Origin of the sequence: Hallella colorans, assembly GCF_003096815.1 — a bacterium.
Classification (GTDB): domain Bacteria; phylum Bacteroidota; class Bacteroidia; order Bacteroidales; family Bacteroidaceae; genus Prevotella; species Prevotella colorans.
Genome location: NZ_QENY01000021.1, coordinates 1 through 54734, shown reverse-complemented (window position 1 = coordinate 54734; position 54734 = coordinate 1). Strand labels below are relative to the sequence as shown.

General features: G+C 44.6%; 52 protein-coding genes, 1 tRNA gene and 2 pseudogenes. 20 read left to right on the top strand and 35 right to left on the bottom strand.

The window, feature by feature from the left end; genetic code table 11:
• The first annotated feature begins 512 nt into the window (after window positions 1–512).
• Window positions 513–689: a hypothetical protein gene (locus C7379_RS12760; protein WP_165815062.1), complete on the top strand. Its 177-nt coding sequence runs from the start codon at window positions 513–515 to the stop codon at window positions 687–689.
• Window positions 690–1174: 485 nt separating this feature from the next.
• On the opposite strand, the gene C7379_RS10245 is transcribed toward C7379_RS12760, so the two are convergent.
• Together C7379_RS10245 and C7379_RS10240 are read right to left on the bottom strand one after the other, a co-directional pair.
• Window positions 1175–1396, bottom strand: coding sequence for an NrfD family oxidoreductase membrane subunit (locus tag C7379_RS10245; protein ID WP_116617225.1), 222 nt, complete (start codon window positions 1394–1396; stop codon window positions 1175–1177).
• 4 nt (window positions 1397–1400) lie between these two features.
• A complete protein-coding gene (locus C7379_RS10240; RefSeq protein ID WP_116617224.1) occupies window positions 1401–1880 on the bottom strand; it encodes a hypothetical protein in 480 nt (159 codons plus the stop codon).
• 435 nt (window positions 1881–2315) lie between these two features.
• Between C7379_RS10240 and C7379_RS10235 the strand changes: the two genes are divergently transcribed.
• From C7379_RS10235 to C7379_RS13220, 6 genes and pseudogenes are all read left to right on the top strand, one after another.
• Window positions 2316–3569: an ATP-binding protein gene (locus C7379_RS10235; RefSeq protein ID WP_116617223.1), complete on the top strand. Its 1254-nt coding sequence runs from the start codon at window positions 2316–2318 to the stop codon at window positions 3567–3569.
• Between the two features lie 519 nt (window positions 3570–4088).
• Window positions 4089–4911 (top strand): annotated as a pseudogene (locus C7379_RS13155) (group II intron maturase-specific domain-containing protein).
• Window positions 4912–5134: 223 nt separating this feature from the next.
• On the top strand, window positions 5135–7516 hold the full coding sequence (locus C7379_RS10225; protein WP_116617222.1) for a carboxypeptidase regulatory-like domain-containing protein: 2382 nt from the start codon (window positions 5135–5137) through the stop codon (window positions 7514–7516).
• Window positions 7517–7682: 166 nt separating this feature from the next.
• The gene (locus C7379_RS10215; protein ID WP_116617220.1) at window positions 7683–7916 is read left to right on the top strand and encodes a hypothetical protein; all 234 of its coding nucleotides are present in this window, start codon (window positions 7683–7685) and stop codon (window positions 7914–7916) included.
• Window positions 7916–8332: a hypothetical protein gene (locus tag C7379_RS13225; protein WP_243406775.1), complete on the top strand. Its 417-nt coding sequence runs from the start codon at window positions 7916–7918 to the stop codon at window positions 8330–8332. Before C7379_RS10215 ends, C7379_RS13225 begins: the two co-directional genes overlap by 1 nt.
• An 82-nt stretch (window positions 8333–8414) precedes the next feature.
• Window positions 8415–8735 carry a group II intron maturase-specific domain-containing protein gene (locus tag C7379_RS13220; protein ID WP_419185312.1) on the top strand — a complete coding sequence of 107 codons (321 nt, stop codon included), beginning with the start codon at window positions 8415–8417 and terminating at the stop codon, window positions 8733–8735.
• A 124-nt stretch (window positions 8736–8859) separates the two neighbouring features.
• On the opposite strand, the gene C7379_RS10205 is transcribed toward C7379_RS13220, so the two are convergent.
• The 8 genes from C7379_RS10205 to C7379_RS10170 form a co-directional block, all read right to left on the bottom strand.
• Complete coding sequence (locus C7379_RS10205) at window positions 8860–9363, bottom strand: hypothetical protein (protein WP_116617219.1); 504 nt, start codon at window positions 9361–9363, stop codon at window positions 8860–8862.
• A gap of 13 nt (window positions 9364–9376) precedes the next feature.
• Window positions 9377–10174 carry a topoisomerase C-terminal repeat-containing protein gene (locus C7379_RS10200; protein ID WP_116617218.1) on the bottom strand — a complete coding sequence of 266 codons (798 nt, stop codon included), beginning with the start codon at window positions 10172–10174 and terminating at the stop codon, window positions 9377–9379.
• Between the two features lie 121 nt (window positions 10175–10295).
• The gene (locus tag C7379_RS10195) at window positions 10296–11018 is read right to left on the bottom strand and encodes a hypothetical protein (RefSeq protein ID WP_116617217.1); all 723 of its coding nucleotides are present in this window, start codon (window positions 11016–11018) and stop codon (window positions 10296–10298) included.
• A complete protein-coding gene (locus C7379_RS10190; RefSeq protein WP_116617216.1) occupies window positions 11015–12214 on the bottom strand; it encodes a toprim domain-containing protein in 1200 nt (399 codons plus the stop codon). Before C7379_RS10190 ends, C7379_RS10195 begins: the two co-directional genes overlap by 4 nt.
• 22 nt (window positions 12215–12236) lie before the next feature.
• The gene (locus C7379_RS10185) at window positions 12237–13556 is read right to left on the bottom strand and encodes an ArdC family protein (RefSeq protein WP_116617215.1); all 1320 of its coding nucleotides are present in this window, start codon (window positions 13554–13556) and stop codon (window positions 12237–12239) included.
• Complete coding sequence (locus tag C7379_RS10180; RefSeq protein ID WP_025072511.1) at window positions 13537–13764, bottom strand: hypothetical protein; 228 nt, start codon at window positions 13762–13764, stop codon at window positions 13537–13539. Before C7379_RS10180 ends, C7379_RS10185 begins: the two co-directional genes overlap by 20 nt.
• A 51-nt stretch (window positions 13765–13815) precedes the next feature.
• Window positions 13816–15588, bottom strand: a complete 1773-nt coding sequence (locus C7379_RS10175; RefSeq protein WP_116617229.1) for a MutS N-terminal domain-containing protein — start codon at window positions 15586–15588, stop codon at window positions 13816–13818.
• 159 nt (window positions 15589–15747) lie between these two features.
• Window positions 15748–16515 (bottom strand): DUF4099 domain-containing protein, encoded by a 768-nt coding sequence (locus C7379_RS10170; protein ID WP_116617214.1) that lies wholly within the window; start codon window positions 16513–16515, stop codon window positions 15748–15750.
• Window positions 16516–16596: 81 nt separating this feature from the next.
• Between C7379_RS10170 and C7379_RS10165 the strand changes: the two genes are divergently transcribed.
• The 3 genes and pseudogenes from C7379_RS10165 to C7379_RS13215 all read left to right on the top strand — a co-directional run.
• On the top strand, window positions 16597–17658 hold the full coding sequence (locus C7379_RS10165; protein ID WP_116617213.1) for a peptidoglycan DD-metalloendopeptidase family protein: 1062 nt from the start codon (window positions 16597–16599) through the stop codon (window positions 17656–17658).
• A 205-nt stretch (window positions 17659–17863) separates the two neighbouring features.
• Entirely contained in the window at window positions 17864–18070 is a 207-nt protein-coding gene (locus C7379_RS13145) for a hypothetical protein (protein WP_308536034.1), read from the top strand.
• A 27-nt stretch (window positions 18071–18097) separates the two neighbouring features.
• Window positions 18098–18309: pseudogene (locus C7379_RS13215) on the top strand (transposase); the annotation flags it as partial.
• Between the two features lie 302 nt (window positions 18310–18611).
• Here C7379_RS13215 and C7379_RS10150 read toward each other — a convergent pair.
• The 3 genes from C7379_RS10150 to C7379_RS10140 are packed head-to-tail and all read right to left on the bottom strand — an operon-like array spanning window position 18612 to window position 21138.
• On the bottom strand, window positions 18612–19061 hold the full coding sequence (locus C7379_RS10150; protein ID WP_102696632.1) for a type II CBASS E2 protein: 450 nt from the start codon (window positions 19059–19061) through the stop codon (window positions 18612–18614).
• Entirely contained in the window at window positions 19039–20070 is a 1032-nt protein-coding gene (locus C7379_RS10145; RefSeq protein WP_116617212.1) for a CBASS cGAMP synthase, read from the bottom strand. The genes C7379_RS10150 and C7379_RS10145 overlap by 23 nt, the downstream gene beginning before the upstream one ends.
• Window positions 20071–20076: 6 nt before the next feature.
• Window positions 20077–21138 carry a CBASS cGAMP-activated phospholipase gene (locus tag C7379_RS10140; protein WP_116617211.1) on the bottom strand — a complete coding sequence of 354 codons (1062 nt, stop codon included), beginning with the start codon at window positions 21136–21138 and terminating at the stop codon, window positions 20077–20079.
• A gap of 363 nt (window positions 21139–21501) precedes the next feature.
• On the opposite strand from C7379_RS10140, the gene C7379_RS10135 reads away from it, so the two are divergent.
• Together C7379_RS10135 and C7379_RS10130 are read left to right on the top strand one after the other, a co-directional pair.
• Window positions 21502–22791 carry an AAA family ATPase gene (locus C7379_RS10135; RefSeq protein ID WP_116617210.1) on the top strand — a complete coding sequence of 430 codons (1290 nt, stop codon included), beginning with the start codon at window positions 21502–21504 and terminating at the stop codon, window positions 22789–22791.
• A gap of 4 nt (window positions 22792–22795) precedes the next feature.
• Window positions 22796–23380 (top strand): RloB domain-containing protein, encoded by a 585-nt coding sequence (locus tag C7379_RS10130; RefSeq protein ID WP_116617228.1) that lies wholly within the window; start codon window positions 22796–22798, stop codon window positions 23378–23380.
• Between the two features lie 98 nt (window positions 23381–23478).
• On the opposite strand, the gene C7379_RS10125 is transcribed toward C7379_RS10130, so the two are convergent.
• The 17 genes from C7379_RS10125 to C7379_RS10045 form a co-directional block, all read right to left on the bottom strand.
• Complete coding sequence (locus tag C7379_RS10125) at window positions 23479–24141, bottom strand: TraX family protein (RefSeq protein WP_116617209.1); 663 nt, start codon at window positions 24139–24141, stop codon at window positions 23479–23481.
• 1 nt (window position 24142) lies between these two features.
• Window positions 24143–26461, bottom strand: a complete 2319-nt coding sequence (locus C7379_RS10120) for a type IV secretory system conjugative DNA transfer family protein (RefSeq protein ID WP_116617208.1) — start codon at window positions 26459–26461, stop codon at window positions 24143–24145.
• A gap of 4 nt (window positions 26462–26465) precedes the next feature.
• Window positions 26466–27401: a conjugative transposon protein TraN gene (traN, locus tag C7379_RS10115; protein WP_116617207.1), complete on the bottom strand. Its 936-nt coding sequence runs from the start codon at window positions 27399–27401 to the stop codon at window positions 26466–26468.
• 30 nt (window positions 27402–27431) lie between these two features.
• A complete protein-coding gene (locus C7379_RS10110) occupies window positions 27432–28820 on the bottom strand; it encodes a conjugative transposon protein TraM (protein WP_116617206.1) in 1389 nt (462 codons plus the stop codon).
• Between the two features lie 4 nt (window positions 28821–28824).
• Window positions 28825–29301: a hypothetical protein gene (locus C7379_RS10105; RefSeq protein ID WP_116617205.1), complete on the bottom strand. Its 477-nt coding sequence runs from the start codon at window positions 29299–29301 to the stop codon at window positions 28825–28827.
• Window positions 29302–29305: 4 nt separating this feature from the next.
• Complete coding sequence (gene traK, locus C7379_RS10100) at window positions 29306–29902, bottom strand: conjugative transposon protein TraK (protein ID WP_007175131.1); 597 nt, start codon at window positions 29900–29902, stop codon at window positions 29306–29308.
• Between the two features lie 17 nt (window positions 29903–29919).
• The gene (locus tag C7379_RS10095; protein WP_116617204.1) at window positions 29920–31278 is read right to left on the bottom strand and encodes a TraJ family protein; all 1359 of its coding nucleotides are present in this window, start codon (window positions 31276–31278) and stop codon (window positions 29920–29922) included.
• A gap of 4 nt (window positions 31279–31282) precedes the next feature.
• A complete protein-coding gene (locus C7379_RS10090; RefSeq protein WP_116617226.1) occupies window positions 31283–31963 on the bottom strand; it encodes a DUF5045 domain-containing protein in 681 nt (226 codons plus the stop codon).
• Window positions 31960–32655 carry a hypothetical protein gene (locus C7379_RS10085; protein WP_116617227.1) on the bottom strand — a complete coding sequence of 232 codons (696 nt, stop codon included), beginning with the start codon at window positions 32653–32655 and terminating at the stop codon, window positions 31960–31962. The genes C7379_RS10090 and C7379_RS10085 overlap by 4 nt, the downstream gene beginning before the upstream one ends.
• A 13-nt stretch (window positions 32656–32668) precedes the next feature.
• Window positions 32669–33397, bottom strand: a complete 729-nt coding sequence (locus C7379_RS10080; RefSeq protein ID WP_116617203.1) for a hypothetical protein — start codon at window positions 33395–33397, stop codon at window positions 32669–32671.
• Window positions 33385–36264 (bottom strand): TraG family conjugative transposon ATPase, encoded by a 2880-nt coding sequence (locus C7379_RS10075; RefSeq protein WP_116617202.1) that lies wholly within the window; start codon window positions 36262–36264, stop codon window positions 33385–33387. Before C7379_RS10075 ends, C7379_RS10080 begins: the two co-directional genes overlap by 13 nt.
• A gap of 11 nt (window positions 36265–36275) precedes the next feature.
• Window positions 36276–36548, bottom strand: a complete 273-nt coding sequence (locus tag C7379_RS10070; RefSeq protein ID WP_116617201.1) for a DUF4133 domain-containing protein — start codon at window positions 36546–36548, stop codon at window positions 36276–36278.
• A 60-nt stretch (window positions 36549–36608) separates the two neighbouring features.
• A complete protein-coding gene (locus C7379_RS10065) occupies window positions 36609–36971 on the bottom strand; it encodes a DUF4134 domain-containing protein (RefSeq protein ID WP_004347460.1) in 363 nt (120 codons plus the stop codon).
• Between the two features lie 103 nt (window positions 36972–37074).
• A complete protein-coding gene (locus tag C7379_RS10060) occupies window positions 37075–37455 on the bottom strand; it encodes a hypothetical protein (protein ID WP_116617200.1) in 381 nt (126 codons plus the stop codon).
• 12 nt (window positions 37456–37467) lie between these two features.
• Window positions 37468–38070: a helix-turn-helix domain-containing protein gene (locus C7379_RS10055; protein ID WP_116617199.1), complete on the bottom strand. Its 603-nt coding sequence runs from the start codon at window positions 38068–38070 to the stop codon at window positions 37468–37470.
• Window positions 38063–38470: a lipase gene (locus C7379_RS10050; protein ID WP_116617198.1), complete on the bottom strand. Its 408-nt coding sequence runs from the start codon at window positions 38468–38470 to the stop codon at window positions 38063–38065. The genes C7379_RS10055 and C7379_RS10050 overlap by 8 nt, the downstream gene beginning before the upstream one ends.
• Complete coding sequence (locus C7379_RS10045) at window positions 38467–39156, bottom strand: ParA family protein (protein WP_036896707.1); 690 nt, start codon at window positions 39154–39156, stop codon at window positions 38467–38469. The genes C7379_RS10050 and C7379_RS10045 overlap by 4 nt, the downstream gene beginning before the upstream one ends.
• A 547-nt stretch (window positions 39157–39703) precedes the next feature.
• Here C7379_RS10045 and C7379_RS10040 point away from each other — a divergent pair.
• Both C7379_RS10040 and C7379_RS10035 read left to right on the top strand, forming a co-directional pair.
• Window positions 39704–40036, top strand: coding sequence for a hypothetical protein (locus C7379_RS10040; protein WP_036896706.1), 333 nt, complete (start codon window positions 39704–39706; stop codon window positions 40034–40036).
• Window positions 40020–41129 (top strand): HigA family addiction module antitoxin, encoded by a 1110-nt coding sequence (locus C7379_RS10035; RefSeq protein ID WP_116617197.1) that lies wholly within the window; start codon window positions 40020–40022, stop codon window positions 41127–41129. Before C7379_RS10040 ends, C7379_RS10035 begins: the two co-directional genes overlap by 17 nt.
• A gap of 55 nt (window positions 41130–41184) precedes the next feature.
• On the opposite strand, the gene C7379_RS10030 is transcribed toward C7379_RS10035, so the two are convergent.
• A complete protein-coding gene (locus C7379_RS10030) occupies window positions 41185–42747 on the bottom strand; it encodes a relaxase/mobilization nuclease domain-containing protein (RefSeq protein WP_116617196.1) in 1563 nt (520 codons plus the stop codon).
• Window positions 42748–42823: 76 nt separating this feature from the next.
• A complete protein-coding gene (locus C7379_RS10025; RefSeq protein WP_116617195.1) occupies window positions 42824–43204 on the bottom strand; it encodes a hypothetical protein in 381 nt (126 codons plus the stop codon).
• 424 nt (window positions 43205–43628) lie between these two features.
• Here C7379_RS10025 and C7379_RS12755 point away from each other — a divergent pair, with 424 nt between their 5' ends.
• On the top strand, window positions 43629–43775 hold the full coding sequence (locus tag C7379_RS12755; RefSeq protein ID WP_165815061.1) for a hypothetical protein: 147 nt from the start codon (window positions 43629–43631) through the stop codon (window positions 43773–43775).
• A 57-nt stretch (window positions 43776–43832) separates the two neighbouring features.
• On the opposite strand, the gene C7379_RS10020 is transcribed toward C7379_RS12755, so the two are convergent.
• The 3 genes from C7379_RS10020 to C7379_RS10010 form a co-directional block, all read right to left on the bottom strand.
• Complete coding sequence (locus tag C7379_RS10020) at window positions 43833–44960, bottom strand: site-specific integrase (RefSeq protein WP_116617194.1); 1128 nt, start codon at window positions 44958–44960, stop codon at window positions 43833–43835.
• Between the two features lie 244 nt (window positions 44961–45204).
• Window positions 45205–45279, bottom strand: a tRNA-Arg gene (locus tag C7379_RS10015).
• A gap of 591 nt (window positions 45280–45870) precedes the next feature.
• Window positions 45871–47616 (bottom strand): phospho-sugar mutase, encoded by a 1746-nt coding sequence (locus tag C7379_RS10010; protein ID WP_116617193.1) that lies wholly within the window; start codon window positions 47614–47616, stop codon window positions 45871–45873.
• 148 nt (window positions 47617–47764) lie between these two features.
• Here C7379_RS10010 and C7379_RS10005 point away from each other — a divergent pair, with 148 nt between their 5' ends.
• The 5 genes from C7379_RS10005 to C7379_RS09985 all read left to right on the top strand — a co-directional run bounded on the left by C7379_RS10005 (window position 47765) and on the right by C7379_RS09985 (window position 54523).
• A complete protein-coding gene (locus C7379_RS10005; protein WP_116617192.1) occupies window positions 47765–48157 on the top strand; it encodes a DUF4491 family protein in 393 nt (130 codons plus the stop codon).
• Complete coding sequence (rlmH, locus tag C7379_RS10000; RefSeq protein WP_116617191.1) at window positions 48117–48587, top strand: 23S rRNA (pseudouridine(1915)-N(3))-methyltransferase RlmH; 471 nt, start codon at window positions 48117–48119, stop codon at window positions 48585–48587. Before C7379_RS10005 ends, rlmH begins: the two co-directional genes overlap by 41 nt.
• Window positions 48588–48868: 281 nt before the next feature.
• Entirely contained in the window at window positions 48869–50701 is a 1833-nt protein-coding gene (locus C7379_RS09995) for an SLC13 family permease (protein ID WP_116617190.1), read from the top strand.
• 375 nt (window positions 50702–51076) lie between these two features.
• Window positions 51077–52285 (top strand): CobW family GTP-binding protein, encoded by a 1209-nt coding sequence (locus tag C7379_RS09990; RefSeq protein WP_116617189.1) that lies wholly within the window; start codon window positions 51077–51079, stop codon window positions 52283–52285.
• 27 nt (window positions 52286–52312) lie between these two features.
• Window positions 52313–54523, top strand: coding sequence for a RelA/SpoT family protein (locus C7379_RS09985; RefSeq protein WP_116617188.1), 2211 nt, complete (start codon window positions 52313–52315; stop codon window positions 54521–54523).
• The last annotated feature ends 211 nt before the right edge of the window (window positions 54524–54734 follow it).

Genomic DNA, 54734 nt, shown 5'->3' with positions numbered 1-54734 from the left:
TGCTTGCAAAGGTACAGATGAACAAGTATTCCTGAGCGATGCAGAAAAATGAAAGATGAAGAATAAAAACCTATGATACAGTTGTTTACCTTCAACTCGTAACCCCTTTTTGCTTTTTCCTTGATGGGTTACGATTTGGTAACGGAACTCCTGCCGTTTGATGCTTCCTTTCGCCTAACTCGATAAAGGCAAAAAAATGCTAAATGATACTATTTCAAATAGTTACATTCCTTACATTTCCCTCTGTTTCCCCTAATTCTTGACTACCGACTATGCGGACGAAATGACCTAACCTCTCTCCCTTGTCATTCTACGTCTCTGAAGAATGATGAAAGCGGTATTGTAATGGTTGCTGCTTTATGCGCAATGAATGGAGATACGGCTTTCAGGGAAAAAGCCTTCTGAAATATAGTTAAAACCATATAGGTAGTCTGTGTAACCCCACTGCAACACAAGAATTGGGTTACACTGGAGATGCACTGACGTTACACAGGAAAAATGTGCGATATGGTGTGCATAGGCACGGAGCAGGAAGTAAGATGGGCGGAGCCGTGGAGCGGTCATGGGCGGCAGTCCATCACCAGCGTAACAGCGGCAGCCTATCCCTCCTGTACCATGCTATGCACTCCATCCAGCACATAGTGGATAACCGCTCTCCCTTGTTGCTCTGTGTCCCAACGGAGCGATGAAAGCGGTGTGGAGTCATCATACGCATTTATGACGTGATAGCGAGACACGGCTTTCAGGGTAATTAAGTACTCCCAAATAAAAGTCTTGTTTTTTGCGTTAAAAACAAGACTTTTATTTTAACCAAGCATTATTCAGCTAAGCATCTTTCTCCCAAACAGGCAGCGGACTGTGACCGCTGCCCGAATTTGAAAGCTGGGCATACCTTGTCAGATATACCCCAGCCATGCTCACTCCTCCCTGCTTACAAGGATGGTTTTAGAACACCCAATCAATCTCACGGTACGACAAAGTGGACTGAATGTCACTGCCCATGACCATTCCACAGTGTTTTAGGATTTTGCATAACACTTAGCTTCCTCGCTACACTCTGCTTCTACCTTGAAAGTACCCTCAAAGATGTATCGAGCCGGTACGCTATAAATTTTCTTCATTGTATTTCCTTTTGAAGGAGTATGCCTGAAACTCGGCACACTCCTGGTTCTACTTAGTCAAACATCGCATTGACGTGGGTTTCAAACTCGTCGTCTGAATAGCTGTAGAAGATGTCATCTTCCACATATCCGTAAAATAGATTGTCCACTAATGGAAAATCTTCTTTCCACTTGTCGCACACACTACAGGGTGCAAATAGTGCATCGCCCAACTGCGCATTGCAAATCTCTCTTGCATCAACGCCCTCTATCGAAAAAATACTGATATTCTCCATGCTTTTAGAAATGAAAATCAATGATACCACCGATATAAAGTTCGTCACCTTCCGTCAGATGCTCCACCATGCGCATCAACTCCGCCGACTTTTCCGCAAAGATCTGATAGTCGTCATTACAAAGGTAGAATTGTGCATCCGTGCCTAGCGGATTCTGCGGCTCGGTCTCCAACTGGTACAACTCACCACAAAAGTTCATCACGTTTTCCGTGTTTACCTTTGCCACCTTCGTTTGAATACGCTCAACCCACTCTCGTTTCCACTGTCCAAAACCGCCTTGATACACCAAGGTCGTTTCATCTTTCAGGCGAAACATGCCCAATGGCAGAATATGAGCCATGAGCGAGTAAACGGCTCTCTTCCGTTCTTCTTCTGATATGGCGGCACAATAGTCATAATCGCTGCCATCACCCTGCAACAAGGTATCTTCACAGAGATAGCCCTCGATGCGTTCTTCCGATAATTGAAAAATCCATGCGTGCATAACTTACAATTTTAAGAGGTTATAAATCTTAATCTTTTCCCTTTTGTGAAGTCGAAAGACTTCTTGCAGGTACTTGATTTTCGAGCAAAACAGGACGGCATAAGCGGGAAAAATAAGGCAAGCAATGCACGGAAAAATCGACGGAATACCCAAATCTTGATTTGAGGAAGGCTGCCGTCTATTTTTCTGCGCATAGCCCCCAGCGTTGCTTGCCGTTCTTTCCTATGCCGTAACTTTGCAAAGAAAATGAGTACTTGCAGCAAGGAGGCAACCGCAAACATGGAAATGATAGAAAGTAAATACCGCACATCATGACGTACCTTTCTCTGATAATAGGGAAAACAAGAAAATAATTACTGTTTTCTTGCTTAAATGACATGAAATAGTTATATTTGCTGCATAAATCTGTGTCGTGACACAAAAATATATTCTAAAATGCTATTTGAACGGAAGTATTACCTAAGCCAGCTACAGAATGCTGATGGAAACGGTATGATCAAAATCATCACCGGGATGCGACGCTGTGGCAAGTCATTCCTCCTTTTCAATATCTTCCGAAAGAGTCTTCTTGAAAGGGGCATTCACGAAGATCACATTATTAAAGTCAATTTAGAGGATCGCCGAAATAAGAAGCTACGTAATCCAGATGCACTTCTTGAACATATCGATAAATTGATGACAGATACAGAGAAGTATTACATTCTGTTGGATGAGGTGCAGTTGGTCAGTGAGTTTGAGGATGTTCTTAACTCTTACCTTGACGTACCCAATGCAGAAGTGTATGTTACCGGCTCAAATGCAAAATTCCTTTCAAGAGACATTATAACGGAATTTCGTGGACGAGGATGGGAAGTACGCATCCATCCACTTAGTTTTGCAGAATATTATGAGGTGATAGGTGGTGAAAAGGCAGAAGTCCTGGATCAATACTATAAATATGGTGGCCTGCCAGCTGTGGCAGGAATGAAACGAGCTAAAGACAAGCAGAATTACCTCCGCGAGATTTTTGAGACGGTGTATCTAAGAGATGTTATTGACCGCAACCATCTAAAGAATGCAGACGGCTTACGGGAGCTGGTTCGTATTCTTGCCTCTACTATGGGGGCGAGTACCAACGTGCGACGAATTTCAAACACTTTCAAGACTGCCGCAGGCATAGATGTTGCCCCTGCAACGATAGCCAAATACATCGCGTGTCTGCAAGATGCATTCATCATCAGCGAAGCATTACGCTATGATGTCAAGGGTAGGAAATATATCGGCACAGAAACCAAGTATTATTTCGAGGATTTAGGGATAAGGAATGCCGTTGTTGAATTCCGCCAATTTGAGCCAACCCATATTATGGAGAATGTTGTATATAACGACTTATGCCGCAATGGTTTCTCGGTTGATGTCGGATTAGTTGAAAGTTTCAAACGCGATAATAACGGCAAACTCACAAGACGAAACCTCGAAATAGATTTTGTCGTCAATCGACATGATGAACGATTATACATTCAGTCTGCCTATGCTTTACCTTCAAAGGAGAAAGTTGATCAGGAACAAGCCTCACTCTTGCAAGTGTCAGACGGCTTCCGCAAGATTATCATTGCCGGTGATCATTACAGTACTGGTTATAATGAGAATGGCATCTTGGTAATTGGACTTTACGATTTTCTGTTGGAGAAAGCGAATATCTGGAAATAGTATAAACAGCAAGTCTATAATACTCAAGGAAGAAACAGGGGAAGCTACAGATAACTTCTCCTGCTACTTTTTTACGTACGCTCGGCATGAGCATTATCTAACGGGTGGAAGTCCCGAGTAAGCCTAATAGCGGGAATTACATAGCCAAGAGCAAGGGTGTTCATCGTGAGATGAAATCTGAAGGAAGCTGGCGGCAAACATCTGACCTAACGAACAGAAACTTCATATAAGGCATATGACCATGGATAAGATTGCATACCAAATCAAAGTCCTATAGCTATTCGGAATGGTTGGTGGAGTTTCCTTGAGCTTAGCGAAAAAATGAAGTAGGTATAAGATGGAAAGATAATGTCCTTATCCGAGGAGGTCTCACGGACGTTTCAAATAGTTGTTTTTACGAAAGAAGCGGAGTAAAGCTTGCCGTGAGAAGTCAGCAGACGCCATAGTAGTGGAGTACTCGAAAACGCTCCATGAAGGGCTGAACCTATATATTAAGCGATAGTAATTGAAACATACCTTATGAAGGAAAGAATGCAGAAAACATTATCCCAAGTTAATGGCTGTCCCCAAAGAGATAGGTCGGAAACCGAATGGTATGGGGGAGTGCAGACCTTCATGTGGATGTGTGAAGACAACATCGTGGAAGTACCATTTGACAAGGAACACCTCCTTGAGCAAATCCTTAGTCCTGCAAATCTCAACCGAGCCAACAAGGCAGTGATGAGAAACAAGGGATGTGGTGGTATCGACAAGATGTCGTGTGAGCAACTGCTCCCATGGCTCTTAACCAAGTTTGAAAAAGTTTTACCGGACAGCAATAACTCTATATCTCAAAGTCAACAAGTAAAAGACCGTAGTGTCGTATGTGCGAGGAACGAAATACCTCGGCTACTCCTTTTATGTGATGAAAGGTAAATGCCAACTCACGGTGCATCCTAAGTCCAAAGCCAAGATGAAGTCAAAGCTAAAAGAATTGACAAGTCGCAGTAATGGATGGGGATACGCCAAGAGAAAGCAAAAACTGAAAGAATACATACAAGGTTGGGTCGGTTATTATCACCTTGCCAATATGAAACGTTTCTTGCTTGAAACAGACGAATGGTTAAGACGTAGAATACGCATGTGTATATGGAAGGCTTGGAAGAAAGTCAGGACAAAAGTGGCAAACCTCATTAGATGTGGTATCAATCAATACAAAGCATACGAATGGGGTAATACTCGCAAGGGTTATTGGCGAATAGCTGATAGTCCTATATTAACAAGGGCGATAGATAACAATAGACTACGCCCAGCTGGGTATGCAACTTTAATGGGGGCGTATCTCGAATGGCACCCAAAATAGGAACCGCCGTATGCGGAACCGCATGTACGGTGGTGTGAGAGGTCGGTGAACACGAGAGTAGGAGATAAACACCTATGATTAGTGTTTACCTCCTACTCGATTGCTTAATTCAGCAAAATTTCAATGAGAAAGTAGTGAACATTCATGATTAATTGATGGGATTTTAACAGGTTTGTAATATGCTATAATTATTTTTGGCGCGAACAAATCTTATAACCATCGTATGATGAAAAGGTGGATTGGCACTGGTATGCTGTTGTTAGTTGTTTCCATGGCCATCATGGCACAAGGAAACAGAACGCAAAAGGTATTGGGTAGGGTGACGGACATTCATGGAAACCCGTTGGCTGATGTTAGTTTGAGCATTGTAAACGCGGAGCCTTCAATCACCCAAACCACAGATAAAGTGGGTCGTTTTGAACTACAAGTACCGTTGGGCAGGCAAGTTTTGCGGGCCAGTTCAGTGGGCTACCAGGACAAGGAGATCAGTTTGTTGTTGGTTATGGGTGAAGAAGTGTCACTTGATGTCAAACTGGAGTCTGCCACTTATAATCTCAAGGGCGTAGAGGTGAAGCGATATTACAACAAAGCTCGGCCCCTACAGCCGCTTGCCTATGCAGGTGCTCGCAGCTTTAGTGTGGAAGAAACAGAGCGTTATGCGGGTTCGTTAGGCGATCCAAGCAGGATGGTGAGGAGCTTTGCAGGCGTGATGCCCATCAACGATTCGCGTAATGAGATTGTGGTGAGAGGCAACTCATCATTAGGGGTGCAATATCGATTGGATGGGATTGAAATTCCAAATCCTAACCATTTCAACGCCGGACTGGGAATGACGGCTGGACAGGTAACTGCCCTTAATATGAATGTTGTTACCAACTCTGATTTTTTGTTGGGCGGTTGGCAGGCAACAAAAGGCAATGCACTTGCGGCAATCTTTGATCTGAATCTGAGAAAAGGCAATCCCAACAACCACCAAATGCGCTTCCAGATGGGCTATAATGGAGCCGAACTCATGACAGAGGGGCCGATGGTCAAGGACGGTTCGATGACCTATCTTGCCTCCTATCGTTATTCCATCCCAGAGTTGGCAAGCTATGCCATGAAGATTTTCGGCAAATCCATGGCCGTTGTGCCAAGATATCAAGACCTTACCACCAAGATAGATTGGCGCATCCATGAGGGTCACACGCTTTCATTGATTGGCATTGTAGGAACAAGTAGCATTCATCTCAAGACATCAGAACTCTCCGGGGCGGGTACGACCGTGCAAGTTGACAAGCTATCATTTGACCAAAAGGTTAACTTACGCAGTGGCTTGGCATTGTTAGGTATGGTCTATCATGGCCAACTGGCTGCTCGGACCGATCTTCATGCCACACTTTCTTGGAACTATAATGATATAAAGATGAGAGTCTACAATAAGGAATTGGCCAATCAAGAAGACTTTAAAATGATTTTTACGGATCTAACCAAGGAACACAAACTCTCGTTTTCGGCCGATATCCGTCATCGATTATCCACGCATCACGACAATCTTTATGTGGGTACGGTTGTCGATCAATATTATCTCAATATGTTCAATGAGGTGGAAGATACACCCTATCCCCTCAATGACGATAGAAGCACATTATCACTTTATCGCGCTTATGCGCAGTATCAACATTTGTTCAGCGATGCTTTTACTGTCACTGCAGGCGTACATGGCAGTTATTTGCCCCTGAATGGCAACTATGCTTTGGAACCACGCGCTGCAGCTGAGTTGAAACTTGGTACCCATCACACCATTGGCCTCGCAGGAGGCCTTTACAGTCAGTTGCCTCCGCACACTTTTTTCTTTGTCAAAGAGGCCGATGGTCATTATTCGGACAGCAATCATCACTTGGGGTTCTCCAAGAGTTGGCATGCAAACCTCTCGCACAACTATCAAATTAACAAGGATTGGCGTGTGCATACAGAACTGTATTGTCAATGGCTTTTTGATATTGCGGCTGAGAACAAGGCCTATGGAGTGTCGCTACTCAATTATGGAGCAGGCGAAAACTCCATGGAACGCATCGCCGGACTTCGCAATATTGGCAGGGGACGAAACTATGGACTTGAACTGACTGTGGAAAAATTCTTCAGCAAAAATTATTTCTTCTTGATGTCCGGCACCCTCTATCGCTCACGCTATACCGACCCAGTACTCAACCATGAATTCAGCACAGTGTTTGATGGTGGTTACATCCTCAATGTCACTGGTGGGTTTGAATGGCCTGTGAGCAGCAAGTGGACTCTCTTTGCCTCACCTCAGTTGGCGCTCTCGGGTGGCTTGAGATACACGCCTGTTGATGAGGTGGCATCTCAAGCGGCTCACGACCAGGTGTACCAATACGAAAAGTGGTATCAAGAACAAATGCCTGCTTACTTCAGATTGGACACTCGTTTGGGCGGCAGACTGAATGGTAAGAAGGTCTCACAGGAGTGGGGAATTGACTTAATTAACCTCACAAATCGAAAAAATATCGCGTACATGTTTTATGATATTAATAAAGGTGCGTATGTGTCACAATATCATTTCTCCTTTTTTCCCATGGTAGTCTACCGCCTACATTTTGGTCTGTAAGCTCAAAAGATGTCCATTGGTGAGCGTGCGTGATGCTCTTGTCACGGTTTTGAAGGCACAAAGCATGTGAACGTACGTGCTTGATGGTGATGTACTTCTTATTTGAATCTTCACAATGATTTTAAAAATCTTTTCATTATTTTTGTCATCAAATAGAAAATATGGCATGAAAAGATTATTCTCCATTTTATTATTTATATGGATGACGCAGTGGGTTGTCGCCATACCGGTCAAAAAGAGTGGGTGGAAAATCATTCGACTTGCGAGTGGAGTGGAGATAAGAGCGATGTTCAAAGGCGATGAACACCTGCATTACATGGAGGATGAAGATGGTCAGAAATACGTTTTTGACGAACAACTTCAGGCTTATCCACCTGCCGATTATAAGATGGAAAGATAATGTTCTTATCCGAGGAGGTCTCATCCCAAGTTAATGGCTTTCCCCAAAGAGATAGGTCGGAAACCGAATGGTATGGGGGAGTGCAGACCTTCATGTGGATGTGTGAAGACAACATCGTGGAAGTACCATTTGACAAGGAACACCTCCTTGAGCAAATCCTTAGTCCTGCAAATCTCAACCGAGCCAACAAGGCAGTGATGAGAAACAAGGGATGTGGTGGTATCGACAAGATGTCGTGTGAGCAACTGCTTCCATGGCTCTTAACCAAGTTTGAAAAAGTTTTACCAGACAGCAATAACTCTATATCTCAAAGTCAACAAGTAAAAGACCGTAGTGTCGTATGTGCGAGGAACGAAATACCTCGGCTACTCCTTTTATGTAATGAAAGGCAAATGCCAACTCACGGTGCATCCTAAGTCCAAAGCCAAGATGAAGTCAAAGCTAAAAGAATTGACAAGTCGCAGTAATGGATGAGGATACGCCAAGAGAAAGCAAAAACTGAAAGAATACATACAAGGTTGGGTCGGTTATTATCACCTTTCCAATATGAAACGTCTCTTGCTTGAAACAGACGAATGGTTAAGGCGTAGCATACGCATGTCTATATGGAAGGCTTGGAAGAAAGTCAGGACAAAAGTGGCAAACCTCATTAGATGTGGTATCAATCAATACAAAGCATACGAATGGGGTAATACTCGCAAGGGTTATTGGCGAATAGCTGATAGTCCTATTTTAACAAGGGCGATAGATAACAATAGACTACGCTCAGCTGGGTATGCAACTTTAATGGGGGCGTATCACGAATGGCATCCAAAATAGGAACCGCCGTATGCGGAACCGCATGTACGGTGGTGTGAGAGGTCGGTGAACACGAAAGTAGGAAATAAACACCTATGATTAGTGTTTACCTCCTACTCGATTATGTATCTTCATGAAAGAACTTTTATGGCAGCGGTAGCTCAAACGTCCTCACCACTGACTTGCCGTCCTTACTGATAAAGAACCACCGTTCAGCATTGTATTTCATGCCATGATGCGTTACCGCCTGATAGTCGATCTTCACTTTCCAACCCGTCCATTCCTTTTTGCCAGTAGCCTGACTGAGCATCTGTCGAATGTCCGAGTTGGCACGCATCTGCCTTTCGGCGAGATCCATCACGTAGAAGTCATTGATGTCCAGCGACTGCATATTGTTGGTACGTTTCATAATACTGTCCGTGACCGACTTCATGATACGGATGATGCCCTCCTTCTCTTGTTGCGAGAAGTAGCTGAACCCAAAAGCCGAATCAGGCTCTGATATCGCCAACATCTGCAACTGCTTAGGATATTCCACCGACTGTTTCAGATTCTCCACAGCCAACTGCTTCAACGCATGACGCTTATTTTTACAACCAGTGAGGCATAACAATGCCACCACTACAAATATAATACTTTTTCTTTTCATCACTAATAACTGCTTAAATCATGATTATTCTGTCTTTTTCAGGTGTCAGTTGCAAACGCTTGTAGTACACTGTACCGTCTTCCTTGTAAAATTCGATGCAGTCCCTGGTTACGCCCTGCTCACAAATCTGTTTCACCTCCTCCACCGATACGGCATGACCGCTGATGTTACGCCAGATAGAGAACTTGCATGGATGTTCGGCATTGCGATAGTTGACACAGTTGTAGGCCTTCAGCCCAACATGCAGGTCGCCGCCGCAATGCGGACACTTTGCGATGCGCGATTCCAGCTTCACCTTGCCTTCAGCTATCGACAACGACGAGGCAAACATCTTCCACTCATTTGAGGCAAAGCCCTCCAGGGCGATATGCTTGCCATTCAAGAACGCCACGGCATCCTGCTCCATAATCCTACGGTTGCAGATAATACCCGGAATCATAAAGTCACACGATGGATGCTCACCGATGGAATTTTCACATCGGTAGCCCTTTGAGGTCTTGCGCATCTTACCTCCACAGATAGGACATACTCCGTCGATGTAATGTACACCTGATGATACCACCACCTTTCCATTACGGATGACGAGAGCCGCCTTAAAATACTGTCCGTCCCTGTTTTGCAGAGAGAGTACCCCCGTATGACCATGCTTGACAAGTTTCGCCACCAGTTCCTCCGTTACCTCCAAATTAAACAAACGATTAGGGATAACGAATCCACAGGACTGCTCACTGCACTTCCAGTCCTGCTCGTCGTGCACCATTGTACCTCTGCCACAAACAGGGCAAATCATTAAGTTATTTGTATCACTCATATCTTTGTTATTTCTTAAAGTTTAATGATTACCAGGCAAATCCGTTGTTTGCACTGCTCTTCCTCGAAATAACAAAGTGTCGCCATGCAAAAGTACAGAAAAATGCCCACATTCAGACCTCTCAAATATATTTCCACTCATAGATTAATCCATCCACAATCGCCTTTCCTGACATCACCGTGGCCCAACCTTCAGGATCAAGCCCAAACCACAGGTCATTCCACGAGTACGTCCTTACCTGCCATGCCAGCAGCCACAGATCGGTGTTGATCGTCTCCAGTTTCGTCACCACCTCATTGGCAATGTAATACCGTTCCGCCGATGACAGTAGGTTTACCTTATGCTTCTCATTCACAGACTTGCCGGTGGCATCATAGCCACTCACGTTGTATGTGCCGCTCGTTACCAGTTGTTTCATGAACGGATAGAGCGAAGCCATTTGCGTGGCAGCATCCGTCAGTTCATCAGACACCAAGAGAGCAATGGCCGTTCCTTTCAAATGACCAGGCAGCGACTGGCGCAACAGGTTCATGTTTCGTGGAATCTCTACTGTTGTCAGTTCTGCCGCTCGCTTGATCTGATAAAGGTTCTGCATGGCTCCTTGTGCATTGGAGAGATACGCCAGCATCTTGTCCTCCACCTTGTGCATTCTGTCCATCGCCACAGTGACTGCCGTTTCCGCAGCAATGATTTTTTTCTGTGTCTTCTCGCGGTCCTTGAAAATCTTTTTCAGCATTCCGCTCTGCGCTATCACTGCACCCGTCAGCGTCGGGTCCGTCTGTTGTGCCATCATAGGGCAGAAAGTTAAACTACCCAACAATGATATGATGAAGATTCGTTTCATAAGCCCACCCCTTTCTCACGGCGGTCAGCCAGATTCCGATCTCTTGCAAACTTGTTTTCTACCGCCACAACTTCCATCTGTTTACCCATCAGCTGGTCGTTCCAGTCCTTGTAGTTCGCAGCAGCCTTCCATTCACCTACATTATAGCGGATGTGGATATGCTTGCGAAGCTCACGGATGGACAGCTGTTCATTAGGAATGGCAAAGTTCTTCGCGCCAACAGTAATCTTCACCTTGTCCTCTTCCTTATGCACATTCAAGCGGATGCCCTCCAGCAAGGCAGCCATGCGGATGCCATAGATACGCCCGGCAAGGTCATTATCAAAACAGTCCATCGCCTTAGCTTCCAGGTAATACGCCATGATACCCTTGATCTGACTGTCGGAGAAAGTGCCACCCAACGACACGAATACCGAATGAGTACCATCTAAGCGAAGGTGATTCAGCTGATAGAATGCCATGATGTCGTAGGCACTTTCAGCGAAATAGACATGTCTGATGTCTGTAGGCTCTCCACCTTGTGAGAGATCAGCAATCCATGCCCCCGTCGTCGAGTTAGTACCAGCTGCCTTACTCTTGAATGAGCCAAAGCCACGGATTTCATAGCCCACCACCTTGTCCTTGCCAGCCTCCGTATAAGGGAAGCCGATGTTGAACTGCTTGTAGGTGGTATGGCTGTTGTCCCTTATTTGCTTGATAAATGGTGCGAAGGTACTCACCGTCTCCTCGTTGATGCCACGCTGGGCAAAGAACGCCATCACTTCCGAAGGCGCACCATTAATATCCTTCGTTTCATAGCGTTTCGGATCAAACACGGTACTACCCGTGTAACCAGCTTTCGTAAGATACTGGCTATCCCCATAGTCAGGAATAGGCTCATTGGCGAAGTGGGCCATCACCTTGCCGATAATTTCCCACTCGTTTCTTCCAGACTCGTGGAAGCTGCTAAGGTTCTCACGTATCAAAGATACCACATCGCCGCCTCTTGCCCCGTTACGCCGGAAGTAAGTCTGCGCCGCTTTCTCCTTCGGGTTCTTGATGATGAGCTTGTCCTGATGACCCGTGGAGTCAGACAAAACCATTTCAATGTATCTTCCCACACCAGCCGAGCGGTCGAGACGATAGCCCAGATAATAGGCAATATCATCTACGCCTACCTTTGTTTTTAGGTCTTTGTAGTTTACACTCTGTTTCATAACTGCCTACAAGTATAAAGGGTTATATTTTCATACGATGAGCATGCTGCTGTCTCTGTGCCATGACCACATCGCCAAAACTTCTTTCCAGCGTATGGGAGAGCAGACGCGCCTTCTCCGTTTCTTCCGAGAGAGAGAAATAGAGGATGCCCACATTTCGGTCAATCGGTTTGAGTCCCAAATCTTGACCTTGGAATGAGGCTCTCACCGCATAGTCGCCATCATTTTGCTTGATGATGGAGGCGTTCTCAAAGACGACCTTGTCCTTGGGAATGTCGTTAGAAAGGTTTCTGTTTTTATCGAGCAAGGGCTCTTCACCCAACGCCATTTTCTGCTTGTCCACCTCTTCCAGTACCATGTTAGCAGCCTTGTTCACGTCGGCCATCACCGACACGATGAACTTAGGATTCTCCTTGAGAGTGGAGATCCAACTATCGAGGTAAGCCGCATTGTTGTCCAGAATACGCTTGTCAAAGCCCATCGAGTTGCCTACCATCGCTGCCGTCAGCTCAGCCACCAGTTCCTCCTTGGCGTATTTCGCATCGCCGAACTTCTCATGGCTACCCCTGTTCAGCCGAGGTTCCGTGCCAGTGGAATGAGCCATCTCGTGCAAGGCCGTGGAGTAGTATTCCATACCGTCCTTATAGACCTCTTCCAGAGTCTTGCCAATGTTGAACTGCTCTTTCTTTGGAATGACGATGATGTCCTTGGAGGGAGAGAAGTATGCACCGGGTACCTGCTTGTCATATTGGATAGGACAAATCCACTCCTGCTTCTCAAACATACGGTCGAGTGCCTTGCTGGTAAACATCCCTTCGGCATCTCGCAGCTCCGGTGGGGCAAACAGCTTTTTGAGAGCTTCCACCTTGTCAGGCTTCACCTCAGCCAGATTCGTCTGATCGACATTGAACACATTGAAGGCTTTTAGGAAAGGAATGGTCTGCACCTGCATCCGCTCTGCAAGGCTCATCTTGCGGTAGGCCTCTTTAGAAACTTTCTTACCATCCTTGTCCCTTGCCATGATATCCCAGTAGAGCACTGGCATAGCCGACTCACCTTTCTTCACATGTGCTCCCATGTCGTTGGCCTGCTTGAAAGTGAGGTACACGGGCATGGAGTAGCCACGGAGAGCCGTGTCCAGTTGGAGGAAGAAAGAGTTACTTCCCGAATATCCACGCCCGGATACATTCTGCGGCATGGCACCAGGGGCAGTAGCACTGCCAATCCACCCCTTATGCCAGCCAACGGACTTCATCTGTTCCATGCGCTCAACCATCATCTCCGTGAACCTGTCCACGGCTTTCTGACCGAGCGTCTTTGTTTCAGTTCCAGCTGTAGTCATAGTCGTCCTCCGCCAAGATTTGCTTATCCTGCATACTCAGTTCCACCGACTCCATATAGAACTCTGCGGTATCTTCGCTGGGATGGATGTTGTGTTCCTTGCACCACTGCATGAAGTCGTCCGCATGTTCACCTTCAAGCGTGAACTGCAACCATCCTATCCGTCTGTCCTGTTTGAGCTGGACCAGCTCTTCAAAACTATATGCCATTTTCTTTGAATTTATGTTATCTGTGTTCATTATAGAAATCCCCCCCAAAGGCTACATTTTCAGTCCATTGCTGATAGCTTGCTTCTGTCCCGACAGCACCTTGATGTCCTCTGAGAGATACTTGGCTGCCAGCTGTTCACGAGTGACGGTCTTGGCTTGGAAGAGAGAAAATCCGTCGTCAAAGGAAATTGCCTTCTTTTCCGTGCGTCCGTTCTCGCCCACGGCCGCTGAAATCTTCCACTTGCCGTCCATGTTGTCCTTTGCCACCCGGATATCCTCCACTTTGATGTTGGCAGGGAGCTGATAGACGGCATAGGCCGATGCCAGGTGCAGCCGTTCGCCAAAATTCTTTTCCACCAATGCCGCCGGTGTCGTCACGCGGTCGAAGAAAGCACTCTGGTCTTCTTTGGTCATAGGAGCCGACATTCGTTGGTCGCCCACCTGGGCATAGAGCTTGTACTTGCCATAGTCAGCCCGCTGCTCATCTTTCTCCTTATACACTGTCATCTTGTCAATCACCCTGCCGTCAGATAGGATGTTGGCGGCCTTGTACTCCTCAGCAGATACTTTAGGAGCCAGCTTTGTGGGATAATATTTCTGCATCATATTCTCCACCTTCGCTTCCCGTTTCTGATAGGCAGCGATGTCGGCAGCGTCCATCTTCATGGGGTTGAGCTGCTTACCGTTGAGCTGCGCCACATAGAACCAGTCGGCAGGATTCACTTTGGACTGGAAGGCATGGGCATGGGAAACCTTGTCGCCATTGACCGTAACCATCTGCGGCTCACGCGGCTGGTGTTCCTGCTTGATGGTTGCCGTTTTCTCCACGGATTTTCCTTCCTCTTTCTTTTCCTGAGCTGTCGTTTCCGTTTTCTCAGACACGGCTTTCTCCACATTTTGCTTCTTCTCCAGACTGTCCACGATAGCCACACGAAGACCAGCCCGGATGAGTTTGGGCAGATTCGTGTCCAGCGCATGATGGGGAAATGTAACTTGCAGAGAGCCGTCTCCTGCCTTGGCAGGCTTGTTCGCTTTGAGCCCCAATGTGTCAGCCACCTTGGAGGCATCAGCGTTCAAAGCCGTGTAGAAGTCTCCCGTTCTGAAGAGCAGGACAGCATCAGGGTGCTTCTCCTTCATGTTCTCGTACTGCTCTGCCAGCGTCTTTGACTTCGGGAGCTTTGTCGTTTTCGTTGCAGCTTTTTTCTCGGTTTGAGCCGTCGGCTCTTCCTTCAGGGTAGCTTGCTGCTGCACCTCTTCTTTTTTCTTACTTGCCATATTGTTGTCAATTAAAGGGTAAATATCCGACTTCCATTTGTTGGGCGTGAACTTATGCGTATCACCGAGTACCGCCATCAGCGTGTCCTGTCTGCCCATTGCTTCATACGCGGCCATTGCCGTATGCCCAGTGTCGAGTACATTGTCAATGAGAATGGGTATCTTGTTCCTGGGTAGCCTGCGGATGCGATAAAAGTAGAGCGGCACCTCATCGAGCGAGCCATTGGTTTTCTTCACCAAATAAAGCGGATCGTGGGTATTGCTTGCCAGCGCATCGATGACAGGCAGATGCAGTGCCTCGCTTATTTTCTCGGCCAGCGTCTTGGTGTAACCAGCCCTACCGGTGCGGTTTGGGATGGGTACCAGTACCACCTGCTTGTCTTTAGGCATGACATTCCTGACTGCAGCAGTCATCATCGTCGCAGCCTTGGCAATGGCCATGTCGTCCCCAGCTTTCACCTTTCGGGCAATAGGAGCAACTTTGGCATAGCCAGCCACGGAGCTGACGATGTACTCGAAATCAAGATTTTTGTATTTCTTTCTACCCACCTTGCTTGTCGTGATATGCTTTAACGCTACGGTTCTACAACAGAAGAACTCGCCAATAGAGAAGAATGTTAAAGCACTCACTGGCTCTTATAAAAGTGACAAGCCGGGAGCAAAATATTAAAGAATCCCTTGTTGGGGAGGATGGTTATTCGTCTTGTGCTATCGAATCAAGCCTGTATGCTGCTTCTTTTCGATAGACTCTGAGGGGGTGTTGGTCATGGCTTGACGTTCCACCACTTTCTGGTATTCCCAGCGGTTTTCGTCGGTCATCACATAACCCATAAAATCCTCGTGAACATCATCGTAGCGCATCTGTTGCAATCGTTCCCACTCCCTCATGTCGCCGTTGACAATTTTGAAGCCTTGTGGCTCACGCAGGTCAACGCCCACCGTTACCTTGGTGTCGCCAAGAGCCAGTTCCACAGGTTTACCTTCCTGCAAAGCCTCCTTTTGATTGGCACCCAGCTCGATGTCCTTCACTTTATCTCGTGTTTGTAGTTCTGTCTCGATAGGAATGCTGGCCACATTACGGTGCATGAGCGAGTTTGTTTCCTTATCCAACTGAACAAATCTTACTTTCCTTTCTCCCTCCACGTCCACTTCCTTGCGTATTACCTCGCCAGACAGCACTCGTTGGAGCTCATTTTGGTTAAGTCCTAATTCATTGGCAATCTCTCTACGGAGTGGGTAAGTCATCAGTAACACTTGTTCGTTATCATCCAGTACGAATTGGGCTTTCATCGGTAACTGTATCACCTTGCCATTTGATGTTTCCGTGTTGGCCATGAAAACAGGCGTCACCTCTCCACAAAGCAGCGGAACTTTCAGAGCATCAGGCATCAACGCCAGTTTCTCCTCGTTGATACCCAACTGCTTTAATTTGTCTAAAACAGTTCCTTGGGTTTGAAAAGTTATCACTTCTTCCATACGTTAAATGTTTGAAGGTAAATTTGTAAACGAAAAACCCGCAAAAGAGGGCTCCGCACTGAACAAAATTATCAAAAGAAGATGAATATAAGACAACGATACCGATTATTTCTGACGGTCACTGCTGCCATGTCTTTTAGTGGTGATATGGCAGCACAGTTCTTTACCCTCAGACCGCAGATAGTTACAAGGCAGAAAATGACTGTAAAACAAAGAGTTACGACACAACAAAAGGACACTATAAAGGTTCGTCCTATGGATATTTCGTTCCAGACAGGAAACGGCATGGAAGTGAGCATCGAAAAGGATGTACCACTGTTTGTCAACGTGAAGGACTCCCTGCTTTTTGGCTTGATCAGTCAGCGTATGAATGTTTGCTTACCCCTTGACTTCCTGAAACTCACTTCTGCCTATGGTTATAGAAAAGACCCCGTGAGCAACTGCACTGTCTTTCATAACGGCATCGACCTGCAATGCAACCACGCCCATGTCTATGCTATGCTGCCAGGTATTATCAAGAAAGTACACTATGGCAACAAAGGCTACGGCAACTATATCGTGTTGGAGCATGGCATCTTTGAATGTCTGTACGGACACCTTAGCATGATAACCGTCCATGAGGGCGATGCGGTGAAGGCAGGAACCATCGTGGCAATATCAGGGAATACAGGTAAAACTACAGGACCACATCTACACATCAGACTACGAAAGGAAGGCAGAAGTGTGGACCCTAACCACTTCGTCGATTATCTCAATGGCTACATCACTGAATTACAAGATAAAATGGCATATCTCCGCTTCGGCACAAAGCCAGACCGAGCGCTGAACATCGAAAACTTGATGGCCGTTCTCCGTCAGTATGATGTGAAGTTCCCCCAAATCGTAGTGGCACAAGCCCTGCTTGAAACAGGTTACTTCACTTCCAGAGTCTGTCTTGAAAACAATAACCTCTTTGGACTACGTCGTCCCAGCAACGGCAACTACTACACATTCAGCTCATGGGAAGAGAGCGTCAAAGCCTATAAAGACTATGTGCAGTACAAATATAAGGGCGGCAACTACTACGATTTCCTGAACAGAATCGGGTATGCGGAAGATAAGGAATATACAAGTAAGATAGGGAGAATTGTCACCAGTCTGTAGAAATACAGAAAATCGAATACTTTTCTTCGCAAAAACTGCGAATATTCAAAAAGGATTATTATCTCTGCAAAAAAGAATATGCAAGGATGGAAATAACCTTTGAGCAAGACTATTTACGGGAATTGTTCTATGAAGGCAGGGCCAAGTATAGAAATATTGCTTCCAGCCTCAGATTGTACGGAAGTACATCAAAGTCCTGAACCTCATGGAATCGTTTGACAGCACAGAAGACCAGTATCGCTTCGCTGCACTTCACTACGAAACGTTGATTGGAGATAAGGCTGGTCGAGAGTCGGTGCGAGTAAATAATCAATACCGCATAGAGTCTTGTTCGGAAACAGTCGGTACGGAAAGACTGATTACCATTTGCAACATCTTGGAATTGTCAAACCATTATAAGCATTATAAGTAAAATAGATATTGCAAGTTTAGGTTATGGTTGATATACACCACTAACACCGTTGAAGGATACCATAGACAAGTACGTAAGGTAACAAAAAACAAAGGGGGTTTCCCTCCGATACTTCTCTCGAAAAACTTGTGTATCTGGCATACCGAAACATACGTGAAAAGTGGACCATGCCACTTGCCAACTGGGCCCAGATATCACAACAATTGGCAATAAAATTTGGAGAACGTTTTGAGATTATGTATGTTTCCTCGGAAGAAAGGCTCCTCATCTGGCCAACACGATTAAAAATCGTGTCATCCAGACGAGGTGAAATATAAAGGATTAGAGCCTTGACACAGTTGAAATTACACTACCGCTTATGGCGTACTTACTTGAACACCCGTCGCTCCAAGCATCTGCGTCTGCTTTACTAACTCCGTTAAAGTAACATCTCTTGTCATGCATTATTTAGTTAAGCAATTATAGATGAATCTGTCACCATCTTTAGCTTGTTCCATTTTAGGTTGGCTCAATCTCGCCTTGTACATAATCAACCAACATATCATACTTTTGAAGACAATCCATGATTAATTTCAGGATGTTCCCATACACCAGTAATCTTCCATATCTCGTAAAAAAGAATCCATTCATGGGTCCATGGAATAATGTGGCTGTAAAGGCTGCTCCTGCCATATTTCCATGGTTGTTCCTTCGGGTAATAAAGACAGAGGCTCTTGTCCTCATAAATATGTGGAGGATCTGTTACTAAATTGGGTGATAGTATCCAAACTTTAGGAGGGTTATACCCATCATATACTATTTTATAGGAATAATTAACTCCTGTTTGATTATAATGGCCAAATACCACAAGTAGTTGATTTCCTTTCTCTGCTTTTATATTACAATCGATGAAGTCGTAGCTATTCTCTAACATAGTCTTCTCATGGACAAGAAGATAATAATTGGATTGCTCCCTATGTATTGGGCGTTCATATATCTTCTTCTTGACCATAATTTGAGTGTGCTATGTTTTTGACCCCTTCGAAAGCGTGGATGGTACCACTTTTTGCTGTAGTAGCAATTCCTGCCGTTATCTGTTGTCCAATAACTCGGAGGCTTTCAAGGCGATTCATAGTTTCATCGACCTCATCTTCTGCCAAAGGAAATCTTTCCCCAAGGTGTTTTCGCCACAGTTTACTGGCTTTAAGTTTATTCTTTTCTTCGATAGCCTTATCTGCGTCTTCGATAAATTTATCAAGTTCGTTTAGGAACTTTTGCTTACGGTCTGCATCGTAATTTTCAAAGAGATTATCAAAGGGCGTGGCTGGGACAATGCAAATGAAACTGGTATTGAGAGCTGATTTTATTGCTTTTAAAGTATCGCGAAGAGCGATGTCGTCACGCCCTTCATGCTTTTTCTGGTTATTGCTTGCCAGAATTGTCATAGCAAGACCGGGAGGCATAAACCCTCTAACCGTATCAGTCCATGACTTAAGGTAGGATACGAGATGTACTAGTACATCATTGCCACTCTTTTTCCCTTGAAACCAAACCACAACCTCCCGAGGGTCGCTCAACTCGTAGCCTTTGTGACGAACGGCCAACTCAGGATGTTCCTCATCGCTGTTGGTGTCCTTTCGATATACAGGTAGGTCAATGTGGTATCCTGCTGTATATTGAACACGGATACATTTATTCTTATGCAAAGGAGAAGCATCCGTGATTCCTTCCACAGCCTCCTTCACCCACCCCTGTAAAGTGTTGGCTGTCACATTTGGTTTAGGGATAAAGTAACAACCATCGTCTAAGTCGCACTCGTCTTCCTTTGTACGGATTGTAGTTCCCATCTTGTAGGAGCCTTGAATGTAAAACGAAGGCTTATACTCTGGATGATTCGCTTTAAAATGATTCTTTATCTTCTGACGAAGATTGTTGTGTGAGGCAATCATCTTTTGGCGCTTTGTGTCAGTGATCTGGAGTTCACTGAAAAACTCTTGAAAATTTGAATCTAAGTTTGCCATACGTATTTATTTAATTATGTTATGATTATATGGTTCTATTTTATCCTGAATAAAAGGTTTTATGAGGTCGACATTCTTCTTGAATAAGTTCTGACCAATATTGGCTAGTCGGTCGAGTGAATTCTTATCTGTTGCATCCATCGGTATATTTTCTTCCAATTTCTCTTGTATTCTACGATAGATAAAACGTCCTTTTTGGTCGTATCCTGCGCCATGACACATTAATTTCATAGTGTTATCAATATAGACTGACTGTCCAGATGACATGACTTCGTAAATACGTATGCTTTTTTGCCTGTTCGGGCACAACCAATAACGTACGCCTTTCCTTTTGTCGATTGTACGGTCTTTAAGATTGAAAGTGCCAGTTCCAAGTGACAGTATTTCGATATTTTCCAATGGAATGCCAATGCAGTATACGGCTTCCGTAAGTCCAAGCAATGTAGGATTATTTGCTAATACTCCACCATCAACATTGTTGATATAATCATTTCGGTTGACAGAATTCAAGTCTTTAAAATTGAAACTATGTGGCGAGAAATATACTGGTGCCGCTGCCGTTGCAAGAGCAGCATTTACAACAGGAATGTGACAATCCCTTAGATAGTTGGGAAGATGATCAGTCTTAAACACATGTTGCTCACCTTTGTCAAGGTCATAGGTGGGGATACAAAGACGCGTCTTACAGTGGTAGATGCGAGCGTCATTTGTCCGATAGTCAAATGAATTGAAGTTCTCAGCAAGTAGTTTCTCTAAAGCTTCCTTCCTATAGAATGGCTCGTTTTTGATAAAGGCTTGCCACAAACTCTTATGGGGAAAGATTCTTTTGGCGTTTTCTTGGTAGAGTTTAAGAATATCTTTGGCGGTCATACCAAGAGCTATACCAATAGCTATAATACCACCAGTACTTGTGCCACATACTAAGTCAAAGAAATCGCACAATCGGGCATCCGTCCCATATCTATAAATTGCTTCTTCTTCGAGATGATAGAGAATTTTTGCAGGAATAATTCCCCTGATACCTCCTCCGTCAATACTTAAAATTTTAAATTTTTGTTTTTCTCCCATGAATTTTTATTCCCTGTCCTTTTCAGGGGTATTTTATTATGCCGTTGATTACAGGACAAAGAGTATGCCAGATGAAATAAAATCACTGTTATTTTCTATTTTACATGTAGTTTTAGTCTAATATAGTCTAACTTTAAAACTAAAATCACAGTATCCAAACGTTCTATCTAATTACGATACGTCTATGTCATATCTAATTGCTACGTTTGACACAATCTGGAATTATTTATACCATAATAGTTGTTTTTATATGACATTTTGTCGTATTTTAAGCCAAATTTAATTATGAAACCGTTATATGTGCTTCTTTTATTTTTTATTCCAAATTTATTTGTACCTTTGTACCCATAAAAATCATAGTACATGGTACAGGAATTAAAAATTAGAAACTTTTTGTCTTTTCGAGATGAAGTCATATTGAGCTTTGAAGCGACAAAAGATAATACTTTTGAGGACTGCCAAGTTGTAGAAGTGGTCCCAGGAGTTAGATTGCTTCGTTTAGCATTGATTTATGGTGCAAATGCAAGTGGGAAATCGAATCTTTTATCGGCACTAGACTTTTTACATGAATTCTGGTTTGAAAGAAAAGAAGACTTAGACCAGTCAACCGATGCAGTTCCCTTCCTTTTAGATACAGAAACGCCAATAGAACCCTCTTCTTTTGAATTGAAGTTTTTTGTTGACGGCATAAAATATTGGTATACTCTTTTGTTAGACGAGAAAAAAGTCATATCTGAAAAGCTCTTCTTTTATAAAACTGTTCAACCAACTATGCTATTCAGCCGAGACTTGCAAAATGGACAGTCGATAATTAGGTTTAATGCATCTGTTATAAAAGTGAGTCAAGCCGTTGTAGAAGAACTTACGCTAAGATGTTTGTCTAATATGTCTTTTTTTGCTGCACGAAATCAAGTTAATTGTACCTTACCATACATTGATTCGGCTATTAATTGGATGAAGTCCGGCATCTTGCCTATGATAGAACCTAAAACTCAAATGTTTGAATATGCTGGAGGGAAAATGCTAAATGATAATGAGTTAAAGAAATATCTATTGAATTTTATCCATAGAGCAGATTTCAATATTACTGACATAACCACAGAAAAAGAATCCGTCCCAATGCCTGGATTTATGCGCAACGCAATAATTGAGGATAAGCAAATACCCAAATTCACAAAGGAAAAACTGCTTGCTGATGCTGTTTTTGACAGATTTAAAACCGAATTTGAACATACGGTAAAAAATCTGCGTGGGATAGAGAAATACACTTTGCCTAACTCTTTACAAAGCGAGGGTACACGACGTACTTTTGGTATAGAAGCTGCTATTTACGAATGTATCAAAGGAAACAACTTCCTGTCCATAGATGAGATAGAGTCCTCTTTGCATCCAGATTTGGTGGAATTTATAATTGAACAATTTCTTAAAGTCCAAAGTCATAGTCAAATGTTAGTTACATCACACTATGATCCTCTACTAAATACAGTTGATGATCTTCTGAGAAAAGATTCCGTTTGGTTCACAGAAAAGGAAGAAGATGGAAACTCACGTTTGTATTCGTTAGTAGAGTTTAAGGGGCTAAATAAAATTAGTTCTTTTCAAAGGTCATACAGAAATGGTGTGTTTGGTGCATTACCTAACATTCAGAATTAAAATTATGGCACGAAAAGAGGCAATAAGGCGGCAAAGGCATGGACGTGCTGTCATAATAGGTGCAGGATTGACAGAAAGGTGGTATTTCTCACATCTACAATTCCATTTCAATTTAAAAATTAAAATTCGTCCAAGGTTTTTTGGTAATGAAAATATTACTACTTTAGAAAAGCGCATCATTCAAGTCCTTTCAAATGAAGGAATTGCTGTTGTTATCTTTGATGCAGATGTTTCCACATGGAATGATGCCGAAAAAGCAAGATTAATAGCACTTAAGAAAAAATATGAGAAAAGCAAACGGGTTATATTATGTGATAGCCAACCTTCAATAGAATACTGGTTCCTATTACATTATTTAAAAACAAATAGATTTTTCGGTACTTCAAAGGCTGTTGTTGATGAATTAGTCAAATATGTTGAACGCTTTGAAAAAACGAATGATTTTTTAAGAAACCCTAAATGGGTTGAAGATTTATGCAATAATGGAAAATTAAAAGACGCTTTAGAACGGGCAATCTCTTATGGTGAACAAGGTCCTTCCTATAGTAATGTATGGAAGGCTATTAAATACGTAGGTATAAAGTTATAAGATTCCGATTGAAGTTACACTTCACCATAAATAGAAAATGTCACACATCTTTTTTTAAATTATCTTATTGGGTTTTGAGGATATGGCTTTTATTTCTATTAAATCTGTAAATAAAGCCACAGAAGCCAAATGACACACATGTGCCCAGAGTAAAATATGTAGACACCATACTTTGCGTATTGCCCTGTGATAAATCCTCGTTCTCCATTATAAGCAGCCAACAAAGTCAGATCCACTATATACCCCAACATCCCATATTCTTCCATAACAGGGATGGTAAACATTGCCATCAATGCCCATCGGTTACGGAACAGGTAGAAGAATACGATGAGGAACACTCCATGCCACTCATAATCCGCATGTAGACAAGTGGAAATAACCGCCAACATTCCCACTGCAAAGCACTGGGCAGATGGGGTTAGCTTCAATCTCTCGACAGCCATTAAAGCCCATAAACCCAATAGCAGGGTGAAGAACACATTATGTGTATTGTCATGATTCAGTAGCCACCACGGAATTTCCGACACAAGAGCAAAAATGAAAAGACTCAGCGCATATTTCCTTACGGAACGGGTATGCACATACCCCTCCACCAGCAGAAATGCGAAGATGGGAAAAGCCATCCTACCCACCGTTCGCATGGCATCGTAGGCAATGCTTTTGTCCATTAGATAGTAGGCTATGTGGTCTAATGTCATGGACACCAATGCAATTACCTTCAATGCGCTCCCTGAAAACCCTTTACCTTGAACGAGGATCATGTCACTTTGTTTTCTTTTCTTTGCCCAATAACTCTGCAATCATCGCATCCACCTCGTCATTGACACGCTTGAAGTTACGACCCAGCATGATTTCCTTCTCACGGTTAGAGGCAAACTGATAAATCTTTGGCAGGTCAGCATACAGACTTTCCTCCTGTTTGATTTGTTCCATATCAAAGTGGGTCTTACAGAAATACTTCGAGGTCTTGAACTCCTCCGACTTCTCAATGTCGAAGCCCTGCATCATGCTACCTTCCGTCGGAGTAAAGTCACGAGCTGACTGACCAGCGAGCCAACCAGTCGCCATGTCCGCTATCTTTGCAGCAGGGACTAGAAAGTCCAACCGCTCCGAGATAGACGTGGAAACCTTCTGGTCATTGATGGTAATAGACCTGGACGTCTGCTTCGCCTTACCGAACACATCATTCTGCGCCCATTCCAGCGTTTCCTTGTTGCGGGCGGCACCCATAAAAATGTTACCACAGGTGGTAATAATTTTCTGCATCCCATTCTTGCCATAGTCCGCCTCCAGCTGTGGCAACTCTTGAAAACCAAGCGTCACTGCTACCTTGTTGCTTCGCGCCGTACCAATCAGTCGATCAATCTTATGAAAGTACAAGGTTGGCAGTTCATCCACGATAATGGAAACAGGGATATTTCCTCTGCTGTTCACACGGGTCACGAGACGGTTGAGCACCAACGCATTCAGTGCGCCCACAATCTGCTCTTTCTCCGGGTCGTTGGCAATCACGAGATAGGAAGGACTGACAGGGTCTGAAATCTTCAGGTCGAAGTCATCCCCCGTAAATATCCAGTAGGCTTCCGGTGAAACCAAGCGAGCTGCATTGACACGGAGCGTACCCACCATACCTTCGAGTTGGTCCATCGCTTTGTTGGTATAAGCCGACTGGAACGGAGCCATGAGCGAGAGTATTTTCTGATCCTGCATCAGGATGTCAAATACGTCACTGTACTGCTTACCTAAGAAGGATAGTACATGTGGCATATCCGAATATTCTCCTGTAATGGTATCAGGCTCCACTACCTGCCCCTGCTCATCCTCATACCAGGACGAAGTGATATGCACTTTCTGTCCGTTACGGCTGATATAAGTGAAGTCATTCAGATCCACGAACATGCCATCCTCATCCACCGACACATCGTGGCTCAGCTCATCCACAAAGTCAAGAATCATGTTACCGTTCTTATCGACAGCTCGGTAGTCATGCCAGTTCTTTGTCATCAGCCTTAGTTTCTTCCCCTTGTATTTGATGTAACGAGTGAGTTTCTTGCCGTCCTTGAACCCCGTTGGATGGAAGTTGACGAAGAAATAGATGATAGCCGAAAGGAAATTGATGGCCGAGTTCTGAAAAAACGCCTCCGAGCCGCCTTTCTTGTCGCCCCCCTTGTTAAGCGATTCAAGCAACGTTGCAGCTGTCTCAGCCGCTGCTGCCAAGTCAGGAATATACTTCCGTTGTATAGGGTTGATACGGTTGGAATACTCCACATCGGTAAAGTTCACGATGTGGAAACCACAGTTTTCCGGCAACCTGCCAAGTCTTTTGTTTTTGCAGTACTGATAGAACAGCGTCTTTCCCAATGTCGGAAACTTATAGTCATACACCATCATGGCAAAGCCTTTGGCCGCATGCTGACGGATAAATGGGTCGATGATGCCAAACGACTTACCAGAACCGGGCGTACCCAGTACAATGGTTCCACGGAACGGATTGATGATGTTAATCCATCCCTTGTGCATGCGTCCCTTGAAATAGTAGATCATCGGGATATTGACAGAATAAGGATTCTCATTCAGGTCCTCCGACTGCTGGAACGACTCATTCTCAAAGTTGAAACGGTCTTCACCCAATTTGTAATTGTAGTAGCGAGAGATACCATCTAACCCCTGATGCAGAAGCATCGTACCGATAATGGAAGTCATGGCGTAGAGCACGCGATTGGTAGGGAAGCCAAATGAAACTCCGCCCCAGACGCCTTTATGAAGCATCATGCAGAGCGCGATGAACGTAATGCCGATGCCGATAGGGTAAAGCACCATTGTCTTGACGTTGAACTTCAACGCCTTCTGTGGACGTGTACCGATGCAGGTCACACCAATACATATCAGTTCGATGAGCTTACACGATGCTACATTGTTGAAAACCTTGAAGCGTGTGATGAGTTCCAGGATAAATCCCGTCACACGGTTGTCCGCCGTGATGGGGAGATTCATGATTAGCTCTACAATCAAGAAAAGGTAGATGCAACTCCTGAACGTGTTGTACATCTGTTGTTGTTCCCTTGTCTCTTCTACTGCCATGATGCTACTTTTGAGAATTAAGAACCGGGAGGAACGCCATTATCTGTTCACCAATGCCGTCGGCATGAAGAATATCCTTATAGTCAATGTTGAGTGTGACGACACGACCAGAAATCTGTTCCTCCGAAATCTCCAGCTTCAGCACTTTCTCTTCAGGAAAGGTCAGCTTGTCGAGTACCAGCACGTTACGATATGCCTTCTTGAAGCTCTTGGCACTGTTCAGGGAATAGACTGGAGTCAGCTCAATTGTCTGCGAATTGGTGGCCTTCAGCTCCTTCTTGTCCGTGAGTTTGATGCGTACCTCACTGATGTCATACTTGATTTTGGTGGCATTGTAGAGTGAATAATCGATGAAGAAATAATCACCGATGCTGAAAATGTTGTTCACTCTTGCCCTGATGCCATACTCATGGGAACGGATATGCTTTTGCGGTTTACTGGCAAAGATAGCCCAGGCGTAGGCTGCCATTTCTTTACGTGGCATCGTCACGTCGGGATTCTCATATCTGCCCATATCCCCGTTCTTGATGCGGTAGATGGAGTTGGCTTTCGCTGGTCCGGCAGTATAAACCACGTTGAGTTGTACGATATGCCGCTCACCGATAACGGTAACTGTACCTACCAACTCATTGTCGTACATTCTCCTGGAGGGTTTAATACGCACGATATTGTCCGTACACTGGTTACCTATAATCTTGTTCGTCGAAATGTCCACGAGCTTGATATTCTCTGGCATCAGCAGATGCGTTGTCACCTCTTCGTTGACAAACACCACATCCTTGCGTCTGTTCTCGTCAAAGATGTAGCTGTCCGTGAGCCTTGCGTTGCGGATATATCTCACCGAAACCGAGTCTGCCTCAATGTTCTTATACATTTTCTGTGCCTGAAGGCTGCCACACAATCCTATGAGGGCAACCAAGATAACTAAAAACTGCTTCATATTTTCTAATGTTTGATGAATTGTTGAACGCTACTCTGCACTGGTATTGACCAGATAAACGATGGTGTTATACTTGATACGAGCCTTGTTCTTTCTGATATTGGCAGACACGGCTGATGTTGCCGACTGGTACATGTTCTGAAGAGCCTGCAGAGCCACTGCCTCAGAACTCAGTCCACCGCCATACCCACCGTCAAAGTTGATGTTGCTCTGCAGGGCATTCGCCTTGGCATCCTTCATCAGGTCACGGAAGGCAGACTCTGGGACATAAAAGCCCTCCATACCGTCATTGTCATAGACCGAGAGTCCCACCTTGATGAACTTATCTCTGACCAGGATGCTGGTGATGGAAGCCATCACACGCTGCTGACCGAATCCCGTCACCGTACCATAGAGATAGGTACCCTTCTTCAGTTTTGTCCCTTTGAGCGTCACATCATCGAGGAGCTTGAAGCGGAGTCGCGTACCCTCATGTGCCTTGGTCGTCTTGTCTATCATGGCACGGATCAACGGCACGTCCGTCGTAGGCTCGGCACTGACGGTATTGAACTTATCAGCATTACCCTCCATCACTTTCTTGACGATGACAGGTTTCTCTTCCGGTTTGCGATTAGGTGCATTGAATGGCTGTGGCACTTTTGACACTTTGGCACTTTCATCCTCGTTACCAATACCCATGCTCTTCTCCAATGCCTTCTGTCTTACAAGACTCCTCTTCTGAATCGCCTCCACCTCCTTTGCATAGTCATCCATTTCAGCCTGTCGGGAACTACGCCCATAGCTGCTGGCCGAACCATATTCGGATGCGCCCCCGTAGCTGCCACCCTCATAGGCATTGATGTGCTTCCGAGACTGTGCCAGTCGTTGTTGCAAGGCTTCCATCTCCTTCTGCCGCTGCGCATTGATAGCATTCTGCCGGTCTATATTGTCCAGCTCATGCTCTTGATAACTGTTGCTGAGCGAGTCCTGTTGTGGCTGGTCCTCACCGATGCCGTTCACTGCCGATGCCGCATCTTCCTCGTTATAGCGTTTGTTCATCTCCGCCATCTTGTCCCCCATTTCATCATTGGCTGCTGTGGGCAGCGAAGCGTTGATACTGTCGGTGGCAACACCCTTCTGGGCATCGCCCTGCCCTCCGAACACACCAATCAGCTCATAGCCTAAGAACAAGATGGGCAGGAGGATGGCCAATGGAAAGATATACTTGGGCTGCTTGAAATCGATGCGCCACCAACTCTTGCCCTGTGATAAGGGCTTCACCACTGGAGGTTCTTTCGGACTTGTCTTTTCCCTTTCGTCGGACTCTTCCTTGTTTTCGCCCTGCGCTTCTGCATTAGCCTCCGTCCGTATAGCGCTCAACGGATCATCCTCCTTTCTCAGTCCGGCTTTAAGCAAGAATTTCTTAATCAGTTCTTTCATATCATTAATGTTTTAAGTTTGTCACTATCATTTCGAGCTGCCTATATTTATAGATGATAAGCGTGGAATCCTGATGCGTCTTGATAGGAATACGCACCAAGGAATCCAGTTCCCATTTCAGCTGCTGTCCTCGCAGAGCCAGTTGTCCGACCTCTCGAACCTGTACGTTCTTGCCGTTCTGTATGCTCTGCAGCCCGGCGAACATAGGCTGCACATTCTCTATCTCCCCCACAATATCCTTGCTGGGTTGCGGAGTATAGAGTGACACGACTATCCCCAAGCAGAGCGAACAGACCAGTGCACCGATGGTCATGGCCGCCGTACGCTTCGGGTGTTTCACAGCCCATGCGTTGGCAGCATCTATCCGTTCCCGTATCTTCCATTGCAAAGAGAGCTTCCTTACAAAGGACTCCAGCTTCCCCTTGGTTTCCTGTTCCCATCTGGCCTTGGCCTCTTTCGCACGTTTCATTTTCTTCTTCATACCCTTAGTAGTCTAAATCCTTGTTCTCCAATGTTCTCCAGTTGGTAATCAGCAGACCGTGCGGATTGTTCCTTGTCCGGGGTACATTCTCAATGCCGCCCACCGTAATAAGAGAGCGTTTCATGTCGCGTGAACGACGTTTAATAATCTGCGTACCGTAGTATTTGAACTTTCGAGTGTGTTCGTCCAGTTTGATGGAGTCACAGATGATCATGCACACGGCCGAAGAAGAGACGATGTCTGAGTAAAAACCATTTTCCTCCATCGCCTGTTTCTGTTTTAGAGCCGTACCGTCCGCCATATACATGGCTTTGGACAGTGTCCATTTGATATAGTCGTCATCGGGTGGCAGATTGAAGAAATACTGATGGAAGAGCTGGATGTGTGCTTTTGCCTCCATGACAAAATTCGCCTCCTGTTTACTCCTTTCAGCGAGGAAAGGAATGTCGCCATCGAGGACATAAATCTGATTACGCTCTTCCGTTACCAACTTGGCACAGTAGAAGATGCAGCAGGCACAGACCACCGTACTGCCGATGATGGTCAGCAGTACAGTTGTCAGTGCGAGCCTTGTTTTCTGTTCCAAACTTTGTATTAACATATCCTGTCGTTTTTAGTTTATTTTCCTCTGTTGTAAGAATCTCTCATGGAGCTGCCCATCTTCGATGCCGCCTTGCCAGCAGAGCTTTCTGTGAACATGTGTTTGGCCTCTTTCGCCACACCTGAGGCAGCGCCTCCCATGACTCCAGCCATAGTAGCCACTCCGCCATCGGAATAGCCACTTGCGCCGCTCACTGCTCCTGCCATACCAGCTGCACCAAGATGCGCCGCACCAGAGACTGCCGCACCCGCCATTGGTGTAGCCACTGAAGCGATACCCACTCCAGTAGAAGCGGCACTGCCCACAGCTCCGCCTACGGCTCCTGCTACGACACCTCCGGCAGCACTGCCGGCACTTGAGCTCACACCTCCTGGAATTAGCCATGATGCCACTTCAGGGACGAAACGGATGATATAGGCACCCACCAGCATACCCATAGCATACATGCAGTTGGAGCCGATGCCCTGAATGCCCAAAGCGCCTATCTGTCCCCAAGAGTTCACCTGCCCCTGCAGAAGCCTGCCATAGGCATTGAGGTCCTCGCCGAGGTTATACATTAGGATGAAGTCGATATAGTACAGGCACATATAGGTGACAAATCCCCATAGCGACAAGGACAGATATTTGCTGATCCATTGCGACCATGCACTGCTCCATGGCGGTACTATCGAGAGGGCGAACATGATGGGGGCAAATGTGGCCAGTATAGCCATGAAAATACGCTGGGCTACCAAGATGCCATAATACGACATCTGGAATATCAGTTCACCGATGAAACGTATCACGTCGTTTATCCATTCCGACACTTTTGTCTCAGCGGCTACGGTGGCTCGCTGCGCATAGTTGTTGATGGTCGTGCCCAGATTTTCCATGTTGTAGATGAGCTTATCCCACCAATGGGCATCCTCCCCGATGGTCTGTACCTGCTTCGCTGTCTCAATACTGTCCTGCACCTGTCGGAGTCGTTTGAGATAGTCCGACTGCTTCTGTGCTACTTTGAGTTCCAGCGCAGCCACTTCCTTGTTCTTGCTGCTCGCCATCTGTTTGGTGGTCGCCTCCAACGCTTTACCCGGTCGGGCCAGTTCCTGACAGATCCAAGAACTGTAAGTGATGCAGATGGACAGTCCCACGATGCGGAGAAGTTTCATTACGTCCATCGCCCTACGTCCAAGCATCATCATCCAGCACTCGTAGGACCCCACACAAAGGGCGAGACACAAGCCTATGACACGGGCGTAGCCCACGGTGTTGCCCAGCACAGCCGACTTCGGGAAGGTATCCATCGCCACCAGCAGCTTCTCAAGGCTTTGGTCAATAGAGGGCAGTCCCATGGTGAGTAGCTGACTTGCAATATTCATCAAAATATCTGTAACCATAATTTTATCGTTTGTAATAGTTTTGCGCCATGCCTACAAGATGTGCCACGCGACTGACAATTTCCTCCATCTGTTTCTTATATTGTTGGTAGGCTTTCTGCCGTTTGGCGTTTTCAAGTTCATATCCCACACCCGTCCGATGGATATAGGCTATATCCTGGCAAATCATCTCGTTCTGCCGGGTCAGCTCATCGACCTGAAATTTCAGTTTGCCGCTGCTCCTCTGCATACAGAAGAGCAGTCCGTCGGAAATAGATTTCTGCATGCGTTCGAAGTCGGCTTTGAAGGAGGAATAAACCAGATCGACATTCCTGTCAGCGGCACGCGCCACTTCCTCCTTGTAGAGTTCTTCTATCTTCGCACGTTCCTGCTCGGTTTCCTTCATCTTCTGTCGTTGCGTCTCTTCGGCGGTGATACGAGTGGGCATGATGCGTTTCACGCTGGACTTACTTTCCTTAAACCTAACTCTCCAGCCAGATTTGAGAAATCTCCATTGCCAGTAAGCCTCTCCGCCGCTATATTTCTTGTGTAATAAGTAATAATACCATGCAGGAGCAAAGTCCCATGGTCCGTTCTCCATTGACTTCCACTGCTTTTCCTTCTGGTCATCGTAGGTCGGATGCTGTGCAAATGCGGACAGGGAAAGATAAAGTAACCCAGCCGTGATGAATAGAAATTTTCTCATATACTGTTCCATTTGTTAATTACTCCTTCTGCTATTTTGTCCGTCACCTCACTGTTGAGGATGTCCCAAATATAATCGTATCTGACCCCGTCGACGGTAATGATGCTACACCAGACGTTAGCACCATCGATGATACCTCTCATGTTTTCTATGGAAGTCTTCAACTCCATGATAAGGTGAAGTTTCTCGTCCATCGAGGCCTTCATTACGTTGACACCGCTGGCGGCAAGCGATGCATAAAGGGCTTTGATGTTTTTGATTTCTCTTGCACAAGCCATATTCGCTTCTGTATAGTACCATGCCACCATCGGCTTCTTGGAGGCATATTGAAAAGTGGAGCGTGTAAACTGGGAGTACTCCTGTATCAAGCGATACATGCTGTTGACTGTCGAACCCAATGCGCTGGCTAAGATGATGTAGGAATAGCCATTATTCAATTTGCTGTCCAAGGTCGTTCTGACATCATTGAACTTGGTAGCACCCTTTGTGATGATACTCTGTTCACCAAAACTCGTTGCCACCTTTGCCAAGGCCTTGTCCTCTTCACCCTTGATGAGTTTATGCAGACTAATAAGGGCTTCAATGGTTAGCGGATCCCTCGGCGTCGGTATAACATCGGCAAAGATGGGAACTGCTACCATGAAGCACCATAACAACAGCCCATATCTTTTTATATTCCATGCCTTTTTCATAAGCCGAACTTCTTTAGACATCCAAGCCGTTCCAGTTGTCAATCAACCCGTCAACGGAGTTTTGAGCCGTGATATAGGCAGCCCACGACTCCACGTCAATGGCCATGAGCACATCCCCCCAGTTGTTACCGAACTGGCACATCATCACCATAACCTCCAGCTTATAGTGGATTTCAAGCAGACGACTGTAGATCTTGTTGGCCATCGTCAGCCGCTCATAGCGGTTGAGCAGGTTATATCCGTCGTCCTTGCCATCATCTTTGGCCGTGCCCAAAGGATTGCGTACCTTGCCGTTGTTTACAATATCCACAAAGTCGTGTACCAGTCCTTGCGTCTCGGACACGAGATTGGTCATCTCATTGAGGCATACCACATAGTTCTTGCCCGGTGACTTGCCGAGCTGTTTCAGCACGATGGGCACATCCTTGAAGATACTGGCTGTGAGCGAGACGATTTCACCGTAGTATCTGCTTTCTTCCCCAAAACCAGTGATGTTCTGCATGGAGAGTTGGTAAAGTTCCTTGATGCTTGCCATCGTAGCGGTATATTTCATCAGCTTCTCTTGCTTGGTATTGATGGAATCCAGACGCCCGTTGTGCCTGTCCTCTATGAGTTTCTGCGAAGCAGCATTGGACATAACGGCGGCCGTGGTTTTCTTATCTATCACCACTCGCCAGCCAGCCCGAATGTTCAGCGAGGCAAGGAGCATCGCCAGAACGAAAATTAACCTTAACTTTTCCATAAGCTCATAATGTTTTGATGTTCGTTGACATGCCGCGCGAAATCGAGATATTTGCTTATCCCTGCCTTTCTGCGGTCTTTCTCTATCTCTGTGATGGCACGTTGGATGTTACCACCATAATGCTTCGTGTAAATCTTGAGGGCTTCCTTTTCCGCCCGTTCCGTGGTGTAGGCCCAGTAACATTCAGGCGGTTCTTCCACACCATACACATCCGATACCTGTCCACGGCATATCCATACCTCCTTGAAGTAATTCCGGCCCTCGTGGTTGTTAAGACTGTTGATGGTGAAGATCTGCTGTCGTTGAACCGCTGTCAGTCCGAGGATAGCCGCAATGTCATCGTACCGATCCTTGAATTTGGCCTGGTCAAGCAGAATTTTCACGTCGCTGTTGTTGATGATAGCCTCCTTGACAATGGGAGAATCAATCACGTCGTTCAGTTCCTGTGTCACAACTCCGGCGATGCCGTGGAACTTACGCACCGTCTTGTAGAGATACTTGATATATTCTGCCATCGTAGGCGAGGCGATAGCTTTCCATGCCTCTTCGATGATGAGAGCTTTTCGGCCTTTCTTGATACGCATCTTCTGGAGAAACACATCCATGATGATGAGCACCACGATAGGGAACAGCACAGGGTCATCTTTGATCTTGTCAATCTCGAAGACAATAAACCGTTCATCGAAGAGTGACTGTTCCAGATCGTTGTTCAGCGTGCACTCCAGCTCGCCACCACGGTAGAACTGTTCGAGAATAGCAGCAAAGTTGTCAATGTCGAAGGCTATCTTCTTTTCGGTCATCAGTTGTGGAATACGTTCCAGCGCATATTCATAGAAAGTGTTGAAGGACAGCTTCCTGACCGTCATCTTCCGTCTGCGCTGCTCCATCTTCTCGATTTTCTGTTCGATGCGCATGAGGTAGCTGCCTTCGATAACCTCAGCCATGAGGCGCATGAGTTGACGGTTGGCAGCCACCTTCTCACCCTCCGTCGCAGCTTGGTCATTGACCAGAGCATGCAGCTTTTTCACCTGGCGTTTTGCCTTGATGTGATGCGCAACCTCGGCTTCAGAAAAGATGGCATCTCTGCTTTCTGCATTGACACTTGCAGAAGTGTTTCCCTGATATCCCTCAAAATCTTGATAGTAGCTATGCTCCACCTTCTCACCATACTTCTCATACTCACCGTTCTTTTTATCCTCCAGCAAGAGTCGGTGTCGCAACCTATCTTTTTCTTCTGCGGAAAAACCACGGAAGGGGTGGAAGAAAGCGTCATAATACTCCACGATGACCTGATTGATGATAGCATCTTCAATCTTTGAAGGCATCTCGCTTCCCTTGAAGATGAGGAAGATAAGCGATTTGAGAAAGTTCTTCTTCTCCCCGAAGTTCTGTCGGTATTCCGTCTTGGTAATCTTAAACGGATTCATGGAGATGGGATGCTCTTTGGAGTACGTGATATAGGTGCCACCGAAATAGCTGCATATACCCTCGTAGCTATCTCCAGTATCTACCATCACCACATCCGTATTCTGCTCCAGAAGCTGGCGCACCACACTATTCATGTGGAAGCTCTTGCCGCTGCCACTGGGTCCGATACAGAAGAAATTAGCATTGTCAGTGTACTTGTGTACTCCCTCCTTGCCGGTAATGTCTATCGCCACAGGAAGTCCCTGCCTGTCTGTATAGTAGGTTTTGAGCGGCGTCTCCTCAGAATGTTTCAGATGCTCCTTAAAGCATAGGCAGAGCGCCGCGTCCGACAGCGTAAGAAAAAGGTCGTAATCAGGATTGAAGGCATAGCCATTGCCAGGAAAGCTGCACGTGAAGAGCTCCAGCTGGTTATATGCCGATCGAGAGGGCATGATGGCACAGTCGTAGAGCTTTGTCTCGATGTACGATGTAACCGGTGTTAACTTGTCGTGCGGACAACTGACGAGGATATTGAAATTGGTATAAACCATCAGCTTGCTATCCACAGCCAGCGTGTCCATCAGCCGTTCTATATCTTCTTTGGCGATGCGGTTGGATGGATCGGGCATGGATCCGTGGCGCTTCGCCTTGCTTTGCAGCTTGCGCATAAGCCTGCGCTGGGCAGGTATTTGTATAACCTGATTGTAGATGACGCAGTCAGTATAAGGTATCTCCGTCAGAAAAGAGAAGAGGTCAGTGGCAATGTAGGTACCGTTGATGTTGACCGAAAGGAACGGCCTCACGAAGTTGGGCATATTGATTTCATCTATATCCACCAAGGGAAAAGACTTTACCGTCCGGTCGCCTATCTTCAGGTTCTCGTCAGAACACTTGAAATTGGTCATGGAGAATGGACCCTGCTTGAACTGGAATGCCATAAAGCGGTGAAGATACTCGTCTATCTCCGACTTGCTCAGCTTGCGGTGGGCGATACCTTTCTCTTGCAGAATGTCAGCTACCTTGGCTACTTTGACGTGGAAGTCCTCCCATCTTTTGGCGTCGTATTTCACGAAAGCATTGTGCGCACACTCCTGCGTAACGATGAGGAAGGTGCGTATGTCGGTATATTCCCGTCCCTCGAAGTAGTTGAAGTAGCTTTCGGTCAGGAACTCCTGTTCTCCCTCCGGCTCATGGTGATACTCCTGCTTGCAGAAGATGTCCTGTTTTTGTAGGGCATACCCCTCACCGAGTGTCTTTATAATGTTGGCCAGTACGTCTTGGAAGAGGCAATATAGGTCAGCATCGGTACAATATTGCTGCACGGGATTCTCAATTTCGAAGAGTACGGACGGATTCCCCTTCTGGGACCAGAGCACCGTATTGAGCAGTTTCCCGTCCCTATCCCTGATGTCCTGCAACTGGGAGAAAAGTTTATCGAAAGGTTTTCTTTGCTGTGTCATAACCGTTAGTGTTAGAAAATCCCATGATAGATGTAAATACCCTTATTCCGATGCTTGGCGTGAAGCCCATTGCGCTGCCGTATGTAGATGGTGGCCAGTCCGACAAGGGCAAGAACAATCATGGCAATAAAGCCAGCCAGCTTGCCCAGGATGATGGAAAAAAGGATGAAACCGAGAAAGGATACACCGATGGCAATGGCGGCAAAGGTTAGGAAACGCCCTCTGATGCCCATGAACTCCAACGGTTTCTGTATGCCTTTGTATATAGGAAAGAAATCTTCCATAAACTTTGAAATTTGGTAGGAGCCAGACGCATGGTTGCAGGTCCGGCTCCCACCGATTGATTACTTGAAGAAGAGCGGAAGAGCTTCCGACATGGCGATGAAAGCCACACAGCCACCGATGGTGAGCATGATAGTCTTTTTCACGTCCTGGTCGCCGTTCTGCATCTTGAAATACACATTGAACGCTCCTACTAACACGATGACGGCTGCGATGGCCTTCATCAGGTTGGAAACAGGGGTCTGGTACGAAGAGATCTCCGTGGTAGCTTTGGAAAATCCGCCAGCACCCTTGCTGTTGGCCAGCATTGTTCCAGTACTCATGGCGAACATTCCCACGCTTACTGCTAATTTCAAAGACTGACACTTCGCGAAACTCCAAGCACGTCCCACGCATTTTACTGCTTGTTTTCTCAATTGCGACATAATCGAATGGATTAAATTTGAAATTCAATTCCATGTTAAAGCCGAAAGTCAAACAAGTTAAAGTGCTAGGTCTGAAATATTAAAGATAAAAAGTTGGTATGTTTTATGGAGAAAGGTCTCCTCTTTCTGGATCAAACTCCTTCCAATTGGCAAGCAAGCTGCCCAGTTCGCTGTTCTCACCGTCTTTCGACAGGTCTTCCACCTTGACCAGCAGGTTGTTTACTTCAATACCGCCGGTCATCAAGAGCTCTGCTGTCTGTTTTCGTTTCAGGGCAGCTGTCTTCTGTTTCTTGATGATGGGGCGTGTGATAAGGATAGGCGTAAATTCCCTTACTTCATCGGAGATGTCAATGGCTTCCTCCTGTACCTTATCGTCTTCGCTGGCAGCACGCTTTCTGCCTGCCAGCAGGTCGTAGGCCACCGTACCCAAGTAATAGCAGAGGTAGCAAGCCACAATAAAACCAAGGAATATTTGAAAACTCATACGCAATTGGCATTAAGTGAACGATGGGCATTGAACCGGCATGGCAAGATAGACACTCATTGGCTGAAACTGCAATCCCAGCTTCTGCCCATTGCTCTCACGGATCGGTCTGCGCTTCAGCTGTTCATTATAATATAAGGTGTTATGGCCAGGAATGGCCAGATAGCCATACGATTTCAGGATGCTCTTCAAGACTACACGTTTCTTGTTGCCCACCACCTTGATGTTTGTTTTTTGTGGTAGTCCGAACAACACGCGGGCCTTCTCCCGTTTGATGATGCTCTTCCTGCTGCGCGATCGTATCTGTCGGGTTTCGTCTGCCGTTCTTTCAAGGTGGTACTTCTTAACGATTCGTGAAACCGACCTAGTAGATATACCCGTAAGCTGTGCTATCTCACTATGAGAGTAATTGTTATATAACCGCCTGACCGTGTCAGCCGCCGCCATCGCCTTGGTGACAGGACGTTTACGCAAGCCCAACTCATGCAACTTCCGCCGTAGGCAGCTCAGAGAAATACCCAAATGTCCAGCTAAAGCGGTATTGTTCATCTCCTTGTGGTGGTTGATAAGGAAATCCACCATTGATACGGTCCAGATAATATTTTGCCTATACATGATTTTGAAGGTTATTGACAATATAATCGTTACTGCGTAGAAACTCTTTGAGGTAGCCACTGTTGGTGCCGATAAAGGCACGGAGGGCGGCATTGATGATGTCGGTAACCGACATGTTGTTGATATTGCAGAGCTTCAGCAGCTCCACCACCTCGTTGTCTATCTCGTAGTTTTTGCGGTCGTACTTCTTGACTCGGTAGCCGTATTGTTGTGCATACTGCTGGAAGAGCTGCCAACTGTCATCAGACTTGTGGATGTTGGGCTGCACTGTTTTGGGTGCAGTTTGCGAGGGTTGTGGAACAGATGGTCCTTTCACCTCATTAAACACCCCGTCTATATCGGGCAGGTTGAGCAGGTCGTTGGTAGGCAGCGTCTGCGAATGGGAAATGTCTACTTTCATTTTGTCTGCTCTTTAGGTTTGAATATCTGTTGATACATAAAGTCGAAGGTAGGTGATACGATGTCCTTTTGTGGTCCCATCAGTTCGATGGTGTTGTATCGTTGCATGTCCGCCTTGACTTCTATGCGTGGCGTAACCAGACCGAAGTGGCGTAGCTTTTCCTCCGTTTTATCCCATAGCTCCAGTTCCGCTTTCTTGCCATACCGTTTGTCCCATTTATTAACCACGAAGACGAACTGGCACTTCATGATGGGCAGCATACGTTGGAGCTTGGCGATGAAGCCGATGAAAGTAGCGGTGGAATTGATGGAAGTTGCCTCGAACTGATAGGGGCATACGATGTAATGACTGAGGGCAAAGATAGGTACCAGTCCCTGTTGCGACAGGTTGCCGGGTGTGTCCATCAGCACGATGCCTTTGTAACCCTCGCGCAGACTGGTAAGAAACTCCCTGACGTTATTGGTGTCTTTGATGTCGAAAGGCTGTACGGTATAAGGCAAACGTACCCCTCTATATTTCTCTACATCCTCCTTTCGTTTGGAGTAAATGGTCTGCTGTCGGTCAAAATCCACAACGAGTACGCTTTCTCCCTTTGCCGCCAGGTAATCGGCAAACATAGTGCAGAGCGTAGTCTTACCGACACCGCCCTTCTGATTGGCAAAGGTGATCATGATATTGTCTCTCATTGTCGAAGTTGTTATTAGTTGTGTGATAATAACAAACTCCTTTTTGGAAGGCCGGTTATCAAATGGAGTTGGGCCCCAGTAGCATTATTTCGAGAAATAGGTATCTTGCGAATTAAGTAAATGAGGAAGATGCTAAATCGTGAAATCATTGGCAAAGATAAAAAATGGAAATGAAATTTGCAAGAGGCTATTAACTCGTCAGCAAGCACGATAATGCCGATATTCTGGTGATGGTTTCAAGCCATAATAATATTTATAGAAAGGTAGTGATAGTACGCACAACTTATTGGGAATATGGATTATAGGTTGCAATCTTTTTTCTTTAACGTAGTTTAACTACAGGAGATGAAAATATCCGTAATGCTCTGCTATGACTTTAGCTATTAACGATATCATGGGATAATACCAAAAACATTCTTCTTGTACTTTATAAAAGATGTGGAAAAGTTAAATATGTATATAGTGAACAATAACACCATTAAAAATTACCACATTTGGGAATTTTATCTTATCTTTGCAGCATAAAGGCTAAGATACATTTCACCGCATGAATATAATCTTCAAGGAAGAAGCCTTATCTGAGCTGTATGAAACAGGCAAAACCAAAGACAAGAAATACAAGCAGATATGCAAGAATAAACGTTTGGTAGATGGCTACATCCGGGCAGTAGGAATCATTTATGATGTAGAGTGTACAGACGAACTAAAGAATTTCAGCTTCTTACACTATGAGAAATTGAGATATCAGCAGAAAGAGCCTCTAAGCTCTGTTCGACTTGTAAACGGTTTGGTAGAACGCCTGTTGTTCAAGGAGATAAAGGATGGCATCGAAGTAGAACTAATTGAAATTGATAGTACACATTATGGCAACAAAAAGTAACAGATTGGTTCCTGTTAGGGCAATCCACCCAGGAGAAATCTTGCGTGAAGAGTTGCGGGAACGTGGTATCAAGCAAAAGGACTTTGCAAAGCAGATAGGTATGCAAGCTACCCATCTGAGTGAGTTTATTCGTGGCAAACGCAATCTGAACGACGATCTGGCCATGAGGCTGGAAAACCATTTGGGGATTCCCTATAAAACCTGGATGAGCTTGCACAATGGTTATATGTATGACAGCAAAGTAGTCAGCAAGAAACAATCGGAAGAACAAAATGCACGTTCGTTTGAGGACGCGTGTGCTCGTATGTTCAATCTTAAACTTCTTTATAAGAAATTGAATTTAGCAGTTCTTCCCCTCCTTGAACGGGTGAAAGAAATAAAATCGCTTTTCTCCTTTGACCTGCTGTCATCTGCAGAGATGAGTAAGCAAGTAGCAGCATTATATAAGCACAGCGACAAGGTTCAGATTGACGAAAAGAATATGCAGACTTGGCTTCTGTTGAGCTGGTTGGCAACTTCACGTGAAAAAGTAGAAAGGACTTATGTACATGGCAATGGAATAAAGGCCGCCGATACAATCGCGAAATTGGCTAATGAGCGGAAACTTACAGCCAAGGCTATCAAGGATTGTCTTTATCAAAACGGTATAGGTTATGTTGTAGTGGAAAAGTTGGATAAAACCCCTGTTGATGCTTTCTCTACTTATGTAAACCAACATCCTATAGTGACGGTTACCTATCGGTATAATGATATTGATAAATTAGCATTTGATGTTCTTCATGAATTGTGTCATATCGAAAAGCACTTCTCAGAAGAGCACACATCGTTCATCTCTATCGAAGGAACTATCTACTCAAAAGATCCAAGGGAAAAAGAGGCAAACGACTTTGCTAAAGAGCATTTAATTCCATGTGAAGTTTGGAATAAAATTCTTTCAGGTAAAAGCAGTAGCCTATCGCCGCATATTGTAGTGAAGGCTATTGCAAAAGAAGCTGAAAAGTATGGAATCAGTCCGACTATAGCAGTTTCAAGGTATAAACATGATACCAACTGGTATCAGACCTCGGCTTACAAGTCATCTAAAATTTATTGATAGAGCATGAGCTGGGCGACTTGCCCGGCTCTTCTTGGTCTATGGGCTTACAAGTCTATCGTTTCAGGCTTCGTTCGTCATCAACCTCATAGCTATTTTTACTACCCACTTCCCATTCAGCATTTCGTTCGGATGCTGAGGTCTGGTATGAAAGAATATTTTTCAGGATGCTATTAGAAAGATGAGTGTCGTGGATAGGAATAGGTTGGAGCACTTGCAGAACTGGGAGCAAGGCTTTAAAGTTAATACCTTCTGAAGCCAAGTTAAAAATGCACTTGTGCGAGAAATCGACACAATAGTATTCGTCACCTTGTCTGAAAATGGCAAGATGATTTTCTTTTAATGCTGCCCACAAGTCTTGCTTCTCGGTTGATGCAGCCAGATTGTTCAGCACTTCTACGGCAAAGCCATTGTTGGGTTTGCTGTGAGGATCTACATAAATAAGGTCGGGATTTTCAATCTTCCAGATACGACAGAGTATATCACGCTCCACCTCGTTGGTGGGGCAAAAGGCCTGGACACAGCGCAACATATAATTGAATTTTAATACCTTTTGCACACTGTCGCTCAGGGCGACCTCCCTGCCATTGAGCAGCCTGAAACGGCCTTTGGAAATGCGAGTACCATACTGTCGCCATAACATTCTGTTGAGTTCATAAGCAATCATCCGGGGATTATCCTCCAGCATGGCATCCACGTAGAGCTCTACCTTATTGATTCGTTCCTTTTCGCTCATGAAGTGTTGCAGTTGTTTGATAGAGAGCACACTGCCTCCTTTATACACCGCTTGTTTGTAGTGATCCACTATCATGTAACCGTATGGTTTGTCCTTTGAACCAAAGAAGACGAGCGATACACCAAACTTCTTTTGCAAGATGTCTGACAGTTCACTGCGGCTGGCAACCATGTTGCGATACTTTTTCATAACAGCCGCCAGTTGCCTACGACGTTTGTAGGTTTTCTTTTCATCAATAACAGAGAATTTTGCGGTCAAATCTTCCATTTCGATTTTTGTTCGTACCCGTCCGCCACGTGCAATTTCGAGGTTGCCGTCACGCTCGAAACATTCATAGCCAGATGCCTCCATGATGGCTTTGAATTGTGTAAGCGAATTGAAATTGTAACTAAGGGCCTCCTTCAAAAACAAGTCAGCACGCAATTCCTCATCTTCGCCAACAATTTTGTTGATGGCCTCCTGCGATCGGATGCGCTCGTGGTTGTGGTCTATTTTCTGGCCATTGGGATTCACCCGGCTGGTGATGATGTGCAGGTGATTGTTGTCGGTGTCATTGTGCGCATAGATAAGAAGCGGCTGCCCCTCATCATCATAGTCCATTTCGTGAAGATACTGGTGGGCAATATCCAAAAGTTGCTCTTGAGAATATTCATGTCCCCGGCAGGAGATGGCCACATGGAACTGAGCCTTGCGGATATGCTCGTTTCTTGCCGAATAATCAATCAGGTATTGTTGCAGCTGTTCGGGAGTGTAGCCATCAGCGGCTCCCACATAACCGAAGTTCTTCATTTCAAGGAGTACTGCTTGGCCTTTGGCCACTTTTCGCTCGTTGTACTCGACGGCATGGAAATTTGTGCTGGAGGGAAGTATGGTTGCTATCATCGTTTTTTTGTGTTTTTGCGTTATCGTGAGAAGATGGAAACGGTAAATCGGTATTTACCGATAACGGCTTTCCGCTTTATCGTGTTAATCGTTTGACTATTTGATGCTGTTCCTGTTTTACCGCTGTTAAGAGCTTTTGCAGCTCCATGATTTGAGGGTAAAGCACTTTCTCAAAATAGGGAAGTGTCAGCTCATTGGCTATCGCCAGTTCGTTGGCACGCTTGACCACCTGATTGAAGTTGCCGCCCATCCATGCCAAGTCCTGCTGATACTTCTTGTAAAGGGCTGTCATCTCGTTGAGCGCGGCTATCTTCCGCTTTGTTCCCGTGTCGTCAAATTGTTTGATGGCATCCCATATCATACTGCTGACCGTCTTGTAGTTGCCCGCTTTCTGCTTAATCAGTTCGGCATCCTGTGCTGAAATCCTTATCCAGAGTCTTTTCGTTTTCCGTTCCATATTCTTCTGTTTATATTCTGAGTTGCGAAGAATAATCCCCAACTTGACAGAGTTGGCAAGTCACTTTTGTCCGCACAAAAGTACAACTTGCTACCCAAACTCCGTAAGGGAAATGTAGTCCCGCCACCTGCTTGTCTGTAATAAAGTTAGCAAGAAATGATGAGTTGCAATGTCCCTCGCCCTTTTTTCAATAAAAGAGTTTTCGTGAAATTAGGATATCGAAATCCCGATTTGTCGATATTGGGATAAACCGAAGTCACGAGTCCGCTGCTTCGAGAAAAGACGAAAATCCGATGCCGTGAAATAGTGACATTACGAGAATATATAGCCACAAAAAACTACTGATTATCAATGTTTTAGATGGTTTTTATTTACTTTTCTCAGTTATTTTTCGTACCTTTAGTAGGACTAATAATGTTTTAAGATGCAAGTGTTTCTGTTCGTATATATCATGCTTAGGGCCATCTTCCAGCTGATAGGTTGGGTGATTAAAGGTTTTTTGTATGTCTTGTGGATGATTTTTGGTGGCATTGCCTACTTGGTGAATTATCTGATGGAGCGTAAAACATAAAACCATACCTCGAAGTGGGAAGTATGGCTCTATGTGGGTGTGAGATTTATTCATCATTCATCTGATTGCCTTCTGGAGGTTTACCGCATGTCGCTCGATGGTCGATTTCAGCACCTTCGCATAAATCTGCGTGGTCCGGATGTTCTGATGCCCCAACATGCGTGCGACGTTCTCTATGGGTACGTCGTGGGCAAGAGCCAGCGTCGCAAACGAGTGCCGGGCAATGTGGAAGGTCAAGTTCTTGTTGAGCTTCATGGCTGCCTGGATGAGATGCAGGTAGTCGTTTGCCTTTTGATTGGATATTCTCGGCAACTTGAAATCATACTTTTTGAGCACCTCCATTGCCGGTTTGAGAATGGGAGTGAAGAATTTAGAGCCAGTCTTTAATCTGCTTCCATCAATATAATACAATGTTCCCTGCAGTTCCGTCATCGTATCAAAGCTAAATGATTGAACATCGCAATATGCCAAACCAGTATAGGCGGCGAACACAAACAAATCTCTAACCTTATCCAGTTTTCCCTCCAGTTTTATTGTTCGGATTTTTTTCAATTCTGTTTCAGAAAGCGGCTCACGTTCTTTACATTTGCCTCGCTTAAATTTAACCAAGTTGTAAGGATCAACGTCTATAACATTTTCTATAGCAAGCCTCTTTGTATAGATACGAAAATTCTTGTGATAGTTATTGATTGCAACATCAGAGCGGGTGCCATCTCTAAGCCATTGGTCAAAGGCTACCAAATTTTCCCGCGTTAAGTCCTTTGTGGTTTTTATCTGACCAAAACGCCTGATAGCTTCCAATGTGCAAATCTTGTGTTTGCGTGTACCCTCACGTATGTTTTCTTGCTTAATGGATTGTTCCATATACAGCAAGAAATTTACCGAGCCTTTACTTTTGGCAAATGGATTGTCTTCTGTTTCGTAATAATAGGAGTCAAACTTCTCAACGGATAGCTTATCGTCAAGAACATTCATTGCAGCCAAAATCTGCTCACATCTTTTCTTGATAGCACATACCTTAGGAGAACTTATGAAAGTCTCCAGTTCATCAGGAGCTACATCACCAAGAGAAATATATTTTCTCTCGGTTCTACTGATATAGACACGGACCTCAACTTTTCCTTTGCCGCGTTTGTCGGCTACCTTTTTTCGGTCAAAGATGACCACAACTTCCTGTTTTGCCATATTAGCATCATTTTTGTGGAGAAGGGAGGTTGGTGGAAAAAGTGGTAACACATTGTGTATTCTGGTAACACAAATTGGTAACACATTTTATTCCCGAGAGCTCCTTTTTGCTCTCATTACTTCCCATTTCCACGGGGTTTAACATTAAGTATAAACACCTCTAAATGTGCTAATTAGCTTACAAGTGGCTCATTCTAAACAAAAAAAAGGATTTTGTTTCCAAAATCCTCTTTTTCTTAGGTTGTGATTCCGTTGGGGTTCGAACCCAAGACCCACAGCTTAGAAGGCTGTTGCTCTAATCCAACTGAGCTACGGAACCCTGATAGCCATCATTTAAAACCTCAACTCAAAGTGAGCTTGCGATTCTATTTCTGACTTATAGCAGAATATTTACCACTTGCGTGGCTCCAAGTTATTGCGGTGCAAAGGTACTATATTTAGAAATATTATCCAAATATTTGTCATATTTATTTTGCTGGAGGATTAAACTCCAAAATGCTAACGGTTGATACGGTTCTTGACCTCTCTCGTAAAGGTATTGTTCTTGCACAGATGCTTTTGCGAGCATCATCCGTCAACATCTACGCATGAGAGTAACTGTATGAACCATGTTCACTGCTATTATGCCTAAGTCTTCTAACTGGCGGCGGATTAGTCTTTGTTTATGGTATCAACTATCTCTTTTGCTTGAAACCTTGATTGCAGATTGCAGAAATTGCGCATCTTTGTTTATTGGTGAAGTTGTGCCATCTTTTGTATTTAAAGAGCTACAAAGATGTTAAAACTATCCATCGGAGAGAGGGGGGAATCCCCCACTCTCTCCTCTGAAAAATATATCTTTTCGCTCCTTGGGACTATCTCCAAAAGTTGCAATTCTTAATGGAACTTACGGGGACTAAATGCGAGAAAATTAAACTCCTAAACTTTTTTTGATACGCTCTATTTGTTCCGCGCCCTTCCTGTCAAGCTCTTCATATTGCTCAGCGTTGCTCATATCTGCCTTAACTTCTATGTAGAATTTAATTTTTGGTTCAGTACCTGATGGGCGAACGCTCACCTTGGTACCATCTTCGCAGAACCATTGCAACACATTACTTGGCTCTGGCATATCAAGTTTAGATACATTTCCGTTAGCGTCTATAGCAGTCAGCGGTTTATAATCCTTCCACAGCGTCACTTTAGAGTCTCCCAATTTTTGAGGCGGATTTTCGCGGAAGTTGGCCATCATCTGCTGAATTTCTTCAGCCCCAGTCTTGCCCGGGCGTTCCACGTTGATGGTGTGTTCCTTGGAAAAACCATATTCCACGTATATATCCATCAATATGTCATATAAGGTTTTACCCTGATTTTTGGCAAAAGCGCAAATCTCGGCTAATAAAGAACAGGCTGATACGGCATCTTTGTCACGCACAAAATCTTCTGCCATAAATCCATAACTCTCCTCTCCACCGCCGATATATTGCTGTTTTCCCTCAGAAAGACGAATTTCATTGGCTATCCATTTAAAACCGGTGTAGCAATCTCGCATCTCTATATTGTTAGCGTCGGCTATTTTTTTTATAACCTCTGTCGTGACGATGGTCTTGACTATGTAGTCGGTGGGCTTAAGCAAACCTTTCGCTTTGCGATTGGTTATGATATACCAAAGGAATAGCAAGCACGTTTGGTTGCCATTGATGAGCACCCATTCGTCTTTGTGGTTTTTGCATGCCATACCCACGCGGTCCGCGTCAGGGTCGCTGGCCATCAAGATATCTGCATCGAGAGCTTTGGCATCTCTTAATCCCAATGTTAACGCCTCTGCTATCTCTGGGTTAGGACGGTCTACGGTAGAGAAGTTACCGTCTTTGATCATTTGCTCTGGCACGCAGTGGACGTTGTCAAATCCCCAATAAGCTAATGACCGTGGTATCATCACTCGCCCTGCGCCGTGAAGGGGAGTATAGACGATTTTCAAATTATGCTGGCGTTTAATCACCTCTGGATCTATCGAGATGGAGCGAACGTCGCGAAGATATGCTTCGTCTATTTCCTCGCCGATGATTTGGATAAGTGTTTTGTTGCCTTCAAATTTTACGTCTTCAATTGTAACTTTATTAACCTCGTCTATGATGCCTATATCGTGCGGCTTAAGCACTTGTGCACCATCGTCCCAATATGCTTTGTAGCCGTTGTATTCGCGAGGATTGTGGCTTGCTGTGATGTTTACGCCGCCTTGTGCGCCCAAATGGCGAATGGCATACGAGCACTCGGGTGTAGGTCGCATTTCATCAAAAAGAAATGCCTTGATGCCATTGGTTGAGAAAATGTTGGCCACGGTTTCAGCAAAGAGTCTGCTGTTGTTGCGACAGTCGTAGCAAACCACAACGGAAATCTGTTTTTTATCTTTAAATTTTTTATTCAAATAGTTAGCAAACCCCTGTGTAGCCATGCCCACAACATAGATGTTCATCCGATTGGTGCCAGCGCCCATGATGCCACGTAAACCACCTGTACCAAATTCCAAATCTTTGTAGAAACTCTCGATGAGGTCTGTTTTATCCTCGTTATCCAGCATGGCTTGCACTTGTGCGCGAGTCTTCTCATCGAATGACGATGACAACCATTCTTTAGCCTTTTTCTCACATTGAGCTATCAGTTCAGAATTATTTCCCATAATAGATGTTTGTTTAATTATTTAATGATTGTTTTACGCAAAGATAGCAACTATTTCCTGAAAAAGTTACATAATATAGGTATTTTTTATTAATTTTGCATGGTTTTCACAGCATTGTGATTGATATTTAAAATTTAATGATATAGCGATGTTTTTCACTGGTTTAATTATAGCAATCTCCACTTTTTTAATAATCGGTTTTTTCCATCCGATAGTAATTAAGACCGAGTATTATTTTGGCATTCGGCCTTGGTGGTTGTTTCTCATTGGTGGCATTATTTGTATTGTATGCTCTCTACTTATTGAAAATGCTATATTTTCGTCTATCGTGGGAGTGGTTGGAGCCAGCATGCTGTGGTCAATAGGTGAATTGTTCTCCCAAAAAAAACGTGTGGAAAAAGGTTGGTTCCCCATGAACCCCAAACGAAAAGAAGAGTATTCGACTGTATGTCAGGATAAAGTAAAGGGCCAATTAAATCATTACAACTCAACAGTCATCTATGAAAACGCTGCTGATATTGATCGGAAAAACTCAAAATAGAGATTTTGATAATGGCATAACAGATTATATTAAACGAATAAATCATTATATGCCATTAGAGGTAGAGGTTATACCTGAACTTAAAAACACTAAGAATATCAGTGAGAACCAACAAAAACAAAAGGAAGGTTCTTTGTTATTAAAGCGTTTGCAACCTTCAGACACGTTAGTGCTTTTAGACGAGCATGGCACGGAATTTCGTAGTTTGAATTTTGCATCATGGCTTCAAAACAAAAAAAACACTGTACGACGACTGGTTTTTGCTATTGGTGGTCCCTATGGATTTGATCAAGAAGTGTATCAGAGAGCCAATGAAAAAATATCTTTGTCACGTATGACCTTCAGTCACCAGATGGTTCGATTGGTTTTTACAGAGCAATTGTATCGCGCTTGTACTATCATTAATGGAGAGCCCTATCACCACGAATGACACGCCAATCCTGTGCATGTTAAGTTTCAATCTCTGCCAATGCCCCACTCTTTTTTGTTGTATTATACAACCGACGATAGTTATACGGCTTGAGAGATGATAGTAAAGCTACCTAAATTAAGGTTGTAACAATTAAGCATATAGTTTGTCTTCCTATTTTATAATTATATTTAAATACTGAACTTTTTGAAAAATTACCACTTATTTTCAGTAAATTTGCATATATAATAATAGGAATACGTCCTTTTCGGCACTTCCTTAGATCAATATATTCTTTTTTTATGCTTATCACACTGATAGTCCTTTCCATTACAGTATGCATGTTTGTTATAGGTCGCATACGTTCGGATATAGTGGCGTTATGTGCGCTTGTCACGCTAATGCTATGTGGAATATTAACCCCCACGGAGGCCTTGTCTGGATTTTCTTCCCCTGTCGTCATTATGATGATTGGTCTATTTGTTGTTGGAGGTGCCATTTTACAAACAGGTTTAGCAAAAGTGGCAAGTCATAATATTTTGCAATTATCCAAAGGAAACGACCTCAAATTGTTTCTCTTAGTGATGCTCACCACCTCGTTTATCGGTGCTTTTGTGAGTAATACAGGCACCGTAGCCCTTATGATGCCTATCATTGTTAGTATGGCAGCACAGTCTGGTACCAGCCCAAGTAGACTGCTCATGCCATTAGCTTTTGCCAGTAGTTTGGGAGGCATGCTAACCCTCATTGGTACTCCGCCTAACCTTGTGATACAGGAGGCAATTATCGAGGCTGGTTATAAGCCATTATCGTTTTTTTCTTTCTCACCAGTTGGGGTCATTTGTATTGCTATTGGTATTTTGGTATTGTTGCCATTAAGTAAGATTTTCTTAGTGAAAAAGAAAAAAGAAGATGGTAATAAGAAATCCAATAGCAAAAGCTTAGATCAATTAGTCAATGAATACAATTTGCAAAGTCACTTGCAGACCTATCGTATCTCTGCCAATTCACCACTTGAGGGTAAGACCGTAGCTGAGTTGGACTTGCAAAACCGCTTGGGATTCTCAATTCTTGAAATACGTAATGAACATTCGAACACGGGAGGAATTATTCGCAATGTCAAGCAGAACGTTGCCAATGCCACTACTGTTTTACAAACAGGAGATATCCTTTATATAACTGGCGACGATGCCAAACTGAGCGATTACGCTAAAAAAAACAAACTTGAAACGCTTGATAAAGCCAGCATAGACTTCTATGACATTGGAATAGCCGAAATAGTTCTTATGCCCAACTCACAAATTAGTGACTCCTTACTTAAAGACTCGGCTTTACGCGAACAATATAACATTAATGTCTTGGGTATAAGGCATGACGGTGATTACATTCTCACTAATCTTGCGGAACGCAAACTCTATGCTGGCGACGTGCTGTTGGTGCAAGGTTCTTGGGCCAACATAGATAAGCTTGACAATGCAAAAAACGACTGGGTGGTGCTCGGGAGACCATACGAGCAAGCTGGCTCTGTCACGCTGAACTATAAAGCACCGATAGCTACTATTATCTTGATAATCATGGTTTGCATGATGGTGTTCGACTTTATACCCATACAACCTGTTACCGCTATTATCTTAGCGGGGTTACTTATGGTGCTTACCGGCTGTTTTCGCAATGTGGAAGCAGCCTATAAAACCATCAATTGGGAAAGTATTGTGCTTATCGCCGCCATGATGCCCATGTCTGTCGCACTGGAGAAGACTGGTGTCTCGGCCATCATTTCCAGGTCTTTGGTAGAATCGCTTGGCTCGATGGGCCCCACGGTATTACTTGCAGGCATGTATTTTGCCACGTCACTGCTCACCATGTTTATAAGTAATACAGCCACGGCTGTACTTATGGCACCCATTGCCATGACAGCCGCCACACAGGTTGGCGTTAGCCCTTACGCATTTCTTTTTGCTGTCACGCTTGGTGCCAGCATGTGTTTTGCTTCGCCTTTCTCCACACCTCCCAACGCACTTGTGATGCGAGCGGGGCAATATGAGTTTATGGACTACATCAAAGTGGGACTGCCATTGCAGGTTATCATAGGCATAGTAATGACGTTTGTGCTTCCGCTTTTATTCCCATTTTGATAGATTGTGTATCACATATAAAATATGATAGCATATATTGTAAAGCTGAAAAATAGGATATACGTTTTATTTTGAAAACTTGCTAAATATAAAAAAGGTTATGCCCATTTGGTTTTGTCATTTAATTTGTAACTTTGCATTATAAATAAGATAGAGCTATTTCGTTGATGCTGGTAGTTTATCGATATAGCATTTTTTCTATAATTTTCCACATTACACATGTTGGATTTAAGAAGTGATATTATCGCATGAATTAATTGACACAAGAAGGCAGGATGACAAAGAGGAAACATGAGTTGAAATACAAGATAAACAGAAATTAAACAATACAAATGATTTTAAGCATTCGCTTAAAACAAGGCAACAACTATAATTATGAACACACAAGAAATACCCACGCTGCTACTTACAGGTTATTTAGGAAGTGGCAAGACTACGTTGTTAAACAGAATTTTAGCAAACGAAAAAGGTGTGAAATTCGCAGTCATTGTCAATGATATTGGTGAGGTGAATATCGACGCCAGGCTAATAGAGCAAGGTGGCATTGTAGGGCAAAAAGATGACAGTCTGGTAGCTTTACAGAATGGTTGCATCTGCTGTACGCTCAAGATGGACTTGGTTAAACAGATCAACGACATTATCAACATGAAGCGATTTGACTATATTGTCATTGAGGCCAGTGGTATATGCGAGCCAGCTCCCATAGCCCAGACCATCAGCGCATATCCCCAAATGGTTTCGCCCGATACACTGCGAAATGGCCTGGCAAAGTTAGACGCTATCGTCACAGTGGTAGACGCCCTTCGCATGAGAGACGAGTTTGGGTTGGGCGACGAGCTAAAAAAAGCCAGTCACGAGGAGGAAAATTTGGCAAGCCTTGTGATACAACAAATAGAATTTTGCAACATCATATTGTTGAATAAGGCTTCTGACATAAGTAAGAAAGATTTGGCTCATCTGAAAGCCATCATTCAAGAAATACAACCCAAGGCAAAAATAATGGAATGCGACTACGGTAACGTAGAGCTTGACAAACTGCTAAACACCCATTCGTTCGACTTTGAGAAAGTGGCTACGTCGGCACGATGGATAGAAGCCATCGAAGGTCACGACCATGAGCACAATGAGGAGTCTTCACACGAGCACGACGAGCATCACCAAGATGGGCATCACCATCATCATGAGCTTAAAAATGAAGAGTCTGGTGAGGCGCTGGAATATGGTATAGGCACTTTTGTGTATTATAGGCGTAAGCCTATGAATCTCAGTCGCTTTGATGAGTTTGTGTCAGCACAATGGCCTCGAAGCGTGATCAGGGCGAAAGGCATGTGCTATTTCGGTGACGAGAAAGCCACGTGCTACCTGTTCGAGCAAGCTGGTCGCCAGTTCAATATAACCAATGCTGGGCAATGGTATGCCACCATGCCCCAAGAGGAACTTTCCAAATTCATGGAGCAAAATCCCGATATGCAAAAGGATTGGGATGAAAAATATGGCGATAGGATGCAGAAAATCGTGTTCATTGGCCATGACATGGACAGAAAGGCTATAGAATCTGCATTGGATAAATGTTTGGAAGAGTAATCCAATATTTAAGCAACCATCTATATTATGGAAGATAAGCTGACATTCACACCCAAAGAAATCCAGGAGGCCAAGACCATACGCTATCATCTGCTTGATACTGTCGGACATGCAATGACAACCGATGATGAGGTCATGGTCGAAGAGTTTATACGCCATGGTATCGAGAATGGTATGCTCAAACGTGACGTTTTCGGACTAAATCCTGTGCTCACCTCTCTCCAAACTGCGCAAATTGCCGTGGATGACATGTGCATGGGGCGCGACGGCGTACTTGCCACGTTGCTCCATGGCAGTGTGCCCGACGATAGTAAAAAAACAGATTTGATTAGCTCAAAATTTGGAGGCAGTGTGGCCCACATTATACACGGACTGTCGAAAATACAAAAACTATACGAAAAAAATCCTGTCATCGAGAGTGAGAACTTTCGCAACTTGTTGCTGAGTTTCGCCGAGGACATGCGCGTTATTCTCATCATGATTGCCGACAGGGTGAACGTCATGCGACAAATAAGGGATACAGAGAATGTCGAGGCTAAGCAACGTGTGTCTGAGGAGGCCAATTACCTATATGCGCCGTTGGCTCATAAGTTGGGGCTTTACACGCTGAAGAGTGAGTTGGAAGACCTCTCGTTGAAATATATGGAACACGATGCTTACTACATGATCAAGGAAAAGCTCAACGCTACCAAGCAATCACGCGATGCGTACATCGACCAATTTATTGGGCCGATAGAGCAAAAGCTCAAGGAGGCTGGCTTGAAATTCCACATGAAAGGGCGTACCAAATCCATTCATTCCATCTGGCAGAAGATGAAAAAGCAAAAGTGTGGTTTCGAGGGCATATACGACCTTTTTGCTATCCGCATCATCATTGATTCTCCTGAAGAATATGAGAAGCAGCAGTGCTGGCAGGCCTACTCCATCGTGACCGATATGTACCAGCCCAACCCCAAACGACTACGCGACTGGCTCTCTGTGCCCAAGTCGAACGGTTACGAGAGCTTGCACATCACAGTGTTAGGGCCTGATAAGAAATGGGTGGAGGTTCAGATACGCACCGAGCGCATGGACGACATTGCTGAGCACGGCTTAGCCGCCCACTGGCGATACAAAGGCATCAAGTCTGGTGGTCAAATGGACGAATGGCTGGCCAATATCAGAACGGCCTTGGAAGCTGGAGATAGCCTCCAAGTGATGGATCAATTCAAAATGTCATTGGCTCCAGAAGAGGTTTATGTGTTCACGCCTAAGGGTGATCTTATCAAATTTCCAGTTGGATCGACGGTGCTTGACTTTGCTTACCGCATACACTCTAAGGTGGGCAACACATGCGTGGGTGGAAAAATCAACGATCGAGCTGTGCCCATCAGAGAGCAACTGCGTTCGGGCGACACTGTCGAGGTGCTCACCGCCAATAACCAATCGCCCAAACGCGACTGGCTAAACATAGTAAAAACCTCCAAAGCTAAATCGAAAATAAGACTTGCGCTTAAAGAGACCACTATCAAAGACGGTTTATATGCCAAAGAATTGTTAGAGCGAAGGTTTAAAAATCGGAAGGTAGAGATAGAAGAAACCTATATGGGTCAACTTGTCAAGAAACTTGGTTTTAAAGAGGTTTCTGATTTCTACAAACAGATCGCCGATGGGAAACTCGACCCTAACGAGGTGATAGAGGGATACATTGAGGTCCGCGACCATGTCCAAAACATGGGGCACGACCATGAAGCACGGTCGGCTGATAACTTTGAGTTTGAAAGTCCTAACAAGGAAATGGTGCAAGATAACGAGGACATTCTCACCATCGACAAAGACTTGAAAGGCATTGATCACCAATTAGCTCCATGCTGCAATCCCATTTACGGAGACCGTATTTTTGGCTTTGTGACTGTAAACGGGACAGTGAAGATACACCGCTTGAACTGCCCGAACGCTCCAGAGCTGCGTCGGCGATTTGGCTATCGCATTGTGAAAGCGCGATGGAGTGGCAAGAACACCTCAAAATATGCTATCACATTGCGCATCATTGGTAATGATGACATAGGCATAGTGTCCAACATTACCAACATTATCTCTAAAGATGAGAAAGTGGTGATGCGCTCTATCAATATTGACTCAAACGACGGATTGTTCTCTGGCAATCTTGTGGTTCAACTTGAAGATACTGACAGATTGCAAGTTTTGATAAAGAAATTGCAATCTGTGAAAGGGGTAAAACAAGTGCAACGAATTTAGTGAGACATTATTTTGGCATGGTTACGTCTCCTTGTCAAACCCTTGTAATAAAAAGAAATCGAGTCTAATCGACCCGATTTCTTTTGTTTAGGATATGTGGTATCCTTATCTTTTATTATTGCTGTCCGGTAAAACTCAAAAGAGCATAAATATCCTCCCCGAAGCCCAGTAAAATTGGACTTCGGGGTTTATTTTTTCAAAAGTAAGCCCC

Excerpts from the sequence above, each read along its gene's own strand:
- C7379_RS10245 (WP_116617225.1), bottom strand. The coding sequence starts at position 1,396 with ATGGAGAATATCAGTATTTTTTCGATAGAGGGCGTTGATGCAAGAGAG.
- C7379_RS10240 (WP_116617224.1), bottom strand. The coding sequence starts at position 1,880 with ATGCACGCATGGATTTTTCAATTATCGGAAGAACGCATCGAGGGCTAT.
- C7379_RS10235 (WP_116617223.1), top strand. The coding sequence starts at position 2,316 with ATGCTATTTGAACGGAAGTATTACCTAAGCCAGCTACAGAATGCTGAT.
- C7379_RS10225 (WP_116617222.1), top strand. The coding sequence starts at position 5,135 with ATGATGAAAAGGTGGATTGGCACTGGTATGCTGTTGTTAGTTGTTTCC.
- C7379_RS10215 (WP_116617220.1), top strand. The coding sequence starts at position 7,683 with ATGAAAAGATTATTCTCCATTTTATTATTTATATGGATGACGCAGTGG.
- C7379_RS13225 (WP_243406775.1), top strand. The coding sequence starts at position 7,916 with ATGTTCTTATCCGAGGAGGTCTCATCCCAAGTTAATGGCTTTCCCCAA.
- C7379_RS10205 (WP_116617219.1), bottom strand. The coding sequence starts at position 9,363 with ATGAAAAGAAAAAGTATTATATTTGTAGTGGTGGCATTGTTATGCCTC.
- C7379_RS10200 (WP_116617218.1), bottom strand. The coding sequence starts at position 10,174 with ATGAGTGATACAAATAACTTAATGATTTGCCCTGTTTGTGGCAGAGGT.
- C7379_RS10195 (WP_116617217.1), bottom strand. The coding sequence starts at position 11,018 with ATGAAACGAATCTTCATCATATCATTGTTGGGTAGTTTAACTTTCTGC.
- C7379_RS10190 (WP_116617216.1), bottom strand. The coding sequence starts at position 12,214 with ATGAAACAGAGTGTAAACTACAAAGACCTAAAAACAAAGGTAGGCGTA.
- C7379_RS10185 (WP_116617215.1), bottom strand. The coding sequence starts at position 13,556 with ATGACTACAGCTGGAACTGAAACAAAGACGCTCGGTCAGAAAGCCGTG.
- C7379_RS10180 (WP_025072511.1), bottom strand. The coding sequence starts at position 13,764 with ATGGCATATAGTTTTGAAGAGCTGGTCCAGCTCAAACAGGACAGACGG.
- C7379_RS10170 (WP_116617214.1), bottom strand. The coding sequence starts at position 16,515 with ATGGAAGAAGTGATAACTTTTCAAACCCAAGGAACTGTTTTAGACAAA.
- C7379_RS10165 (WP_116617213.1), top strand. The coding sequence starts at position 16,597 with ATGAATATAAGACAACGATACCGATTATTTCTGACGGTCACTGCTGCC.
- C7379_RS13145 (WP_308536034.1), top strand. The coding sequence starts at position 17,864 with ATGGAATCGTTTGACAGCACAGAAGACCAGTATCGCTTCGCTGCACTT.
- C7379_RS10150 (WP_102696632.1), bottom strand. The coding sequence starts at position 19,061 with ATGGTCAAGAAGAAGATATATGAACGCCCAATACATAGGGAGCAATCC.
- C7379_RS10145 (WP_116617212.1), bottom strand. The coding sequence starts at position 20,070 with ATGGCAAACTTAGATTCAAATTTTCAAGAGTTTTTCAGTGAACTCCAG.
- C7379_RS10140 (WP_116617211.1), bottom strand. The coding sequence starts at position 21,138 with ATGGGAGAAAAACAAAAATTTAAAATTTTAAGTATTGACGGAGGAGGT.
- C7379_RS10135 (WP_116617210.1), top strand. The coding sequence starts at position 21,502 with ATGGTACAGGAATTAAAAATTAGAAACTTTTTGTCTTTTCGAGATGAA.
- C7379_RS10130 (WP_116617228.1), top strand. The coding sequence starts at position 22,796 with ATGGCACGAAAAGAGGCAATAAGGCGGCAAAGGCATGGACGTGCTGTC.
- C7379_RS10125 (WP_116617209.1), bottom strand. The coding sequence starts at position 24,141 with ATGATCCTCGTTCAAGGTAAAGGGTTTTCAGGGAGCGCATTGAAGGTA.
- C7379_RS10120 (WP_116617208.1), bottom strand. The coding sequence starts at position 26,461 with ATGGCAGTAGAAGAGACAAGGGAACAACAACAGATGTACAACACGTTC.
- traN (WP_116617207.1), bottom strand. The coding sequence starts at position 27,401 with ATGAAGCAGTTTTTAGTTATCTTGGTTGCCCTCATAGGATTGTGTGGC.
- C7379_RS10110 (WP_116617206.1), bottom strand. The coding sequence starts at position 28,820 with ATGAAAGAACTGATTAAGAAATTCTTGCTTAAAGCCGGACTGAGAAAG.
- C7379_RS10105 (WP_116617205.1), bottom strand. The coding sequence starts at position 29,301 with ATGAAGAAGAAAATGAAACGTGCGAAAGAGGCCAAGGCCAGATGGGAA.
- traK (WP_007175131.1), bottom strand. The coding sequence starts at position 29,902 with ATGTTAATACAAAGTTTGGAACAGAAAACAAGGCTCGCACTGACAACT.
- C7379_RS10095 (WP_116617204.1), bottom strand. The coding sequence starts at position 31,278 with ATGGTTACAGATATTTTGATGAATATTGCAAGTCAGCTACTCACCATG.
- C7379_RS10090 (WP_116617226.1), bottom strand. The coding sequence starts at position 31,963 with ATGAGAAAATTTCTATTCATCACGGCTGGGTTACTTTATCTTTCCCTG.
- C7379_RS10085 (WP_116617227.1), bottom strand. The coding sequence starts at position 32,655 with ATGAAAAAGGCATGGAATATAAAAAGATATGGGCTGTTGTTATGGTGC.
- C7379_RS10080 (WP_116617203.1), bottom strand. The coding sequence starts at position 33,397 with ATGGAAAAGTTAAGGTTAATTTTCGTTCTGGCGATGCTCCTTGCCTCG.
- C7379_RS10075 (WP_116617202.1), bottom strand. The coding sequence starts at position 36,264 with ATGACACAGCAAAGAAAACCTTTCGATAAACTTTTCTCCCAGTTGCAG.
- C7379_RS10070 (WP_116617201.1), bottom strand. The coding sequence starts at position 36,548 with ATGGAAGATTTCTTTCCTATATACAAAGGCATACAGAAACCGTTGGAG.
- C7379_RS10065 (WP_004347460.1), bottom strand. The coding sequence starts at position 36,971 with ATGTCGCAATTGAGAAAACAAGCAGTAAAATGCGTGGGACGTGCTTGG.
- C7379_RS10060 (WP_116617200.1), bottom strand. The coding sequence starts at position 37,455 with ATGAGTTTTCAAATATTCCTTGGTTTTATTGTGGCTTGCTACCTCTGC.
- C7379_RS10055 (WP_116617199.1), bottom strand. The coding sequence starts at position 38,070 with ATGTATAGGCAAAATATTATCTGGACCGTATCAATGGTGGATTTCCTT.
- C7379_RS10050 (WP_116617198.1), bottom strand. The coding sequence starts at position 38,470 with ATGAAAGTAGACATTTCCCATTCGCAGACGCTGCCTACCAACGACCTG.
- C7379_RS10045 (WP_036896707.1), bottom strand. The coding sequence starts at position 39,156 with ATGAGAGACAATATCATGATCACCTTTGCCAATCAGAAGGGCGGTGTC.
- C7379_RS10040 (WP_036896706.1), top strand. The coding sequence starts at position 39,704 with ATGAATATAATCTTCAAGGAAGAAGCCTTATCTGAGCTGTATGAAACA.
- C7379_RS10035 (WP_116617197.1), top strand. The coding sequence starts at position 40,020 with ATGGCAACAAAAAGTAACAGATTGGTTCCTGTTAGGGCAATCCACCCA.
- C7379_RS10030 (WP_116617196.1), bottom strand. The coding sequence starts at position 42,747 with ATGATAGCAACCATACTTCCCTCCAGCACAAATTTCCATGCCGTCGAG.
- C7379_RS10025 (WP_116617195.1), bottom strand. The coding sequence starts at position 43,204 with ATGGAACGGAAAACGAAAAGACTCTGGATAAGGATTTCAGCACAGGAT.
- C7379_RS12755 (WP_165815061.1), top strand. The coding sequence starts at position 43,629 with ATGCAAGTGTTTCTGTTCGTATATATCATGCTTAGGGCCATCTTCCAG.
- C7379_RS10020 (WP_116617194.1), bottom strand. The coding sequence starts at position 44,960 with ATGGCAAAACAGGAAGTTGTGGTCATCTTTGACCGAAAAAAGGTAGCC.
- C7379_RS10010 (WP_116617193.1), bottom strand. The coding sequence starts at position 47,616 with ATGGGAAATAATTCTGAACTGATAGCTCAATGTGAGAAAAAGGCTAAA.
- C7379_RS10005 (WP_116617192.1), top strand. The coding sequence starts at position 47,765 with ATGTTTTTCACTGGTTTAATTATAGCAATCTCCACTTTTTTAATAATC.
- rlmH (WP_116617191.1), top strand. The coding sequence starts at position 48,117 with ATGAAAACGCTGCTGATATTGATCGGAAAAACTCAAAATAGAGATTTT.
- C7379_RS09995 (WP_116617190.1), top strand. The coding sequence starts at position 48,869 with ATGCTTATCACACTGATAGTCCTTTCCATTACAGTATGCATGTTTGTT.
- C7379_RS09990 (WP_116617189.1), top strand. The coding sequence starts at position 51,077 with ATGAACACACAAGAAATACCCACGCTGCTACTTACAGGTTATTTAGGA.
- C7379_RS09985 (WP_116617188.1), top strand. The coding sequence starts at position 52,313 with ATGGAAGATAAGCTGACATTCACACCCAAAGAAATCCAGGAGGCCAAG.